This window comes from Nitrospirota bacterium (genome assembly GCA_030645475.1).
In the GTDB taxonomy this organism is placed as follows: Bacteria; Nitrospirota; Nitrospiria; order Nitrospirales; family Nitrospiraceae; genus Palsa-1315.
The window spans coordinates 1-40,490 of the sequence record JAUSMA010000057.1 but is presented as its reverse complement, the minus strand read 5'-3'; the positions used below and the strand labels follow the sequence as shown (position 1 = coordinate 40,490).

Here is a 40,490-nt window from a genome sequence, read left to right as displayed (position 1 = left end):
GGCGCGGGACGATTGAGATCGGACGGCAATTTCGTCTGTTCGTCTATACAGGCTGTATCGAGCTGGGCTTGCGTCAAGCCTGACACCAACGACAGGTTGGCTCCATGCAAGGTCGCCCGGTGGAGATCTGCCGCGTCGAGTCGCGCGCCGCTGAGATCGGCCCCGGAGAACGTGGCGCCTTGGAGGTTCGCTTCTTGGAGATTGGCCTCCATGAGCATGGCATGGCTGAAATTGGAATCTCTCAGGTCCGCTGCGACGAGATTGGCCGATTCCATAGCCGCTTCATTAAATTGTGCGTGATGAAACTGGGATTTCGGGGCGTAGATCTCGCTGAGGTCCGCTTTCGTAAAGATGGTGCCGGTTCCTCTGGCGCCGATCAGCACCGCGCGCGAGAGAATAGCCTCCCGGAAATCCGCCTGGTCCAGGATAGCCTTATAGAGAATCGCCATCCGCAGTGTGCCCGACTGTACATTCGCCTTGATCAATTGCGCACCTTCTAAATTGGCTCCTTCCAGATCGGCCTTCTGCAAGCCGGCCGAACGGAGGTTGGCGTATCGCAGATCCGCCCCGCGGAGGATGGCGTCACGCAGGTTGGCTCCCACGAGGCTGGTATCGTCGAGATAGGCGCTTTCTAAGTCTGCTTCCACCATCAGAGCTCCATCGAGCCTGGCTCCGTCGAGGAGTGCGCCTTGCAGATTGGCCTGATGAAGATTGGCGTGAGTCATGACGGTGTGACGAAGGTCGGCCCCCATCAGGTCGGTCCCTGCCAAGATGGCACGGGAAAGGTTGGCGCCGTAGAAGTAGGTGTCGATGAAGGAGGCGTTCGTCAGATCGGCTGAGGCAAGATTGGCCTCCTCAAAATGGGCCCGCTCGAAGGTGGATTCGTGCAGTTGTGCCCCGATCAGGACGGCGTTGTAGAGGGCCGCTTCGTCGCCGATCGCACGGAACAGATTGGCGTTCGACAATCGTGCATGCCGGAGATCGGCTCCCGCCAGGTTGCTGTCTTCCAAGACGGCTTTCGTCAGATCGGCTCCCGCAAGATTCGCTTGTGACAAATTACTCTGGTACAGATTCGCCTGGCGGAGGACGGCCCCTTCCAATCGAGCCCGCTCCAGATTGGCCCCGGCCAGTTTCGCGTGGTTCAAGTCTGCTTGGCACAGATCTGCGCGGCGATATTCCGGCTGTTCACGGTGGTCGAGCCACTGTCCATGCGATGCCACGATGGCCTGCAGTTGCTTGGGCGGAACGGGTTTCTTGTTGTACGCGCTCTCACAGCGAGTAGGGTGGCTGTCCGTCTTACTCGGCTGTGCCGCATCGGTGATGGCCGATTGGGCGAGGACGAGGGATGCCAGGGTCAGGGTCAGAACGGTGCGTGGTGTCATGCTGATGCTCTCCAAAATGATGTGTGTCTGCTGTGTGAGTTGATCGCTTCAACGTGCCGCTTGTGCCAACAGACGAATGTACGCTACCACGTCCTGCATTTCCCCGTCCGTCAGCTGGCCTCGCCATGCATGCATGGGGCTGAAGACGATCCCGTGCTCGATCGTCCGTAACAGTTCTTCGTCGGATTTCAGAAAGGACGGAAAGCGGTGGAAGTTCGCCGGCGCCACTTTGAGATTTTTCGCGTCCGGTCCATCCCCCCATCCTCCGACACCGTGGCAGGCCTGGCAATTGCGTTGATATACGGCTTTCCCTCGTGCGACATCGGCGGGATATTCTTGTGCCTGGAGGAGCGGCGCGAACAGAAGGCCGATGAGTCCCATGCCCAAGGTGACCCTGAGAGCCGACTTCGCGTTGAGAAAGGGAATGTGCATTACGGCCTCCTTGCTATTGACCATAAAATATATGTATTGCAGCATGCTCAAAAAGGCCGTCCAGCAAGGCCGCAGCGAGTGAAGGGCCGAGGCGTACCCGGAGGGTACGTTGAGGATCTGAACGATGCGAGAACGAAGCTGGTGGCCTTTTTCAGCATGCTACTAGCTTTTCTTGGTCGTGTGGGCGACAAACGACGTGAAAAGTTGCTTCATGTTGCTGCTGCCACATTTCGGGCAAGTCACTTTAGTAGATTCATGTTCCTTCAGGGTCAAGACGATCAACGATTCTTTTCCGCAGTCCAGACAGGTATAGTCGTACATGGGCATGACGTGTTTCCCCCTAGACTTCTGTGATGATGCGGCCGCCCGACGCCGGTTCGCTGTCGCTCCATTCGGCGAGGGCCTCGGCCAACTCCGCGAGCCGTTGCGCCGCGCGGCCGTAGACCGTGTCGGGAGGATACTCCCCATCAAGACCACGCTCGCCGGCCGGCACGCCGGTCAGCAATTCGACGGCCTCTTCGATCGTGTTCACGCCGTAGATCGTGAATTGTCCGCTTTCCACCGCCTCGACCACATCGCGCCGGAGGGCAAGATGTTTGGTGTTGCGGGCTGGAATAATCACCCCTTGTTTCCCGGTCAGTCCCCGTCGGACGCAGGACTCGAAGAATCCTTCGATCTTTTCATTCGCGCCGCCGATCGGCTGCACCTCACCCAGCTGGTTGACGGAGCCGGTCACGGCCAGCCATTGACGGACGGGGAGATCCGCGAGGCTGGACAGGATGGCGACCAATTCGCCCACAGCGGCGCTGTCACCTTCCACTTCAGAATAGGTCTGTTCGAAGGTCAGTGAGGCGCTCAAGGCAAAGGGCTGGATCCCGGCAAACTTGCCGGTGAGGAATCCCGCGAGCGTCATCACGCCCTTGCTATGGATGTTGCCGGCGAGTTCCGCTTCGCGTTGGATGTCGATCACTCCTTTGGTGCCGACGGAGGTGCGTGCGGTGATCCTGATCGGGCGGCCGAAGGCGTAGTCCCCGAGTTCGTGCACGGAGAGGCCGTTCACCTGGCCCACGACCTCTTTGTCCAGATCTACCATCAAGGTGCCTTCTTTGATCTCGTCCTGGACCCAGTGCTCCACCAGATTCGACCGATGGCGTTTGTGCGAGACCGCGGCTTCGACGTCCGTGCGAGTGGCGAACGCATGGCCTTCCTTTTTGGCCCAGTAGCTGGCTTCCCTGATGAGGTCGCTGACCAGGCTGAGGCGCAACGAGAGCCGGTCGTGCCGATCCGCAAATCGGAACCCCTGCTTGATGACCTCTGCCACGGCATCGACGCCGAAATGCGGGAGCCCTTCCTCCCGGCAGAGTTTGGCGACGAAGCGCGCATACTGGCGGTCCTGCCGCTCGCTCCGCACCACCTCGGTGTCGAAATCCGCCTTCACCTTGAAGAGCTTCGAAAAGTCTTCTTCGTACGATTGCAGGAGGTGATACAGCATCGGAGGCCCGACCATGATGACTTTCACGTTGACGGGAATCGGCTCCGGCCTGAGGCCCGCGGTGGAAAAACCATAGAACTCGGCGGGATCTTCGATTTTGACAGCCCCGGTCTTGATCACGCGCTTCAGCGCGTCCCAGGAAAAAGGCTGGCGGAGGACATCCATCGCATTGACGATCAAATAGCCGCCGCTGGCTTGTAGGACCGCGCCGGCCCTGATCTCCATAAAATCGGTGTACATGACGCCCATCTGGGCTTTCCGCTCGATCTTCCCGATCAGGTTGGTATAGGTCGGGTGAGATTCATCGATAACCGGTGCTCCCTCCGTCTGGTTATTTTCGACAATGAGATTGACGAGGTAGCGGGTCATGTCGGGCCGACGAGGCTCCAGTCCTGGAAGGTGAATGGCCGGGCCTTCGTGCGGGAGGAAGTCCTTATAGTGATGAATAATATCGTGGTGTACTCGTTCGAGATAGCCGGAGATCGCCGGCAAGTCCAGGTAGGCACGGCGTATCGTCTCATAGCGGCCCTCCAGGAGATTGGCCACTATTTGGTGGTCCAGCAGGCGCAGTTGGTGCTCGGCTTCTTTCTCAAGGCCGTGGATACGGACGTGAAATTCACGGATCTCGCCTTCGAGTATTTTCCGCCGCTCCGTCATCTCTTGCTGTTCCTGCTCCGTCAGGGCCTCCATCTGTTCGTCCGTCATCGGCTGGCCCTCTTTGAGGGGGGCGAGTCCGAACCCTGCCGGTGTTTCTTCGAATCCAAACCCGCGCGTCAGGCCGAGTTTCGTGAGGTCTTGAAACAGCGCTTTCTTTTTCGACTCCGTGTCCTCAATGATTTTGGCCTTGGCATCCAGATACTTCTTGCTTTCAAATGCGAGGGGAATGTCACGTCGCAAGTTTTCGATGAACGCCGCCATCTCGCGTTTGAAGGCGCAACCCTGTCCTGCTGGAAATGAAAGGCAGACTGGACGCGACGCATCCTGGAAATTATTCACATAACACCAGTCGGCCGGGGCCGGCGCCCCCTGGGCCTGCCGCTTCACCATGGTGCGAACGAGCGTCCCCTTGCCGGTTCCGACCGGACCAGACACATAAATATTGAAGCCCGGGCCCTTCATGTTGAGGCCGAACTCCAAGGCCTCAACGGCTCGCTCTTGTCCGATAATTTCGTTCAGGGGCTCCAGTTCGCTGGTGTCGTCGAACCCCAGCTGTGCCGGATCGACGGTCGGCGACAGCATGGAGACGGGGATCTTGAACTTATCAATCGTCATCGTGATTCCTCGTCGGCTGTTGAAAACGTCCGCCAGCTTCGTTCTCGCCTTGAACGCATCCTCAACGTAGCCAGGGGCTACGCCTCCGGTGCGTTCGTCGGCTGCGGCCTTGCTGGACGACCGTTTTGAACAGCCTACGTGTGTTGATAGAACGACTTGTTGCTTGCCTCAGTCTTCTGTTTCCCAGCTTCCAGAATGGTTTTATGGGACGAGTGGGGACGGACGGTGCACCGTTGTTGCCTGAGGGCCTTTTTCGCCTTCCTCCATGTTGAAGGCAACGTCAGTTCCATTGTCTAGTTCGTCGAACGTGAGTCCCTGCAGCGCGTGTTTGTGAAAATACACTTCCCCCCCGCCCTCCTTGAGGATGAACCCGTAGCCTTCTATTGGGAAGAGTTTGCAGATCACGCCGCGCAAGGGAGGAATTGGAGCCGTGCGCACCTCAGTGCGGCCCCGCTTCTCACGGTGCTTGCGGAGTTCGATGGCGATGGCGTCGAAGGCGGTTCTGATGGCCTCTTCGAACGTCTTGTCTTCCTTGCGGGCGGTCATGGTGTGACGGCCTGGGAGCGTGACGACGATGAGTGCCTCGGCAACGTTGGCCAACTTCTTGTGATGGAGGTTTTTCGTGAGGGTGACTCGCCCATGGATTAAATCGTCATGCCGCTCATGGAGATCTGCCATGCGCGTTTCGATTTCGCTTTTCCAGCGGGGAGTCATCTCGATGTTTCTGCTTTCAACTTCTAGATTCATACGGCCTCCTATTGGAGTTGATCGTGGTCCTCTTGCAGGATGCTGAAAAAATCCGCCAGCTTCGTTCTCGCCTTGAACGCATCCTCAACGTAGCCAGGGGCTACGCCTCCGGTGCGTCCATCGGCTGCGGCCTTGCTGGGCGGCCTTTTTGAGCATCCTGCGGGGACGTCCTCTTCTTCTCAAAAACCTTCAGGCCATCAAAACCCTGCTGTGCCGAATTGGTTTCTCCGCAACCTGCTGGTGGTTGATATCAGCAAGCGATGTGCCGTCCTCAAACGGAGGCTTGGGGTGAGAGGCAAGAGGCCAGGGGTCTGATATTTATTGCCTCTTGCCCCTTGCCGCTCGTCCCTTGCCTAACGGAAGTGGCGCATTTTTCCTCACTGGTCACCTTGGTACTGAAGCTCAATGCGCCAGTTAAACGATAGGCGAGAGGCAATAGGCCAGAGGCCAGGGGTGAGAGAGATAATATTTTAAGGATTTTGCTTTTCCGCTCGCCTCCAGCCTCTCGCCCCTTGCCTGGTATCGTGATGGAACACGACTTGCCTATATCGATGATGATGCTGACGCTAAAGAAGGAATCCCTGGAACGATACCTTCGCGACCGGTTCGGTCCCAAGGCGACCTTGTTGACCTATGGAGTCATTGGAAAAGACAGTTCGCAGGGCACCTACAAACAATATGGCTATGGCACGCCGGTCAAGCTGACATTCCAAGTCGGACGGAAGATTCAGTCTGCGGTACTGGAGACCATGAAGCCGGGTCCCTTCGGCCATGAGCATATGGCTGATCGCGCGCAGGCCATGCTGTGGGATTATGATTCCTATGGCCGGCTGCCGCGCCATGTGAAGGCGCTCGATATCGGCGCGTTTACCGCTGATCACGAACTCATGTCGGTAGCCCCGGCACGGGAGTTCTTTGTCCTCAACCAATGGACGGATGGGAGCAGCTATCATTTCGACCTGGAACGGTTGGTCAAAGGTGGAAGGCTACGGAAGCAGGATCGAGCGCGCACGATCGCCCTGGCGCGCTACCTGGCAGAGATTCATGCCAGAAAACTTCGCGATCCCGACCTCTATCGGCGTCGGCTTCGGGAGTTGATCGGCCACGGCGAATGTATTATGGGGCTGACCGACAGTTATCCCGACCGCTACGAGTTCATCACGACGGATCTCTTGCGCGGGGTTGAGGAAGCCTGTAATCGCTGGCGCTGGCGCCTGCGCGGGGAAACGCATCGTCTGTCGCAAGTCCACGGAGACTTTCATCCCTGGAATGTCTTGTTCCGGAAAGGAACGGATTTTTCAGTGCTCGATCGGTCACGAGGGGAATGGGGAGAGCCGGCTGACGATGTGACGTCGATGACGATCAACTATCTATTCTTCTCACTCTGTCGCTGGGGCACCTTGCAGGGGCCGTTGGAAGTGCTGTTCCGGCTCTTTTGGGACAGCTATATGGAAGCCAGCCACGACCATGCAGTTGCAGAGTCGGCCGCCCCGTTTTTTGCGTTTCGGGGGTTAGTCTTGGCAAGTCCCCTGTGGTACCCCAAGCTGCCGATTGAGGTGCGCCGGACCATCTTCCGGTTTGTCGAACATGTGTTGGATGAGCCCCGCTTCGATCCTGCTCGCGTGAACGAATATTGCGCCGTATAGCGGCAGGTGCGCGGCAAGGGGCGTAGGGCGAGCGGCAGTATTATTTTTCCTCTAGCCTCTAGCCTCTGGCCTCGTGCCTCTAGCCAGATGGGTCATGAAATGAGCCGACCTCAAAGTTTTGCCATCTGGATCACCGGTCTCCCGGCCTCGGGTAAGAGCACGATCGTCTCGGCTCTGAAGCCGCAGCTCGAAGAGCTTGGATTGACGGTCGAAGTGTTGGAGTCCGATGAGGTCCGGCGGATCATCACGCCGACGCCGACCTACTCAGAAGCGGAGCGGGATCTCTTCTATCGCGCGTTGGTATTCACCGGAAAGAAGCTCCTAGCCCATGGTGTGACCGTGGTCTTCGATGCCACGGCGAGCCGGAGGGTCTATCGGGACTTTGCGAGGTCTGTGATCCCTCGCTTCATCGAGGTTTCTGTGGAATGTCCCCTTGCAATCTGTATGGAGCGAGACAAGAAAGGGACCTATCTGAAGGGCCAGCGGGGCGACTCACTCACTGTTCCTGGACTCCAATCCCCCTACGAAGCGCCGACCAATCCGGAGCTCCGGATCGATAGTACCTCCACGACCTCCAGCGATGCAGCCCGTCAGATCCTCGGCTTAGTCAAAGAGAAATTCCTCTAGCAGGATGCGAGGAAGCTCGGTCTTCTCACCCGCATAACGTTCGACATGAGAGATTTGTTCCGGCTTGTAGGGACAAGCTCTCTTGATGGAGGGTTAGACCGCGCTTTAGAACGAGAGGGTGTATTCATTTGGACATGTCTCTAGGTGCTTGCGGCGGAAGAACAACGAAGTAGGTCGGTGTTCCCAACTTCGCAAGCAGGCGAAGCCGGACAAGTGTGGAGCCAGTGCGAGCGTCGTGGCCGAGCGATAGCTCGTGGAGGGAATCGGACGGTGGTTCATCCTTTTCAACGCTTCCGATGTAATGCAGACAGTTTTGCATGTCTTCTCCCACTGCCATGCTTGCGAGCCTTGATCGTTGGGCCGCGACACCCTGTTCTGCGACTATGTATGAAAGTGCGATCTTGGCCAGGAGACTGCAGAACGCCGAGACTTCAGCCTTGGATTCCGGCATGAGCGAGTGAACTCCGAGTTCTTCCGCTAATGACCGCAGTAATTCATGGAAGTCGTAATTGGGTGACGCACCCCGAATCCACAGACGCCGGGTTGCCGGGCCTGCCGCCGCGGATTCCTCAATAACGGTTAGTGCGCCGGGCGCTTCAAAGTAGGGGAAGGTGATCAAAAAGGGGTACCGTTCCTGGGCGACTGGAACGTACTCCCACACGGATGCTTCCGTCCGCTTGATCTTCAATTGAAGTGTTTCGGGTCGGCTGTTCTTTCGGCGAGTTGGGAGGCCGTAGAGCATCCGGAGTGGGCCATACATCGTGCGCAGGCAAGTACGCTCAAGCTTGCTGGTTTTGGTGCTACAAGTAGAACAGCTTGACTGCGGTAGCACTAAACGACCACCAAGCCCGAGAGGGATGATGTGCTCGTCTGACAGTTGGCCCGTTGATCCGCAATAGATGCAGTAACCGACAGGTTTGTAGGTGTACGCCGTCTGATTCGGCAAGTAACCGTGAAGTGGCGGAACTGCGTTTGTCGTGGGCATGGTTCAGGGCCTGTACGGCCTAACAATATTTAGACTGACCTGCAAAGATGCGGGGGTCTGATTTTCTGTCCGAATAGCACACCGTAGGATTTCTTGTCGAAGGTCTGGTGTCCCGGTCCATTCAATAGTGCGCTGTGAATTTAAGGGGTCAGGCCCCATATTTCTCCGACGCCCACTCAATGGCCTGCGGCTGAGCGGCCGCACTTCTCAGCGGTCTGCTCCAGCCGTTTGTTAGCCGCCGGGCCGGGCCACCACTTCTGCTTCTGTCTCCAATCAAAACAATCTGACGTCCAGGTGTTCACCGCAGAGTAGTACAAACCCTTCGCCGTATATTTCAAACTGAGCTAAATCTCCAACGATGCGGACTACTTTGTGACTGTTAATGTGAACGCTTACCTTGCGACCCGCCATCCGGTGGGTGAACTTCCACCACCATTTAGCGGGCTTAACGAAATGATTCAGCGTGAAAATCCTGCCCATTGGATGCGCAAAGCTTTCACCCTCGTAGCTCGCGACGATTTTTTCTACTGAGTCGCGAATGTCGGATAAAAACGCGTAGCCTCTAAAATGACAATAATCGTAGAGTACGTCCCAGACGTTGGCGACCGCTTCCTCTCCACATAAATCGAAATGGACCCATTCTGCCCTGAATCTATCAGGATCGTGCACTGACTTTTGCAGGAGAGCTTGGTATATCAAGGCAGATTTTTCTTCGCCCGCCTTATTGCCAGCAATGTGACTTCCGATTCTCCACGTTGCACTTTTGTCCTTCCCCACTTCCTCTTCAAGGGCTCGATGTCGCGCCGACGAAATGAACACCGGAGTCTTTTCAATAATGAAGTAGGGCATGATGTCGTCTTCGTGCAGCTAACTACAACTAGGCTGATCCGTATACGATTCGGGGCTCTATTTTTCTGTCCGTATAACAGGTCGTGGGATTTTTTGTCGAAGATCTGTCAGCCCCATTACATTCAATGGGGCGCTGCCTGTCCCTCGTGTTATTACGGCATCTTATGCGGATCAGCATAACCCCGCAACCTTCAGCGATGCAGCCTGCCAGACCTTGAATCTAGTCGAAGAAAAATTTCTCTAGAGGATGCTCAAAAAGGCTGTCCAGCAAGGCCGCAGCCGACGAACGGACCGGAGGCGTACCCTCAGGGGTACGTTGAGGATGCGTTCAAGGTGAGAACGAAGCTGGCGGCATTTTTCAGCATCCGACAGCTGGTGCTCAGTGGAACGCCAGCACCGGGCACGGCATCTTGTGCAACAGAGCATGGGATACACTGCCGAGCACGAAGCGAGTGATTCCCTGCCTGCCACTGGTGCCCATCAGAATCAGATCAGAGCGAAGTGTGGTGGCTTCCTGCAAGATCATGGCAGAGGGAGTTCCAAGTACGGCTGTTCCCTGCGCCTGATAACCTAAGGCGCGGAGACGTTCTGTGACGCTGTCGATGTAGCCGCGCGCGCTCTGCAAGGCTTGCTTCTCCAGTTTCTCGGCGGCGGCGGCTTCAACCGGCCAGGGCGGTTGTGTCGAAGGCAAGACGGTCAGTAGCGTGATCTCAACCGGATCGTGGAACGGTTTCAACTGTAGAAAACGAATCGCGGCCTCCGCGTCTGAGAGCCCCTGGAGCGGCAGTAGGATATTTTTCATGGCTTTGACCGGACCGTTCACGATCAGCGTGGCGCAGGGGGCTAGGGTGAGGATGCGGTGGGACACACTGCCAAGCAGCCGCTCCTTGATGGGACCAAGGCCCCGTGCTCCCATCACGATGAGATCGGCCTTTTGTTCCTCCGCCGTCGCCACAATCACTTCTGCGGGAGACCCGATTCGAAGCTGTTTTGTCGAAGGGCCTGCGTGCATGGGGAGGAGGGACTGAACCCGGTCCAGCAGCCGCTCGCCGTCTTCCCTCATGCTCTGTTCGAGAGACCGATAGAGTTCCTCCGCCACCTCAGGCACCATCATGGGATAGGCTGGTCTCGGGACGTCCAGGGCATGAAGCAGGGTCAGTTCCTCTGCCCGGGCCAGGTATTTCATGGCGTGAACGGCCTCATAGGCATTATCCGATCCATCGACCGCAAGCAACGTTTTCATCGGTGCGACTCCTTTGTTGTCGTCACGCCGCCCTCATGCGGGGCAGCATGAAAGTAGCGCTGAAACCAGGCGAGTGCCTGCTCTGCGACCTGTTCAAGTGTGCCGGGTTCTTCGAAGAGATGTGAGGCGCCTGGTACGATCACCAAACGTTTAGGGCAAGCGAGAAGGCGGTAGGCCGTTCGATTCATCTCGATGACCGGCTCGTCGTCTCCCCCGACAATCAATAACGTCGGCGCGGTGACTGACGGGAGATAGGGTTCTGCCAGATCCGGTCTGCCACCCCGTGACACGACCGCCACAATCGATGAGGGATCGCGGGCTGCCGCCTGCAGGGCTGCGCCAGCGCCGGTACTGGCGCCGAAGTAGCCGATGCCCAGGCGCTTCGTCCGATCGTCTTGTTCGAGCCAGCCCTTTGCAAACAGCACTCGATCTGCCAACAGATCGATGTCGAAGACCTTGCGGCGGTCATCGGCTTCATCCGGGGTCAGGAGGTCCAGCAGCAATGTGGCCACCTGTCCTCGCTGGAGATAACGGGCGACGACGTTGTTGCGCGGACTGAATCGTCCGCTGCCGCTTCCGTGGGCGAAGACCACTATTCCGATTGCTTTGGTTGGAAGACCGAGGACTCCTTCAAGAGAAAGGGGCCCTCGCGTAATCCTGATAGTTTCTTCATTCATTGCCGTCCATCACGTCTTCCAAACCGGTCATGGCCACACCGTCGGTTCGATGGCGATCAAGGTTATTCGACGCTCACTGGCATTCCGTGGGGCAGAAAAATAGAAAATAGACTGCGACCGCAAGCCCGAGGAGCACCGCTCCCACGAACCACCACTTTGTTCTTGTCATGCTCGTGATCTCCAACTGTTTCTGAGCAACCAATGTCAGCAAGTCCGATGCCTCCCCTGGAGAAGGGGTACAGGCCGTGAGGGGGTGAGCTGTATCATGAGGAGCGAGAGGCGGTTGGCGTCGTTTGTCTTCTTGCCTCTCAGGGCTAACGGTCCACGTTTCACGGCTTCTGTTGCCTTCCGCCACAGTGTGACTCTTCACTCTGTAGCAAGACACCCCCGCGTAATATGCCAAGAGCCGATGGCGTATGGCTGATGGCCTGACAAGATAAAGAAAGCTGTTGTTTCTACGCAGCTATCAGCCTTCAGCCTTCAGCCTATATCAGTGGCACCAGCCTTGCGATATTAGGGAATGAGTCAATTTTGTGGAGGTGATATGGCTGAGTCGCTGTTTACGAAGATATTGGTGCCGGTAGATTTTTCTACTTGTTCGGAAGAAGCCTTCCGCGTCGCGTTGACCATGGCCCGGACGTTTCAATCCAAGCTGTTGCTGCTGCATGTCATCGATACGAATGCCCTGGCGACGTTCAACCAGCTGGGGCTGTTGGCGGTGCCTTCAGATGCACAGGGCCAGAAGCGGCGGTTGCGTCATCATGCCCGGCTCAACGTGCGGCGGTTGCTTGAGTCAGAATCGGCTGAGGGTGTGGCGGTGACGCGAGTGGTCTTAGAGGGTGCGCCGTTTACGGAGATCGCGAAGATGGCCCGAACGGAAAAAGTGGATTTGGTCGTCATGGGGAGCTATGGGGGGCGCTCGGGTAGCGTGGACAAGATTTTTTTCGGCAGTACGGCGGAAAAGGTGGTGAGGACAGCGGGTTGCCCGGTGTTGACGGTTCCGCTGCCACCTAAATCTCGTCGTTCGTGAAACGTCCGAATCCGGAAACGACTGACGCTTCACGAGATACGCTTCACGGGTTTTGAGTACGCCAGTGGTGGGCTTTTTGAGCATTTTGCCAAAGGGAGGGATACATGAACAGTGAGAAGGTGCAGTGGGGATGGGCTCTGGTGCTGGCGGTCACATGTGGGTTTTGGTGGGAGGCGGCAGCGCCGGTCTTTTCGCAGTCCGAACAAGTCGTTGAGGTCACGATCAAAGACTTTAAATTTGTGACCAAGCAGGGGTCGCTTCGCCTCGGATTCCCTGCCGTGATCAAGGTGAAGAACGAGGATGCCGAACGGCATGACTTTGGCTCGACCATGTTTGAAGGCATTCCCACTCAGATCGAGAAAGACGGGGTGACCGTCTACGGACGGGGTCTGAGCGGAGTGTTTCTTGATCCTAAGCGGGATGTGTCCATTCGGTTCAATATGTCGAGGCCTGGCCGACATGAATTCCGCTGTTCGATCCATCCGAATATGAAGGGTGAGTTGTTGTTGCTCAGTGTGGAGGCGGTCTAGAAAACGTGAAGCGTTTCTCGTAGAGAGAAGAGCGTATGGCGTATAGCTGGCAGCAAAGATTCTCCCCCTCTTCATTCCGAACCATACGCTATTGGCTATAGGCCATATGCTCTTTTCAGGGACGAGAGACGAACGACGCTTCACGAACGACGAGATATGGGAGGGCATCCTTGATCAAGCGAATTTTGTTTGCGACGGATTTTTCACCGTGGGCCAGGCGGGCGGAAGACTATGCCTGTGCCCTTGCCTGTTCGTGGAAGGCGAGCTTGACGGTGCTCAGCATCGCGGAGTTTCAGCCGGGGCTCAATCCCGACTACCCCATCAATCAGCAATACTTGGCGGATCTGCTCAAAACGGCGTCGGCGAAGCTCGCCGATCTCAAAGGCCGGGCGGAGCGGCGAGGCATGACGGTCACGACCAGGGTGGAAACGGGCATTCCGAGTGAAGGGGTGGTCACTGCGGCGCAGGCGGAGGAGTCAGACCTGATTGTCGTCGGGACGAAGGGCAAGACCGGCCTTGCGCACGTCTTGTTGGGCAGTACTGCCGAGCGGGTCATTCGCGGAGCCCCCTGCCCTGTGCTGACGGTACGAACGGATCAGACAGACGCTGAACGGGAGGAGGGTGCCCTGTCGGAGCCTATCGTCCTGGAGCGCATTCTCGTGCCGGTCGACTTTTCAGATTGTTCCCTCGATGCCGTGGAATATGCAGCGGTGGTGGCGCAGCAGGCCAAGGCCTCCCTCATGTTGCTGCATGTGTTGGAGCCGGTGTCCTATGGCTTGGATTTTACCCTCGGCCATAGCAGGACACGCGAGCAAGTGCGCGAGACCTGGACGAAGCGACTGGAGGAGTTGGCCTCTTCGCTCAAGATGACGGGTATTCCGGTCGCATTTCAACTGCGGGGCGGCGTTCAGGCCGATTCAATCTTAGATTCAGCCCAGAATCTGCCCTGCGACCTGATCGTGATGGGTACGCATGGACGCCGCGGCATCTCGCATGCCTATTCCGGCAGCGTGGCGGAGGCTGTCCTGCGAAAAGCGCCCTGCCCTGTCCTGACGGTGCGGAGCCTCAAGCTCGGACCCGGCTATAGCCGGGTGATTCCGGCAGCAATGTTTCCCTTAACGCACAAGTAATCAAGGAGTAAGTGATGATGGGTACGATTAAACCAACTGGAAAAGTGAAACCTTCGAAGCGTTCGGCGTTGGCGGCATCGCCACAATCTATGGAGCTGCCGGATAGCCTGTGGGAGCGGATTTCAAGAAAAGCCTTTGAACTGTGGCAGGAGCGGGGCTATCGAGACGGACACGATCTCGAAGATTGGTTTGATGCCAAGACCATCGTGATGGAAGAAATTCATGAAGCTCGCGAGTGAAACGACCGCCGGCTTCTGGGTGCCTCTCGCCCCCTCGCTCGAGGCGCTACTCGCTCGATTGGAATCTCTTTCGTTGGAGGCGGGGTTCGCTGCTCAGTCGCAGATAGCATTGCGTCTCGCCCTCCAGCCCTATTTTGAGGGTGGGGTCGGGGCTCTGATGTCCCCGCTGCAGCAGGAAACGACGTTAGCCAACCTCGTCCTCTACGCCGATTTCTATCCGCAGGACGGACAACTGACGTTGATCGAACAGTTGCGCGACGTCATCACGGAGCATATTCCGCAAGAAGAACGAGAGTGGTTGGATCCGCTGAAACATTCGGCTCTCGATCTGGTCGAATTCCTGTCGTTCGATGAACCGGCCCAGCGCCTGGTCTTCCGCTCGCTAGGAAATGCGCGGGTCTATCGCGTGCCGGACGGAGCCTTCCGCGAGGGGTTACAGCCGGGACAAGTACTATTGACGCGGCTGATTCGTGAGCCGGGGGATGTGGAATGGGAGCGGGCGGTGATTGCGGGCGCCGCGATCCGGTTATCCAGCGAGGACGGACAGGGCCTGCTGAACGCCGCACGGGACTATCAGCGGCAGGTGGAAATTTCCGCCGGGTCCTTCGAGCTCGGCGATTGGCCGGAATTCGCCAAGCGTTATGGGCATGTGTTGCTGTGGACCTTCGCCCGTATGCGGGTTGCCGCGCTTGTCGACGCCGTGCAAAGTATTCACTACGTCACAGAAGGGGGGCAGCCCTATCTGTATGCCTTGGCGCTGTACGATCATCATGAGTACGGGTATATGGGTGAGCTGCTCGCAGGGCTTGAAGGGTTCGAGCGGGAAGCGGTGGCCTCTTCCGGCAGTGGAGCATCAGGGGCGAAGGCCCCCCAGCATTGTGTGCAACGAGGGGCCTATGGGCACCTCCAACCCGTGGTGGTCGCACGGTTGATCCTGACGGCGACCCAATTGTGGGTGGAGTGCGATTCGCGTGAGCGTCTGGATACCATCAAGCATGCGTTGGCGTCGACGTTCGGGTTTTCTTTGCATTTCCGTGGCGAAACCTATGTGTCACCGCCTCGACAGATCAAGGAGTCCGAGTTGGCCGTTGAGGAGCCTCTGACGCTGGTCATTTCGGCGGAAGAAGATCGAGCCCTCCTGAACGGGTTCTTGGAGACCCTATATTTAGCATGGGCGGAACGGGACTGTCCGGCGCTGGGCAATCACATGCCTCGTCACGCCGCCACGTCAGAAGCCGGGCGCAAACAGGTTGCGGCCTTGATCGCCGACATGGAGCGACAGGACCCTGGAATCAGGCGCGCGGGTCAGGCATCATTTGACTATAATAAGCTGAGGGCTCATGTGGGGCTCGATGAAATAGGATGCTGAAAAAGTCCGCCAGCGGCGTTCTCGCTTCGCGCAGAGACTCGACGTTGTCGGAGGTCGGAAGCACTGGAGGAGATTTTCCGTTCGCCGAGATCCATTGGAAGGGCGAACGGCCTACACGAAGTGCGGTTTGTACCTCCTCGCCTCTGCGCTCGCTGCGGCCTTGCCGGACGGCCTTTTTGAGCATCCTGAATATTTTTACAGTTATGAGGTGACTCGATGACGATAGGGCACAACTCAAAACTGGCTGACGTGCTCGAACGCTGTCGACCTGTGCCGCCGGCCAGTCCGAACATCCTCAAGACGCTTCTGGCGGTTCAGTCTGCCCTGGGCCATGTGCCGATGAGCGGCATTCTACAGATTGCACAGGTATTGGGCGTGACGGATACCCAGGTTGCCGGGGTTCTGTCCTACTATTCGGATCTCCGGACTCAGCCGACAGGCCGGCATCTCATTCGAGCCTGTATGGGCGAGTCCTGCATGGCCAACCACAGCGCGCGCGTCCTTCGTGCAATCCAAGATCACGTGCGCGAGGTTGCCGGAGATCCCTTAGCGGCAGAGCGATTCACGGTAGACACAATGTCTTGCGCGGGGAACTGCGCACTGTCGCCAACGGTGATGATCGATAACGACATACGTGGAAGAGTCACGCCCTCCGATGTTTCCTCGTTGCTGGAACCCTATCGATAGAGGCTCACTTCTCAGGTGTTCAGGCTGAAGGCTGAAGTGTGAAGACTATAAATGATCTCGCAAGGCACGAATCACCAGTGGGTCTGGTGTTTAGGCTGAAGACCAAACGCCTTCAGCCTATTGACCTGAGTAGTTACGATAGATGACGCCGATACGCCTTTACCTCTCCAACGATACCTCCTCTCGTGCGGCGGGCGCTGAAAAGCTTGCCGATGCCTGGAGGGATCGTTCTGAGATTCAACTGATTCATACGTCTTCGCGCGGAGCCTTCTTTCTCGAACCGATGGTGGAGCGTGATACACCAGGCGGGCGTGAGGCCTGGTTCAACGTGCTGCCGAATGATTTGCCGCGTATCGTGGCCGGCGTGGGTGGGACGAAGGTTGCCGAGATACCGTTTCTGCAACAACAGAACCGCTTCACGTTCGCCAACTTCGGCATCACCGAGCCGCTCGCGCTCGATGAATACCAATCGCGGGGTGGATTCAAGGGATTGGCAGCGGCTCAGAGCCTGTCGCCGGACGCGATCGTCGAAGAGTTGCGTCTCTCGGGATTGCGAGGCCGCGGCGGCGCGGCGTTTCCTGTCTGGAAAAAGTGGCAGGTCGCGCAGCAGACCGAGTCGAAGCAGAAATATGTGGTGGCGAATGCCGACGAAGGGGATGCCGGCACCTATTCCGATCGGATGATGATGGAGGGCGATCCCTTCCGGTTGATCGAAGGCATGATGATTTGCGCCAGGGCGATCGGGGCGACGCGCGGCTATCTCTATTGCCGGTACGAATATCCGGCCGCGGCGCGGGCCATGCAGTTCGCGATTCAGAAGGCGCGTGAGGCGGACCTGTTCGACTGCGACGACTATCCGTTCGATCTTGAAGTGGTGATCGGCGCCGGCTCCTACGTCTGCGGCGAGGAAACAGCCTTGTTGGAATCGCTGGAAGGCCGGCGGGGTGTTGTGCTGGCGAAGCCGCCCTATCCGGCAGTGTCCGGACTCTATGGCAAGCCGACGATCGTGAGCAATGTTCTGACGTTCGCCACGCTGCCCAATATTCTGGCGAATGGCGGCGCCTGGCATGCCTCGCTTGGCACGGAAGGGTCGCGCGGGACGATGGCGCTGCAGATCGGTGGGCGCGTGAAGCAGCCGGGACTTGTGGAAGTGCCTTTTGGCTTGACGCTCCGGGATGTCTTGGATCGATTCGGCGGAGGCATGGCGCCTGGCGCGCGGTTGAAAGCGGTACAGGTGGGGGGGCCGTTGGGGAGCCTGTTTCCCGAATCTCAACTCGATATCCCTATTTGTTATGACGCCTTCGCCGGGGCCGGAGCCATTCTTGGGCATGGGGGCATCGTCGTCTACGACGACGAAACGAGCATGGTCGATTTGGCGCGGCACTTCATGTCCTTCACGGCGGACGAATCCTGCGGGAAATGTACTCCCTGCCGGGTTGGATCGGTTCGCGGGCGTGAAATTCTCGAACGGATTCAGAGCGGCCAGGGAACTGCGGAGGATCTCATTCTTCTATCCGACCTCGGCGAGACCATGAAGAGCGCTAGCCTCTGTGCCTTGGGAGGGCGAGCGCCCTATCCGGTATTGACGGCGATTGAACATTTCCCAGAAGAGTTCAGGCTAAAGCCTAGAGGCTAGAGGCGAGGGGCAAGAGGTTAGGTATGAGCAAGAATTCTCAGCGGAATGTATCCTCGCGCCTCGCTCCTCAGGCCTCTGGCCCGCCGTCAGCAATGACGGTGACCATCAACAGTCACCGCATCACTGCCGATCCCGGCGATACGATTTACCAGGCTGCCAAGAAAGCGGGGATCGTGATCCCGAGCCTCTGCGCGTCCGATCACCTCAATCCTTTCGGGTCTTGCCGCCTATGCCTTTGCGAAGTCGAAGGGCAGAGCGGGACCCCTGCGACCTGTACGATGCCGGTGCGAGAAGGGCTCGTCGTGCAGACCGACACCACAAGGCTCCAACGGCTGCGGCGCAACATCATCGAGTTGTATCTCTCTGAACAGCCTGCAGCGGGACCCGTGCCGGAGGCGCTGCAGCGCCTGGCTGTTTCTTCGGGAGTCCATGCTGTGCGTTATCAGAATCCGGCACGCCGCCAGGCCTATTACGACGACTCAAATCCGTTCTTTGTCTTCGATAATGCCGCCTGCGTGTCCTGTGCCCGCTGCGTGCGGGCCTGCGACGAAATTCAAGGCACGTTCGCACTGACGATGTTCGGTCGAGGTTTTGAGTCCAGGCCAGCGGCAGGGCCGTATCAGCCATCAGCGATCAGCCATCAGCCATTCGCTCTTGGTTTCGCCGATTCCAACTGTGTCTCCTGCGGCGCCTGCGTGAAGGAATGTCCGACCGGCGCGCTCACGGAGAAAACGGTGCTGGAGCAGGGAGCGCTGACCGGAACCGTCCGCACGACTTGTGCCTATTGCGGCGTGGGTTGTGCCTTCGACGCCGGCGTGAGGGATGGTCGAGTGGTACAGATGCTGCCCGCAGACGATGGGCCTTCGAATCAGGGCCATGCCTGCATGAAGGGTCGGTTCGGCTGGACCTATCACGATGCGCCCGATCGGCTGCGAGTCCCGCTGCTGCGCCGCGGCAAGGACTGGGAGGAGATTTCTTGGGAATCGGCCTTGGATCGCGTCGCGCAGGAGTTTACCCGCATCAAGGCCGATCACGGTTCTGATGCCCTCGCGACCATTTCATCCAGCCGGGGCACGAACGAAGAGAATTATGTGTTCGCCAAGTTCATGCGTTGCGTGATCGGCACGAACCACATCGACAACTGTGCCCGCGTCTGTCACAGCGCAACTGTGACCGGGATGATGGAGACGCTGGGCGCCTCGGCTGCGACCAATTCAATTCAGGATTTCGATCTGGCGCACTTGATCATGGTGGTGGGAGCGAATCCGACAGAGTCCCATCCGGTAGTCGGGGCGAGGATCAAGCAGGCGCATCGGCGAGGGGTGCCCTTGATCGTTATCGATCCCAGGCGCACGGAACTGGCGCGGCTGGCCGATCTGCATCTGCAACTGCGGCCCGGCACCAACGTCGCCTTGCTCAATGCGATGGGCCATGTCCTGGTCAAGGAAGGCCTCCTCGATCGGAGCTTCATTGCGGCCAGGGCCGAAGGCCTTGACGACTGGCTCAAGACGGTTTCGGACTGTACGCCGGAATCGGCGGAAGCCATCACCGGCGTGCCGGCCCATCTCATCGCTCTGGCGGCTCGGCGTTATGGGACCAGCGGCGCCTCGCTCTGTTGCCATGGACTCGGTGTGACGGAGCACCGCTGGGGCAGTCATGGGGTCATCGCGCTCTGTAATCTGGCTCTGGCCACCGGCAACATCGGAAGGCCCGGTACCGGCATCAATCCCTTGCGTGGACAGAACAATGTGCAGGGGGCTTCGGATATGGGCTGCCTTCCGACCTACTTTGCCGGCTACCAGAGCCTGGACGACCCGAAGCTGGCCGTGCTGCATCAGACCATCACAGGCCGTCCCATGCCCACGAAGCGCGGTATGAAAACGCCCGACATGTGGGATGCGGCGATTGCCGGCCGTCTCAAGGGGCTCTGGATCATCGGTTATGACGTCGCGCAGACCGACCCGAATTTGAAGAAAGTGCATGAGGCGTTGAAGCAGGTGGAGTTTCTGGTCGTCCAGGATTTGTTCCTCAGCGAGACCGCGAAGTTTGCCCATCTCGTATTACCCGGCGCCTCGTTCCTCGAAAAGGATGGTACCTTTACCAATCTTGAGCGGCGAATTCAGCGAATCAGAAAAGTGGTGGAGCCGCCGAACGGGATCCTTCCTGATTGGCGCGTGGTCTGCGAAGTGTCACAACGGATGGGTTATCCTATGCCCTATCGGCATCCCTCCGAGATCATGGACGAGATTGCGACGCTCACACCGATGTTCGCTGGTCTGTCCTACGAACGGCTCGACCAGCCTGCCGGCTTACAGTGGCCCGTGCCGGCTGCGACACATGAAGGCACTGCGCTGATGCACCGGGAGACATTCCCGAAAGGGAAGGCGCACTTTGTCGGCGTCGAGTACCTGCCGCCTGGGGAAGTTGCGAGTCAGGACTATCCCTTTGTGCTGACCACGGGCCGTATTCTTCAACATTACAATTGCGGGTCTCAAACGCGTCGGACGGATATCCTGGAATTGGTCGATACCGATGTGCTGGAAATGCATCGGACCGATATGGCGGCGTTGCATCTGTACGACGGTGAGATCGTTCGTCTGGTAAGTGCCCGTGGCGAGGCGCTGCTCCCTGTTGTCGGGAGTGAACGTGTCCTTCCGGGGCATCTCTTCACCAGTTTTCACTTCCCGGCTTCGACGGTGAACGAATTACTGTCATCGAGCGCGGATGAAAGTTCAAAGTGTCCTGAATACAAGGTGTCTGCCGTGCGTGTGGAGCCAATCGAACGGGATGAACTCGATCCGGAAGATGAAGCGGAACTGCAGCGCATGCGAGTCAGATTGATTACGTAGCATCGGGCAAGGGGCGAGAGGCTAGGGGCGGTAGTACGCGTTAGCACATACAAGAAAGAAGATATGCTCGACTCTTCCACGCCGGCACACCACCCATTGCCTCATGCCCCTAACCCAGGGCCCGAGGCGCCGCTGGCGGCTGATGCTTACGCTCCGGCTCAGATCGCAGCGCGTGTCTGCGAGATCGGGCTGGCGAAAGTCACCATGCCGGTTCCGACGATGATGGCGCTGGCCCTGCTGGCAGGAGCGTTTATCTCGCTGGGTGGGCTGTTTTACGCCGTCACCGTGACGACCGGGAACGATGCTGCTGTCCCATTCGGGCTTCTTCGTCTCGCAGGGGGCCTGACGTTTAGCCTGGGCCTTGTGTTGGTGGTCGTGGGAGGGGCGGAACTTTTTACCGGGAATAATCTTATCGCGATGGCCTGGGCCGTCGGCTGTGTCCGGACCAGCCAGGTGGTGAAGAATTGGTTATGGGTCTATCTCGGCAACCTTATCGGCGCAGTCGGCACCGCCGCTCTTGTCTTGCTGGCCGGCGTCCAGACCCTCAGCGGCGGAGCCGTCGGGGAGACGCTGATCCAGATCGCCCGCAGCAAGATCGCGCTCGATCCGGTTTCGGCGGTGGCCCGTGGGGTCCTCTGCAACGTGCTGGTCTGTCTGGCGGTCTGGTTGTGTATGGGCGCGCGGAGCGTCACGGACAAGATCCTCGCGATTCTCCTTCCCATCAGCGCTTTCGTCGCCTGCGGATTCGAGCATTCCGTCGCCAATATGTTTTTTCTTCCGGTCGGCATCGTGCTGGCAGCCGGCGGTCCCGCCCCGCTGTCAGTACTCGGAGCATTGAGCAATCTCCTGCTGGTGACGATCGGGAACATCTTTGGCGGGACGATCCTGGTGGCCCTGATCTATTGGTTTGTGTATCTTCGCGGGGAAGGCGAGGGGCATTCGGTACACGTTCAGTGAGGGTTGTTTCCTTCGCGCCGCACTGGTTGCCTCTCGACGAAATGGAGTATACAACCATGGCGCAGATTATGAAGAAGTTGAACCGCCTGCGGTGTTAGTTTTTGTCCGTGATTGCATAACATGATGTCTTTGCAGAGTGTGCACGACCTTTCGTAACAGCTTGCTAGGAGGGCAGATGGCGTTGCAGAGAGCGACCGTTGGAATACTGGTCGGGGGCGGACCGGCCCCCGGCATCAATAGCGTCATCAGTGCGGTTACGATCCGCAGTATCCTCGGCGGCTGCGATGTCGTCGGAATCATCGATGGATTCAAGTGGCTGATGGAGGGGAACACGAGCCAGGTGCGCTCCCTCTCGATAGAAGAAGTCAGTCGCATTCATTTTCGAGGCGGGTCACATCTGGGCACCTCACGGGCGAATCCGACGAAGAAGGCGGAATCTCTTGCCACCGTCTTGTCTGGCTTGATGAAACTGGGCATCACGCGCCTGGTGACGATTGGGGGAGACGATACCGCCTTCTCATCGCTCAAGTTGGAAGAACAGGCGGCAGGGCGGATACAAATTGTGCATGTCCCCAAAACCATCGACAACGACCTTGATCTTCCCGCCGGCATTCCGACGTTCGGCTTTCAAACGGCCCGGCACGTCGCCGTCGAGATCGTCAAGAATCTCATGGTGGACGCGCATACGACGGCGCGCTGGTATTTTGCCGTGACCATGGGGCGGAAAGCCGGTCATTTGGCGCTTGGAATCGGCAAGGCGGCCGGCGCCACCCTCACGGTCATTCCTGAGGAATTTACGGAACGGCCTGTGAAGCTTCAGCGCCTGGTGGATCTCGTGATCGGGACGATGATCAAGCGTCTCAGCGGAGGGCGCTTAGACGGGGTGGTCGTGCTGGCGGAAGGGCTGATCGAGATGCTCGACCCGCAAGACCTGGGTGGGTTGGATCATGTCGAGCGGGATGAACATGGCCACCTGCGATTGGCCGAAGTGGATATCGGCGATGTGCTTCGGCGTGAAGTCGCCAAGGGCATGAAGGCCTTGGGACTGGCCACGACGATCGTCGCCAAGAATGTCGGGTATGAGTTGCGCTGCGCGGACCCGATTCCGTTCGATATGGAATACACCCGCGATCTCGGCTATTGTGCGGCGCAGTTCCTGCTCGACGGAGGCACGGCGGCCATGGTCTCGATTCAAGATGGGCGGTTTACGCCGATCCCGTTCAAGCAGATGCTCGACCCCGTTAGTGGCCGGGCGAAAGTGCGGATGGTGGATGTCACGGCGCAGTCGTATCAGATTGCGCGCCAGTACATGATCCGGCTGTCCAACGAGGATCTCAAGGATCCGGTGACACTGGGCTGCTACGCGGGCCTCGCGGGGCTGTCGCCGGAAGTCTTTCAACGCCGGTTTCAGCCTGTTGTCTGACATGTAACCAACTGTCAATTGAAAGGATATGCAACATGAATGTGCTCGTGGCGACGGATGGATCCAAGTTTGGGAAATGGGGATTGAACTGGGTGGCCAAGCTGCCGTTTGTAGAGCCGCCGAAGGTCACGGCGCTACATGTGGTGGATATCGCCGCGCTCCGCGCACCGTTTCTTTCGCAGCCGGTGATGGCGGGAATGGAGCGGTACATCCAGGAAGAAGTTCAGCGCATGGAAGCGCGCTCGGCAAAAGCGCTTAAGGAGGCCAAACAGCAGTTGGCGTCACTGAAGCTCAAGGGCACAGTCCGCAAGGAGCAAGGGGCGATCGCCCCGACGATTTTGAAGCGCGCCCCCAAACGGGACGGGCTCCTGGTCGTGGGCAGTCAGGGCCTCGATGCCCTCGACCGTTTCATGCTCGGCAGCGTGTCGACGAATCTCATCCATCATGCGGCCTGTCCTGTGCTTGTCGTCAAGGACGAAGCGGTACCGCTGCGGCGGATTACCTTGGCGACCGATGGATCGGCCGCATCGGCCAAAGCCCTGGCGTTTGTGGTGAAGCATTTTCAGCCCGATACGTCGACCGGCCAGGGCGGGCATGCGCCCATTCACGTGAGCGTCATTCATGTGATGCCCTTCATCAAGTATCCGGAGCTGAAGGCGGCAGGCCGCCATCTGGTCGAGCAGAACGTGCGGAAGCTGGTCAAGGTGGGGTTTACGGCTGAGGCTGTCTATCAGCTCGGGAAGCCGGCAGAAGAGATTATGAAAGTGGCGTCCAAGCATCAGGCCGATCTGATCGTGATGGGGGCCAAAGGGTTGGGCGCCATTGCGCGCTTTCTGCTGGGCAGTGTCTCGACCAGGGTGGTCCAACATAGTTCCTGTTCGGTTCTTGTCGTCAGATAGTCTCGCAGCTCTACTCGTGTATCTCGTCTGGTGGGGGAGTGGTCGGCATGAGTTCGCAAGAGGCCATTCCTCCGTCTCCACTCACACCTATGCTCTGGCACCTGCTCTCGCCCGGTGAAGTCGCCACCCATCTTACGGTCGATCCGGACGCCGGTCTCACCGCTGAGGAGGCCTCGCGGCGGATTGCTCAATATGGCCTGAACGACATCCATGAGCGCCCCGCGCGCCCGCTCTGGCGCATGTTTCTCGATCAGTTCACCGACTTCATGATCCTCGTCTTGATCGGGGCGGCGATCATTTCCGGCATCATCGGCGAACCGCCCGATGCGATCGCCATCGTCGTGATCGTCCTGCTTAACGGGGTGATCGGTTTCGTTCAGGAATATCGGGCGGAGCGAGCGGTCGCGGCGCTGAAGTTGCTTGCCGCGTCCACGGCGCGGGTGAGGCGTGGTGGCCAGGTGACAGAGATTTCGGCCCTGCAACTGGTTCCCGGCGACATCGTCTTGCTGGAGGCAGGCAATACGATGCCGGCGGATCTGCGTCTGATCGAAACAGTCCAGCTGAAAGTGGATGAGTCACCGCTGACCGGTGAGTCGGTCCCGATTGAAAAACGTACGGCTTCGTTGAAAGAGGCAGAGGCATCGATCGGCGACCGGGTGAACCTCGCCTACAAAGGGACCAGCGTGACCTATGGCCGTGGGAGCGGCCTGGTGGTCGCAACCGGCATGCAGACTGAATTAGGCCGGATCGCGTCGATGCTGGGGAGTGAAGAGGTCGTGAAGACTCCGCTCCAGAAACGGCTTGCGCAATTCGGGCAACGTCTGGCTCTCGTAGCTCTGGCGATCTGTGCCATCGTGTTTGCCGTCGGCGTGTTGCGTGGGGAGTCGATGGCCTTGATGTTTTTGACGGCGGTGAGTTTGGCCGTCGCGGCAATCCCGGAAGCGCTCCCGGCCGTGGTGACGGTGTCGCTGGCCTTAGGAGCCCGTCGGCTGGTGAAAAAACACGCGCTGATTCGTCGATTGGCGGCGGTGGAAACGCTGGGGTCTGTCACCTATATCTGTTCGGACAAGACAGGCACGCTCACCCAGAACAAGATGCGGGTGGAACAACTGGTTGTAAGCGGTCAGCCGGAGACGGGCTCCACGGGCAAAGAGGAGTCCTGGCGTTGGTTGCTGAAGGCCATGGCCCTCAGCAACGACGCGGCCAGGCATGACGATGGCCACATGATCGGCGATCCGACGGAGGTCGCGCTGTTTCAAGGCGCAGAAGAGAGGGGCTACGGGAAGGCCGAACTATTGGTGCAGGCGCCGCGGGTGGCGGAACTGCCGTTCGATTCAGATCGCAAATGCATGACGACCCTGCATCGGGAGGGCTCGGAGGTCGTGGCCTTCACCAAAGGGGCGCCTGAGCAGGTCGTGGCCCTCTGCGATGGGCAGTTAACTGGCGATGCCAGAACTGCACTCGATACGGCGGCAATCTTAGATCGCGCTGAGCGGATGGCGGCGGCTGGTTTGCGCGTCTTGGCTGTGGCTTATCGGACTTGGCCGGATCTCCCGGCAGCGCTCACACCTGACAGCGTCGAACGAGGGCTGACCTTTCTCGGTCTGGTTGGCTTGATGGACCCGCCACGGGAAGAAGCGAAGGCCGCGGTGGCCCTGTGTAAGTCGGCCGGCATCACGCCCGTGATGATTACCGGCGACCATCCCGCGACGGCCCGCGCCATTGCCTTGCGCCTCGGTATCATCGAGAACCACGATGGAGTCCTGACGGGTCAGGAGCTGGCGAAGTTGCCGCTGGAGGAGTACGAGGCGCGAGTGGAGGGGATCCGGGTCTATGCGCGGGTGTCGCCCGAGCAGAAGATCACGATCGTGAAGGGACTCCAAGATCAGGGTGAGTTCGTCGCGATGACGGGCGATGGCGTGAACGATGCTCCCGCGCTTCAGCGCGCCGACATTGGGATTGCCATGGGGCTGACCGGCACCGATGTGGCGCGCGAGTCGTCGCATATGATCTTGCTCGACGACAACTTTGCCACGATCGTGACGGCGGTAGAGGAAGGGCGGCGGATTTTCGACAATATCCGCAAGTTCATCAAATATGCGCTCTCGTGTAACACCGCTGAGGTCTGGACGATCTTTCTCGCGCCGTTTCTGGGCATGCCGATTCCCCTGTTGCCGATCCATATTCTCTGGATCAACCTCGTGACCGACGGGTTGCCGGGGCTGGCTCTGGCGGTGGAGCCGGAAGAACGAGGTCTCATGGAGCGGCCGCCCAGACCCCCGCGCGAAAGTATCTTCGCGGACGGGATGTGGCAGGATATTCTCTGGATCGGTCTGCTCATGGGCGGCGTCACCCTCGTCACCCAGGCCTGGGCCTACCGCACGGGACATGCCCATTGGCAGACGATGGTCTTCACGGTTCTGACGCTATCGCAAATGGGCAACGTGCTCGCCCTTCGTTCCGAGCGTGCCTCGTTCTTCCAGCTCGGCCCCTGGTCCAATCTTCCGCTTCTGGGCGCGGTGGTGCTGACTTTTGTTTTGCAGATGGGCACGATCTATATCCCGGCCTTGAATCCGATCTTCAAGACCGAGCCGCTCGATCTCGATGAACTGCTGCTATGCCTGGCGCTCTCGTCGATCGTATTCATCGCAGTGGAGATCGAAAAGTGGTGCATCCGGCAAGGTTGGTTGCGCTGGAACTCCAAGCATGGAGCGGGCAACGGAATGCTGAGCTCTGTGCGATGAACGCCGGAGCGACCTCATTGCCTTGCTCATCGTTGGGCGCTTCCCAGCCGGCGGACGCATTCAGTATCTTGTGAAGTGGCGGTTGATTTTATACAGGGAGAACGTTGCGCATGTCGGAACAGCAGGTTGAACCCCATGTTTTTGTCATCATCGGTGGCACTGGCGATCTGACGCGCCGGAAGCTCCTGCCGGCGCTGTATCATCTGCGGGATCAGGGAATTCTGGAAACTCGCAACACGCTGATTGTCGGTGCCGCTTTGCCCGAGATGGGGGAAGAGGGGTTTCGGCTCTGGGCCTTCGAAGGTCTGCAGCAAGCCGGCTGGCGTAATGAAACAGAGTTGCGCGCCTGGTGCGAGGAATGTCTGCACTACCAGACTGTGCATGAAGGAAGCACTCAAGATTATGAGGCGTTGGCCGTATACATTCGAGGGTTGGAGCGTCAGCACAAGATGCCGGAGAACCGGGTATTTTACCTCGCGTTGCCACCGGACATCGTGCCTATCGCTATGGAACGGCTGGACCAGGCGGGACTGCTCAAGAGCCACGGGTGGGTCCGCGTCGTGTTCGAAAAACCATTTGGCCACGACTTTCTCTCAGCCCGGAAACTGAATACGACCCTGCATCAATATATCGAGGAATCCCAGATCTACCGCATCGATCATTATCTCGGCAAAGAGACGGTGCAGAATCTCCTGGCCTTCCGCTTTGCGAACCCGATTTTTGAATCGCTCTGGAAACGCGACACCATCGAGAACGTGCAGATTACCGTGGCCGAAGATCTCGGCGTCGAGCATCGCGGGGCCTACTACCAGCAAGCCGGGGCATTCCGCGATATGGTCCAGAACCACCTGACCCAACTGATGACGGTCGTGGCGATGGAAGTGCCGGTCTCTTTCGATGCCGCGGCGATCCAGAACGAAAAACTGAAAGTGCTCCATTCCATTGCGCCGATTACGCAGCAGGATGTCGTCTTTGGCCAATACACGTCCTGGCAGATCGCCGACCAGACGATTCCTGGCTATCGCGAGGAACGAGGGGTTCCGAAGGATTCGACCACAGAGACTTATGTTGCGCTGAAAGCGGAGATTCACAACTGGCGATGGAAGGGCGTACCGTTCTATCTGAGGACGGGCAAACGCTTCCCGCGCAAAATGACCCAGATCGCGGTGACCTTTCGTGAGGCCCCCACCCAAGTGTTTCGGTCCCTCGATCCAGGGAGCATTGCCCCCAATAAGCTGCTGATTACGCTGCAGCCCAGTGAAGGGTTCTCACTCTGCTTTTCCGTGAAGAGTCCTGGGAGGCCGTTCCAACTGAGCGACCATGCGCTGCAGTTCGACTATGAACAAGCGTTCGGCCAGCTGCCTGAAGCCTATGAGACGTTACTTCGCGACGTGATGATCGGCGATCAGACCCTCTTTGTCAGCGCGGACTTCACCGAAACGGCCTGGCGCCTCTATGACCCGCTGTTGACCGGCGAAAAATCTGTCCACTTCTATAGCGCCGGTAGCTGGGGGCCGAGGGAAGCGGATGCGTTGCTGGAGAAAAATGGGCATCAGTGGGCCTTAGGCTGGTAAGAGGGGAGGGTGGCCTGTTGGTCTCCTGTGCTCGCGCAACGCGCGGTCTCAGAAGACCCTCGTTGGACGCGCGCAGTGGGAGACCAAACAGGCCACCCTCCTTGGGGAGAAACAAGCAAGCTTGGAAGGACCATTGTCCTTGTGCAACACGGGCCCTCAGCAGGATGGGATGAGCGGGCCTGGTCGTTCTCTTGCTTGCAGAACGCGCACGATCAGAATGTGCTCGTTCGATGCGCGCAGTAGAGGGCAACCTTGGCCACTCCCTTTAAGAAATGGTTGGGGATATAGAGAAGGGCCTCGCTCGACGGTAGCAGTTCCTCGCTAACTCTCGTTTCAGGCCTCACGCCCACGTTTTACGGTTCCTGGACCGCGTTCTCTGAGGTGCTGCGGAGATGAGCGATAATGAGTCTCGCGTCGGCGAGGGGGTCTGTGGTGAAGGGGGCTTGGTGTTGACGGGTGACAGGGGTGCTTAGTCGTTCGGCTGCCTGGCGAATGGGAAACGGGAAGGATTCGTCCTGCTGAATGTGGCGGAGATGTGCCATGGCATCCCCGCGCCATTGTGGACGAGGAAGTCTGGCTAACCAGGCGTCGGTGGCGAGTGCCACGGCGCGTCTGGCGCAGACGCGTGCCTTTCCGTCGTTGCGGCCCTGTTGCGCAGCCTCGGCTGCCGCAAGTTCCTGTTCGATCAGTCTCGTGGTCGTCATCCTCGCAGGCTGCTGAAAAACTCGGTGTATATGAAAAACATGGCTAAAATACTCCGAGTGACACTCGTGGTCTGAATAACCACAGGATGTTCAAAAAGTCCGTCCAGCAAGGCCGCAGCGAGCGAGGAGGCGAGGCGTACGGGTTGGTACGTTGAGCCTCTTCGTGAAGCGAGAACGCCGCTGGCGGACTTTTTCAGCATCCTGCTAGGCCTTTTCGATGTGCAGGGGGAAGCCGCTGGTCATTGTGATCAATTGCAGATATGATCCGCAAGCCGTCGCCGTATACTCAGGAGGGTTCGTGGGCGGTTTGTCCGGCTCATCTGGTTTTATCCGGTCCAATCAAATACACGAGACAAACTAAACAAACTAGAGCAACCACTCGGTTTAACGCATTAAGAGGAGCATGAAAAAGAATGGCAGCCAAGATCATTAGAGAGAAGAAAGTGAAGACCGCAGTGAAGAAGGCCGTGGGAAAGAAGAAGACCACGCCGGTTCGACGGGCGAAAAAGTCCAAGGCGGCATCCTCCGCGGTTCTGATTTTGTCCGGCTCCACGCCGCTCCGCCGGAGGAAGGCAGCCGAGACCTTGGCCGAAACCCTCAAGGTCGATTTGTTCCGGGTGGATCTGTCGGCGGTGGTGAGCAAGTATATCGGCGAAACTGAGAAGAATTTGAACAATGTATTCGATAAAGCCGCCGCGAGTGGCTCGATCCTCTTTTTCGATGAGGCGGACGCGCTGTTTGGGTCACGCACCAAGGTCAAAGATTCCCATGACCGATATGCGAACGCAGAGACGGCCCATCTCCTCCTGCGCATCGAGAACCACGCCGGAATCGTGATCCTTACGAGCAATGGAAAGAAGCGCATCGAGGAGGCCTTCTCACCTCAGACTCCGGTGGTCGTCATGGTGGCCACGACGAAGGCCGAGGGGACAAAGAAAAAGTAAGAGGGGCGCGGCCAGACCATCCTTCTTGCTCGCGGAACGCGCACGATCAGAATGTGCTCGTTCGACGCGCGCAGTGAAGAATAGTCTGGCCGTTCCCTTATGGAGAGGTATAGAGAAAAGGAAATTACGGAGCGCTCGCCCGACGGACGCAGTATTGAAGGGAAGCATGAAAAGCCATCGTACTGATCTCAGGAGTATCGCTCGTCGTGCCATGGTCGAACGCGACCTCTTGCCTGATTTTTCTGCCGCGGCGATGACCGAGCTGTCCCGCATACAGACTGCCGCCACCGACTCGCATGCGAACCTGCGTGACTTAACGGGACTGCTCTGGGCCTCGATCGACAACGACGATTCCAGGGATCTCGACCAACTGACTGTAGCCGAGCTGCGTCCGGATCGGTCTGTGAAGATCCTGGTTGCGATTGCCGACGTGGATGCGCTGGTCAAGAAGGACTCCGCCCTGGACGGTCATGCCAAACACAATACGACCTCAGTCTATACGTCCGGCGACATGTTCCCCATGCTGCCGGAAAAGCTGTCGACCGACCTAACCTCTCTCGGTGAAGGGGAAGACCGCCTTGCGGTCGTCGTGGACATGACGATCACGGAAGATGGAGTGGTTCGCAGTTCGAACATTTTTCGGGCTCTAGTCCACAATCACGCGAAGCTGGCCTATAACGGCGTCGCGGCTTGGCTTGCAGGTGAGGCCCCAGCGCCTGAGCGGGTCACGGCTGTCTCCGGTCTCGACGCGCAACTTCGGCTCCAAGACCAGGTCGCGCAGCGGCTGAAAGTGCGACGGCATCAGCAGGGAGCCTTGAGTCTTGAAACGATTGAGGCCCGAGCGGTGTTTGATGGTGAGCTGTTGACCGATCTCAGGGTTGAGCAGAAGAATCGCGCCAAGGAACTGATCGAAGACTTTATGATCGCCGCGAATCAGGCGACGGCATCCTATCTCAAGGGAAAGGGCGTGCCTTCCTTTCGCCGAATCCTGCGCTCTCCCGAACGGTGGCTGAGGATTGTCGAGGTGGCGGCCCGCTGGGGTGAGCCGTTACCTCCGGAGCCGGATGCGAGTGCGCTGGAAGGGTTTCTCGTGAAGCGGCGGAAGGCCGATCCCCTCACCTTTCCCGATCTTTCCCTGGCCATCGTGAAGCTCATTGGTAGAGGCGAATATGTGCTGGACCAGTCGAAAGATGGTGCGCCAGAACATTTCGGGCTGGCCGTGAAGGGCTATACCCATTCCACGGCTCCTAACCGGCGCTTCCCCGATCTCATCACCCAACGGCTGGTCAAAGCGGCGCTGGCCGGAACGGCAACGCCCTATAAGCCAGAAGAATTGAAGTATCTGGCCGGCCATTGTACTGAGAAAGAAGACGATGCGGAAAAAGTCGAACGGCGGCTTCGCAAATCCGCCGCCGCCCTCTTGCTCGAATCACGGATCGGGCAGCGCTTCGATGCCATCGTGACGGGCGCCTCAGAAAGCGGCACGTGGGTTCGGCTCCTTGAGCCGCCGGTCGAGGGAAGAGTGGTGACCGGCACGAGCGGCCTCGACGTCGGAGACAAGGTACGAGTCGAGCTCATCAGTACGGACGTTGAGCGAGGGTATATCGACTTCGTCAGAGTCTGATCGTGAGGCAGTCACAGTATTCTGCTTTGTCCCGTTCAGAGAACAAATACATCAGCCAAATCCGCAGGCCAGATAGATTGCCCCTGCGCGCGGTTCTGGCTTTTTCACACATCCAGTGATCACTCGTTGCGCGTCAGGGCGCCGAGGTTTTCCTTCCTGGCCTGTCAGACTCACGGTTATTGGGAGAGGGGAGGCAGGTAGACTTTGAGGAGGTCTCTCCAACTCACGATGCCGTGTACCGTTCCGTCTTGAGTGACGACGGGGAGACACGACACCCTGTTTTCAAGAAGCCGTTGCGAGGCTGTCTCAACGGTCTCGTCCGCCTCGACCGTGATGGGGTTCCGGCTCATGATTTGATGGGCTCGTTTGTTGAGGGTGGCCCGGTCCCGCTCCAACTCGGAAAGGGACCCGATATATGGACTGATGGCTTTGAGAAGGTCCCGATCGGAGATCACACCCACCAGACGTCCTGACTCCAGGACCAGGAGATGATGGAAATGAAACTCCAAGAAGAGCTCACGGGCTTTGGCGAGGGAGTCGTCCATGGTGATGCTGACCACCTTCTTGGACATGATGCTCTTCACGGTCCGAGCCGGAAGCTTTTCCGTTGGTTTGTCGGGTGGTGTGGCATGAAGGGGGCGTTCAACCATGACGAAAGTATAGCGCCATCGGCGCCTCATGCACAGTGTTTGTGAGAATTGAAGACTCGTGCACACTCCGTTTCACGAAACCTTGAGCAGGAGAGCACCTATCGGGAATCTGGCTCATGTGGTTTTTGCGTTTAACTCGGTTGTCTTGTTCGGGGAACGAAATAAACAAGACAAACCAACCAGAGCAATCAAGAGGTCCAAGAGGGTCACTGTGTGAGGACGCATTTCTCGTAGAGATCTTTCAGTCTGCCTGTCGGATCGTAGCGAGCTTTGAGCTTGCGGTAGGTTGGTTCGTGGTGCAACTGCCAAAATTCTTCACGCGAATAGAATGAATTCGAGTACAGAGACTTTATGCCATTCAGTTCCCGAACCTTGGCTTCTATTTTTTTATTGAAATAGCCCTCCTCGTGATCGCTTCTGACGGCATCCCAGAATCCGAAGTTGACATAGAGCGTCCGGGGATTCATGGGATACAACGGATAGGAGACCGATGGATCATAGGCTGCGACCGGACAGATCCACAGAGGCTTGATCCCGATCTCTTGATTGAAGAATCGTGCAAAGGCCGGTGCATGCTCAATCGGGATCTCCACGTCTTGAATCACCGCCTCTTGCCGTCCGCCAAGCACTCTGGCCCCCAGCTGCGCGATGCGTGAGTGATTGAACAGCTTGCGCAGTTTCCAATAGGTCGTGGAGTTCAGACGCTTCTTTCCCCATAACCAGCGCACGAGCGGATGCTGTGCGAGGAAATGTTTTGAGCACCAGAACCAATCGGTGTCCCATCGCCAGAGATAGTCGTGCGTCGTGAGGTAGTCGATTTTGTTGCGCGGGATCGATTGATAGTAGATGTGCCGATCGGTGTAATCGCTGAGCCATTCGGCTTGGTCGACGAACGTACCGGTCGTGAAATAGAGCCTCTGTTCATCGAACAATGTGCCGTCGACAAAATCCACCTGCCGGTCCTGGCAGACCTGTCCCAGCGCCTGGAAATAGGTTTCGAGGTTCGAGTAGCGCTCGTGCCGTAGTTTGACGAAGTTTTTGACAGGCACGAGCTGCACCTTCACTGTGAGTGCATAGCCCAGCGTGCCATAGGAATTGGCGAAGCCGAAGAACAAATCCCTGTGCTCGTTGTCTTTGGTGGCCACCGCGATGGCTCCATCGGGCAGGAGGACGTCAATCTCCAGTATGGTTTCGTGGACAAACCCGTACTTGAACGAGGAGGATTCGATGCCGATTCCGGCCATCGCTCCGCCAATGGTAATCGATTTCAGTTGGGGGACGACGGCGGGCATGAGCTGGAACGGCAGCGTTTCACGGACGAGGTCCTCGTAGGTCGTCATGCCTTCGACTTCTGCGTAGCGCTCTTTCTCGTCAACGTGGATGACGCGATTGAAGTGGCGCACATCCAGTCTGTGCCGCGGCTCAGCGGTACGCTGCCGGAACAGATTAGATGTGGACTTTTCGAGGGCGAGGGATCCGGTCGTGTTCGATGTATGAAGAGTCTTGATCAAAGACTCCCGTTTGCGGGCGTGGTCTTCATGCGAGATCATGGCCATTACCGCACGGTTTCGTAGCCGCCTATCAGCCCGCGCTTCGACATGACAATTTGCCAGAGGTGGATGGTCCTGGCGCGGAATGCCCCCGCGAGGGAGAGCAGATAGTAGCGCCACATGCGGGAGAAGCGCTCATCGAAAGAGGATTGCCATTGTCCCCGATGCTCGTCGACATTGCTCTGCCATGCCAGGAGGGTGCGGTCATAGTCAGGCCCGAAATTATGCCAGTCCTCCATGACGAAGAGTCCGTCCATCGCGGCGCTCAGTTGCGCGACGGAGGGGAGCATGCCACCCGGGAAGATGTATTTATCGAACCAGGGATCGCCGGTGGTGACGGAGGCATTGTTCCCGATGCTGTGGAGCAAAAACAAACCGTGTGGTTTGACGGTCCTGTGGGCCACTTCCATGAGGTCGCGGTAATTTTTATATCCCACATGTTCGCAGATTCCGATGGCGGCGACCTTGTCGAACTCCCCCGTCGCTTCACGGTAGTCCATGAGTCTGATATCAACGGGAAGTCCGGCACACCAGCGCCGCGCGTAGGCGACTTGCTGCTCGGAAATGTTATAGGCGACGACCGAGCAACCATAGTTGGAGGCAGCGAAATGGGCAAAGCCTCCCCAGCCGCACCCCAGCTCTAACACACGTTCGCCCTTCTTGAGCTGTAGCTTCCGGCATATGAGATCTAACTTGTGCTCCTGTGCCTCCGCCAGGTTCTTCGTCCCCTTCCAGTAAGCACAGGTATATTGCATGCGGGGGCCAAGCATCTGTTCGTAGAACTCGTTGCTGAGGTCGTAGTGCTGTTGGGCCACTCTGGTTGAGCGCCGCCGATTCTGCATGTTGAACAGACGAGCTTTGAGAACGTTCAGGATGAGGCGCTTATCGCGCACGGCTGTATCGAGCTGGGCCAGGTGGAATCTGAAGAAGAACTCGTCGAGCTGGTTGGCATCCCACCAGCCCTCCATATAGGATTCGCCGAGTCCCAGCGAACCCTCGGTCAGGATGCGATCGTAGAATCGATCATGGTGTACCTGGATATCCCCCGGTTGAGATCCATTGATGTGCACCTGGGCCTTCTCGAGCAACTCTTGAACAACGTGCTGTCGATTCATGGAGCGGACCCTCTTTCCCCCACCAGGCGAGTGAGTTGATTCGGGCAGATTGCGGCTCGTGCGCAGTATGAGCCCCGATGGAGGGCGACACAACAGGCGTTGCCGCCGCGAGCAATCTCGCTACAAGATGGAGGTATGTTCCGTCGCGAGGATGGCGGCTTTGATGTGGGCCGGCGGCGTTCGCAGGTCCCAGACGATCCCGAACCAGGAGAGGACCGTCAAGACGTAATAGGAGAAGTCCACTTCCCACCATAACCAGCCCTGATTGACCGACGATTGGTAGTAATGGTGGTTATTGTGCCAGCCCTCTCCACAGCAGAGCACCGCCAGGATGAAACTGTTCTTGCTCCCATCGCGGGAGTTGTATCGAACCCGACCGACGATGTGCGTCAGGGAATTGATAAAGAAGGTGCAATGATAGAGGACAGTGGTGGACACGAAGAAACCCCAGACCAGTCCCGGGAACCCCCACAGCGCATACATCGTCAGCGCGTACAGCGTTGGCGGAATGACGTGAAAGCGGTTGAGGAAGCGCAGCTCAGGATATTTTACCAGGTCCCTCACGACCGTGAAATCGGTCTCGATATATTCGTCAGACAACAGCCATCCGACATGGGAATACCAGAATCCTCGTTGCAGCGGGGAATGGCGATCTTCCGCCCGGTCTGAGTGCTTGTGGTGGTGCCGATGGTGTGAGGCCCACCAGAGCACGCCTTTCTGTGCAGAGGTCATGGCGAAAAATGCCAGAAGAAACTGGAAGACCCGGCTGGTCTTGTAGGAGCGGTGCGAGAAATAGCGGTGATAGCCTGCCGTGATGGCGACCATTCTCAGGTAGTAGCTCCCCAGGGCCAGCGCCACCCACTCCATGCTGATTCCGGTCTGAATGACCCATAGGCACATCAGGTGGATGGTCAGGAAGGGGATGGCACCCTTCCATTGGAGCTGTTTCGCGGTCACATCCTGATCGAGGGAACCGACGGAGTCGCACGACAGTCTATTCATACAGGGTGCTCATCGTTGATCTTCATCCTCGAACTCAATCGGGGTTTGCAAGAAGCGGGGCCATTGTACGCGATTGGCATCGGCCTAGGAAGCAAAAAAATGTCTTACAATGAGAAAATGGTTGTCGCGTCATTTTGCGGTACGTAGCAGGGGATCTGGCCGAAAGAGGCTATCTGGCTCACCGGTTCAACGAAATAGATGAGAACGAGACAGACCAGGGGCCATGAGCCGGTTTTCATGCAGCACAGTCGTTATTGGGGTAGCGTGTTTGGCGACGACTCAGGCGTCTCCAGGCTGGTCCGGCCCAATGTGCCGTTGCGGTAGTCCAACAGGAGAATCCTCGCCGCCTTGTCCCGGTCCAGTCCGCCGCCGCTCCTGGTCAGCAGGCAGCCGCGCTTTTGGGCGATGGCGTCGAGCACGTCCGAACTCGTCAGCCCCTCTACCGCGAAGCCGTAGCGAGCCGTGAGCCTGGCAGGATAACGCGCCAGCAGGATGGTCGCGAGAAATTCGGCGACGGTTTCGTCGTCGACGACCTTGTGGCCCACGGCGTTGACCGTCGCGAGCAGCAGGCCGACGTTCGGATCTTTGATCGTTCCCCACAACAGGCCCGGTGAATCGGTGATGGCCATATGGTCGTTTAGTTTGTGACGCTGTTGAACTTTGGTCACCGCCGGTTCGTCGCCCACACGAGCGATACGGCGATTGAGGAGCCGGTTCATCAGGGTCGATTTCCCGACATTGGGGATTCCCATGATCAGCATACGGAGCGGCTTGACGCTGCTGTTGCGATGGGGGGCGAGCGTCTGACAGAGCTGGGGGATCTTGGCCGCGTCGCCCGCCTGACTGCACGAGAGGGCCACGGCGCTGACGTCCGGTTGCCGGTTATACAGGTTGAGCCAGGCCTGTGTGACGGCGGGATCGGCAAGGTCGGCCTTGTTGAGTACTTTCAGGCAAGGACGCTGGCGGACCAGGCGCAGTTCTTCGATCAGCGGGTTGACGCTGGCGTCCGGTATGCGCGCATCCAGCACCTCGACGATGACATCGATCACCTCCATCGTCTTGGCCGCTTCTTTGCGCGCCGCGTTCATGTGACCGGGAAACCACTGTATAGACATGAGGGGACAGGCTTTCTGCGAAAAATGATTAACTGCCGGGCAGTAGGGCCGTTATCGGTGTGGCTATCGTATCATCCATGTCATCTTAGTAGTAACTCGCTCCCCATTGAAAGGTAACAATAGGGCAGGTCATCTGTTGAAGGTGATTTTCCTTCTATCTCCGATTCAGCCGATCGAGCCGCCGGCCAGGCACTGGTATGTTCCGTTATCGAGGCGGTGGTCTCGTTGACAGGTCTCCGGCAAGTCAGTAGCCTACATCCGGTTCTGACAGGCCCATGCATGCCAATGACGCGCAGGGGATGTTGCTCCAGCGCCGTGTTGTGTCCGTGCTCACCATACCGATGCAGACTCTGATTGGAATCATCTAGATGAAGACATCGCACCCGCAGCCGGCTGCTGCTCTTCCTCCGCACAACGGATCGCGCCTGAGCATTCTGAGTGTGGCTCAGCGGGAATGGCCGCTTCTGAGCAGCATCGCGACGGCGGCGGCGTTTCTCGCCTTCGGTCAAGAGTGGCTGGCCGACCTGTCCAACCCCGTCTGGTTTGCATTCGTTCTGCTGTGGCTGTTCGGCGTCGTCCTGCTCTCGGCGTTCGCGGTCGTTCGCCATGCGGAGGTGCTGGCCGTCAAGCTTGGCGAGCCCCTAGGGACGCTCGTTCTCACGCTGTCCGTGACCGGCATCGAAGTCATGATGATCGCGGCGGTGATGTATACCGCTGAAGGCGGTTCGTCGTTGGCCCGCGATGCCATGTTTGCAGTGGTGATGATCGTATTGAACGGCATGGTCGGTTTGTCGCTCCTGCTGGGCGGCTTGCGGTACCACGAACAGACATACAATCTTCAAGGCGCCAACGCGTTTCTGGCGGTCATTGTGCCGTTGGCCGTGCTGGGTCTCATCCTGCCGAACTTTACGACGTCGTCTCCCGGTCCCACCCTCTCGTCGTTTCAAGCCGTGTTTCTCATCGTCATGTCGATCGGGTTGTACGCTGTGTTTCTGGCGATCCAGAACTTACGCCACCGTAACTATTTCGTGTCTCCTGAGTCGGAAGATGCCGTCGCGGGACCGCCTCACGGGCAGGGTGAAAATTGTGAGCATTGCTCTGTCGGGTATCACACTCTCTTCTTGCTGCTGTATCTCGCCCCGCTTGTCGTGTTGAGCAAACAGATGGCGGTGCCGATCAATTTCGCCATCCATAAGTGGGGCGCGCCGTCGGCATTGGGCGGATTTTTGGTCGCCGTGTTGATTCTGGCTCCGGAGTCGCTCGGGGCGGCGCGCGCAGCGCTGGCGAACCAGCTTCAGCGGTCCGTCAATGTGTTGTTGGGATCCGTGCTGGCGACGATCAGTCTCACCATTCCGGCCGTTCTGACCATTGGGTTCCTCACGGGCAAGACGATCACTCTTGGCCTTGGTCCCGTCGATATGATCCTGTTGCTGCTGACCTTGGGGCTCAGCACCTTGACCTTCGGCAGCTCACGAACGAATGTCTTGCTCGGGGCCGTGCACTTGCTGCTGTTTTTGGCCTATCTTATGCTCATCTTCGAGGGGTAACGGCGAGGATCTGCTTCTTCACTCGGTGGGAGTGGCACTTTTTTCTGGGAGATCATGTCATGAACAGGCACAGGGTTCGGCGTCGGAGTCTTACCGCTTTTGCGGTCGTCTTCCTCGCACTTTTGCCGGAGAGCCATGCGGTGGTGCAGATCCTTCCGGAAATTTCACTCACGGTCGATGGCCGGGCTGTTCACGATCATGCATCAGTCGTCTCTGACCCGACCGTGCAGGAGATTCTGGCGGCTTTCGGCCGTGCCGAATCCGCCGTGCAGAAAGAGGATCTGGCGCCGCTGCTCCAGTTCTACGCCAAGGGCTACAACTACCATGGCTTGAAACCGGCGGATGTGCGCCGGATCTGGGGAGAAGTCTTCGATCATTACCGCAACCTGTCGTCGACCCATCTCTTTTCGGAAGTGAAGGTGTTCCGGTCAGGGCCTCAGTTGCGTGCAGAAATCACCTGCACCGGCGGCCTATACGGTACGGAGGACAAGGGTGGCACGCGGATCACGTTGGATAGTTGGTTTCGCGAGGTCCACTATCTGGTTCATGAGGATGGAGCTTGGCGCTTTCTGGGGAACGCGGGCGCTGCGCCGAGCACAGCGCCTGTCACGTCTAGCCCTCACCATCCGCTCTTCTAGTCACGGCAAAGACCGTGAAACGTTGTTCGTTTCCGGATTCGACGTCTCACGTTTTACGTTTCACCTTTCATGAACGACGAGGACGGCCTGTTTGAGCATCCTACGGTGATTCTGGTCCCATCACCATGCAGAAGATTCTGGCCAGGTTGTCTTTATCAGGCGAGCCTATCGGTAGTCTGCTAGTCACTCAGGCTCGGGAGAAGTCCGATCGCAGCTCTATCGGTTTGCAGTCGGGCCGATCGGCTCAATTCCATGTGGGTCGTCTTGGTGGTGAGCTCGAAGGATCCCATCGGGGCTCCGACCTCTTCTGGCGCCGGTTCCAGCTCAAACCGCTCTCTCCGGATTTCGCTGCCGGTCTTATTCCGATAGATCAGCTCGTCCGTTTCCAGATCATATTCTGGAATCTCGACGTTCGCCCAACGCTGCAGGAAGTAATGGGCATAGAGGGTATAGAGACCGTGGTCCTTGCTGTTATGCCGCATGACGTATTCCGGCATCGTCTTTACATCCAAATCGGCATGGTAATGCTGGAGCCAGAGGTAATCTCCCAGGATCACCAATTTCATCAGCGGAGAATCCGAGTAGAGTTTCAGTTTGACGGCCTTCCCCATGGCCTTCAGCCGTTTGAGGAGCAGGATACTCTGCCTGACTTCCGCCCGGAATTGCTCCAGTGTGAACTCGGGATGGTTGATCGCCTGGATACGTGCGCTCGCTTCCTGGCTGTAGGGATTCACCAGCATGATTCTGGCCCCCAGGCACTTGTCGAGGACGGAGGACAGGCCTCCCACTTGGTCCACAAACGTGCTATGGCCGGTCGACCCGATGACCGAGATGGTTCGGCCTGTGCCCTGCTCTTCCCGGAGCTTTGCGATATGCCGTTGCGCTCCCCGCGTGCGGCGTGGGAAGAACGAGACGAGGCCCGCTCCGGTTGCCACAAGAGCGAGGGCTCGATCCCGCATGCTGCGACGGATGTAGTTGAGGCCGATGATCAATAGCACCGTCAGCGTCATTTCCACGGCGATGAGCGAGAGTTTGTCCTGTTCGACGCGCGCCCAGAAGGCGAGGAAATGCCTGGCGCCTGCCGGGAGCAAGAGCGCAATGCCCGCACTCAAGGCGACGATGACGATGTGATACAGACTCCCCGCGGCGTCGTGGAGGAGTGCTCGAACGGTTGACGTAAAT

Annotated in this window: 35 protein-coding genes; 19 read left to right on the top strand and 16 right to left on the bottom strand. The window is 58.2% G+C overall.

Going from position 1 to position 40,490, the window contains the following annotated elements; genetic code table 11:
• From Q7U76_09775 to Q7U76_09755, 5 genes are all read right to left on the bottom strand, one after another.
• A partial coding sequence (locus tag Q7U76_09775) for a pentapeptide repeat-containing protein (protein MDO8356664.1) occupies nt 1–1,382 on the bottom strand: 1,382 nt, incomplete at its 3' end.
• A 48-nt stretch (nt 1,383–1,430) separates the two neighbouring features.
• The gene (locus Q7U76_09770) at nt 1,431–1,814 is read right to left on the bottom strand and encodes a cytochrome c (GenBank protein ID MDO8356663.1); all 384 of its coding nucleotides are present in this window, start codon (nt 1,812–1,814) and stop codon (nt 1,431–1,433) included.
• A 162-nt stretch (nt 1,815–1,976) separates the two neighbouring features.
• Nucleotides 1,977–2,141 (bottom strand): zinc ribbon domain-containing protein, encoded by a 165-nt coding sequence (locus Q7U76_09765; GenBank protein ID MDO8356662.1) that lies wholly within the window; start codon nt 2,139–2,141, stop codon nt 1,977–1,979.
• Between the two features lie 13 nt (nt 2,142–2,154).
• Nucleotides 2,155–4,578 carry an ATP-binding protein gene (locus Q7U76_09760; protein MDO8356661.1) on the bottom strand — a complete coding sequence of 808 codons (2,424 nt, stop codon included), beginning with the start codon at nt 4,576–4,578 and terminating at the stop codon, nt 2,155–2,157.
• Nucleotides 4,579–4,779: 201 nt separating this feature from the next.
• Entirely contained in the window at nt 4,780–5,325 is a 546-nt protein-coding gene (locus Q7U76_09755; protein ID MDO8356660.1) for an HPF/RaiA family ribosome-associated protein, read from the bottom strand.
• Nucleotides 5,326–5,879: 554 nt separating this feature from the next.
• On the opposite strand from Q7U76_09755, the gene Q7U76_09750 reads away from it, so the two are divergent.
• A complete protein-coding gene (locus Q7U76_09750) occupies nt 5,880–6,971 on the top strand; it encodes a phosphotransferase (GenBank protein ID MDO8356659.1) in 1,092 nt (363 codons plus the stop codon).
• 99 nt (nt 6,972–7,070) lie between these two features.
• Nucleotides 7,071–7,598 (top strand): adenylyl-sulfate kinase, encoded by a 528-nt coding sequence (locus tag Q7U76_09745; protein MDO8356658.1) that lies wholly within the window; start codon nt 7,071–7,073, stop codon nt 7,596–7,598.
• A gap of 124 nt (nt 7,599–7,722) precedes the next feature.
• Here the strand turns inward: Q7U76_09745 and Q7U76_09740 are convergent, their stop codons facing one another.
• From Q7U76_09740 to Q7U76_09725, 4 genes are all read right to left on the bottom strand, one after another.
• A complete protein-coding gene (locus tag Q7U76_09740) occupies nt 7,723–8,358 on the bottom strand; it encodes a hypothetical protein (protein MDO8356657.1) in 636 nt (211 codons plus the stop codon).
• A 498-nt stretch (nt 8,359–8,856) separates the two neighbouring features.
• The gene (locus Q7U76_09735) at nt 8,857–9,432 is read right to left on the bottom strand and encodes a hypothetical protein (GenBank protein MDO8356656.1); all 576 of its coding nucleotides are present in this window, start codon (nt 9,430–9,432) and stop codon (nt 8,857–8,859) included.
• A 379-nt stretch (nt 9,433–9,811) separates the two neighbouring features.
• The gene (locus tag Q7U76_09730) at nt 9,812–10,675 is read right to left on the bottom strand and encodes a universal stress protein (GenBank protein MDO8356655.1); all 864 of its coding nucleotides are present in this window, start codon (nt 10,673–10,675) and stop codon (nt 9,812–9,814) included.
• Nucleotides 10,672–11,352, bottom strand: coding sequence for an alpha/beta hydrolase (locus tag Q7U76_09725; protein MDO8356654.1), 681 nt, complete (start codon nt 11,350–11,352; stop codon nt 10,672–10,674). The genes Q7U76_09730 and Q7U76_09725 overlap by 4 nt, the downstream gene beginning before the upstream one ends.
• Before the next feature lie 544 nt (nt 11,353–11,896).
• On the opposite strand from Q7U76_09725, the gene Q7U76_09720 reads away from it, so the two are divergent.
• From Q7U76_09720 to zwf, 13 genes are all read left to right on the top strand, one after another.
• On the top strand, nt 11,897–12,382 hold the full coding sequence (locus Q7U76_09720; protein ID MDO8356653.1) for a universal stress protein: 486 nt from the start codon (nt 11,897–11,899) through the stop codon (nt 12,380–12,382).
• Between the two features lie 104 nt (nt 12,383–12,486).
• On the top strand, nt 12,487–12,912 hold the full coding sequence (locus Q7U76_09715) for a cupredoxin domain-containing protein (protein MDO8356652.1): 426 nt from the start codon (nt 12,487–12,489) through the stop codon (nt 12,910–12,912).
• 170 nt (nt 12,913–13,082) lie between these two features.
• Nucleotides 13,083–14,042, top strand: a complete 960-nt coding sequence (locus tag Q7U76_09710) for a universal stress protein (protein MDO8356651.1) — start codon at nt 13,083–13,085, stop codon at nt 14,040–14,042.
• A 14-nt stretch (nt 14,043–14,056) separates the two neighbouring features.
• Nucleotides 14,057–14,281, top strand: coding sequence for a DUF2934 domain-containing protein (locus Q7U76_09705; GenBank protein MDO8356650.1), 225 nt, complete (start codon nt 14,057–14,059; stop codon nt 14,279–14,281).
• A complete protein-coding gene (locus Q7U76_09700) occupies nt 14,265–15,650 on the top strand; it encodes a hypothetical protein (GenBank protein MDO8356649.1) in 1,386 nt (461 codons plus the stop codon). Before Q7U76_09705 ends, Q7U76_09700 begins: the two co-directional genes overlap by 17 nt.
• 216 nt (nt 15,651–15,866) lie before the next feature.
• Nucleotides 15,867–16,337 (top strand): NAD(P)H-dependent oxidoreductase subunit E, encoded by a 471-nt coding sequence (locus Q7U76_09695; GenBank protein MDO8356648.1) that lies wholly within the window; start codon nt 15,867–15,869, stop codon nt 16,335–16,337.
• Between the two features lie 142 nt (nt 16,338–16,479).
• Nucleotides 16,480–17,973: an NADH-ubiquinone oxidoreductase-F iron-sulfur binding region domain-containing protein gene (locus tag Q7U76_09690; protein ID MDO8356647.1), complete on the top strand. Its 1,494-nt coding sequence runs from the start codon at nt 16,480–16,482 to the stop codon at nt 17,971–17,973.
• A gap of 23 nt (nt 17,974–17,996) precedes the next feature.
• The gene (fdhF, locus tag Q7U76_09685) at nt 17,997–20,822 is read left to right on the top strand and encodes a formate dehydrogenase subunit alpha (GenBank protein MDO8356646.1); all 2,826 of its coding nucleotides are present in this window, start codon (nt 17,997–17,999) and stop codon (nt 20,820–20,822) included.
• Between the two features lie 63 nt (nt 20,823–20,885).
• Nucleotides 20,886–21,779, top strand: a complete 894-nt coding sequence (locus tag Q7U76_09680; protein MDO8356645.1) for a formate/nitrite transporter family protein — start codon at nt 20,886–20,888, stop codon at nt 21,777–21,779.
• A gap of 175 nt (nt 21,780–21,954) precedes the next feature.
• On the top strand, nt 21,955–23,202 hold the full coding sequence (gene pfp, locus Q7U76_09675) for a diphosphate--fructose-6-phosphate 1-phosphotransferase (GenBank protein MDO8356644.1): 1,248 nt from the start codon (nt 21,955–21,957) through the stop codon (nt 23,200–23,202).
• A 35-nt stretch (nt 23,203–23,237) separates the two neighbouring features.
• On the top strand, nt 23,238–24,101 hold the full coding sequence (locus tag Q7U76_09670; GenBank protein ID MDO8356643.1) for a universal stress protein: 864 nt from the start codon (nt 23,238–23,240) through the stop codon (nt 24,099–24,101).
• An 89-nt stretch (nt 24,102–24,190) separates the two neighbouring features.
• On the top strand, nt 24,191–26,845 hold the full coding sequence (locus Q7U76_09665) for a calcium-translocating P-type ATPase, PMCA-type (GenBank protein ID MDO8356642.1): 2,655 nt from the start codon (nt 24,191–24,193) through the stop codon (nt 26,843–26,845).
• A 110-nt stretch (nt 26,846–26,955) separates the two neighbouring features.
• Complete coding sequence (zwf, locus tag Q7U76_09660) at nt 26,956–28,419, top strand: glucose-6-phosphate dehydrogenase (GenBank protein MDO8356641.1); 1,464 nt, start codon at nt 26,956–26,958, stop codon at nt 28,417–28,419.
• A 353-nt stretch (nt 28,420–28,772) separates the two neighbouring features.
• On the opposite strand, the gene Q7U76_09655 is transcribed toward zwf, so the two are convergent.
• Entirely contained in the window at nt 28,773–29,123 is a 351-nt protein-coding gene (locus Q7U76_09655; protein MDO8356640.1) for a hypothetical protein, read from the bottom strand.
• 413 nt (nt 29,124–29,536) lie between these two features.
• On the opposite strand from Q7U76_09655, the gene Q7U76_09650 reads away from it, so the two are divergent.
• Both Q7U76_09650 and Q7U76_09645 read left to right on the top strand, forming a co-directional pair.
• Nucleotides 29,537–30,067 carry an ATP-binding protein gene (locus tag Q7U76_09650; GenBank protein MDO8356639.1) on the top strand — a complete coding sequence of 177 codons (531 nt, stop codon included), beginning with the start codon at nt 29,537–29,539 and terminating at the stop codon, nt 30,065–30,067.
• 166 nt (nt 30,068–30,233) lie between these two features.
• The gene (locus Q7U76_09645) at nt 30,234–31,691 is read left to right on the top strand and encodes an RNB domain-containing ribonuclease (protein ID MDO8356638.1); all 1,458 of its coding nucleotides are present in this window, start codon (nt 30,234–30,236) and stop codon (nt 31,689–31,691) included.
• 176 nt (nt 31,692–31,867) lie between these two features.
• Here the strand turns inward: Q7U76_09645 and Q7U76_09640 are convergent, their stop codons facing one another.
• The 5 genes from Q7U76_09640 to ylqF all read right to left on the bottom strand — a co-directional run bounded on the left by Q7U76_09640 (nt 31,868) and on the right by ylqF (nt 37,123).
• Nucleotides 31,868–32,263, bottom strand: a complete 396-nt coding sequence (locus Q7U76_09640; GenBank protein ID MDO8356637.1) for a CBS domain-containing protein — start codon at nt 32,261–32,263, stop codon at nt 31,868–31,870.
• 284 nt (nt 32,264–32,547) lie between these two features.
• A complete protein-coding gene (locus Q7U76_09635) occupies nt 32,548–33,897 on the bottom strand; it encodes an FAD-binding oxidoreductase (protein ID MDO8356636.1) in 1,350 nt (449 codons plus the stop codon).
• A complete protein-coding gene (gene cfa / locus Q7U76_09630) occupies nt 33,897–35,006 on the bottom strand; it encodes a cyclopropane fatty acyl phospholipid synthase (GenBank protein MDO8356635.1) in 1,110 nt (369 codons plus the stop codon). The genes Q7U76_09635 and cfa overlap by 1 nt, the downstream gene beginning before the upstream one ends.
• A gap of 120 nt (nt 35,007–35,126) precedes the next feature.
• Entirely contained in the window at nt 35,127–36,008 is an 882-nt protein-coding gene (locus Q7U76_09625) for an acyl-CoA desaturase (GenBank protein ID MDO8356634.1), read from the bottom strand.
• A gap of 251 nt (nt 36,009–36,259) precedes the next feature.
• Nucleotides 36,260–37,123, bottom strand: a complete 864-nt coding sequence (gene ylqF, locus Q7U76_09620) for a ribosome biogenesis GTPase YlqF (GenBank protein ID MDO8356633.1) — start codon at nt 37,121–37,123, stop codon at nt 36,260–36,262.
• Between the two features lie 368 nt (nt 37,124–37,491).
• Here ylqF and Q7U76_09615 point away from each other — a divergent pair, with 368 nt between their 5' ends.
• On the top strand, nt 37,492–38,670 hold the full coding sequence (locus Q7U76_09615) for a calcium:proton antiporter (GenBank protein MDO8356632.1): 1,179 nt from the start codon (nt 37,492–37,494) through the stop codon (nt 38,668–38,670).
• Nucleotides 38,671–38,729: 59 nt separating this feature from the next.
• A complete protein-coding gene (locus Q7U76_09610) occupies nt 38,730–39,308 on the top strand; it encodes a hypothetical protein (GenBank protein ID MDO8356631.1) in 579 nt (192 codons plus the stop codon).
• A gap of 179 nt (nt 39,309–39,487) precedes the next feature.
• Here Q7U76_09610 and Q7U76_09605 read toward each other — a convergent pair.
• The coding region (locus tag Q7U76_09605; GenBank protein ID MDO8356630.1) for a hypothetical protein at nt 39,488–40,490 on the bottom strand (1,003 nt) is incomplete at its 5' end.

Coding starts and splice junctions, on each gene's coding strand:
- Q7U76_09770 (MDO8356663.1), bottom strand. CDS start 1,814: ATGCACATTCCCTTTCTCAACGCGAAGTCGGCTCTCAGGGTCACCTTG.
- Q7U76_09765 (MDO8356662.1), bottom strand. CDS start 2,141: ATGCCCATGTACGACTATACCTGTCTGGACTGCGGAAAAGAATCGTTG.
- Q7U76_09760 (MDO8356661.1), bottom strand. CDS start 4,578: ATGACGATTGATAAGTTCAAGATCCCCGTCTCCATGCTGTCGCCGACC.
- Q7U76_09755 (MDO8356660.1), bottom strand. CDS start 5,325: ATGAATCTAGAAGTTGAAAGCAGAAACATCGAGATGACTCCCCGCTGG.
- Q7U76_09750 (MDO8356659.1), top strand. CDS start 5,880: ATGATGCTGACGCTAAAGAAGGAATCCCTGGAACGATACCTTCGCGAC.
- Q7U76_09745 (MDO8356658.1), top strand. CDS start 7,071: ATGAGCCGACCTCAAAGTTTTGCCATCTGGATCACCGGTCTCCCGGCC.
- Q7U76_09740 (MDO8356657.1), bottom strand. CDS start 8,358: ATGTATGGCCCACTCCGGATGCTCTACGGCCTCCCAACTCGCCGAAAG.
- Q7U76_09735 (MDO8356656.1), bottom strand. CDS start 9,432: ATGCCCTACTTCATTATTGAAAAGACTCCGGTGTTCATTTCGTCGGCG.
- Q7U76_09730 (MDO8356655.1), bottom strand. CDS start 10,675: ATGAAAACGTTGCTTGCGGTCGATGGATCGGATAATGCCTATGAGGCC.
- Q7U76_09725 (MDO8356654.1), bottom strand. CDS start 11,352: ATGAATGAAGAAACTATCAGGATTACGCGAGGGCCCCTTTCTCTTGAA.
- Q7U76_09720 (MDO8356653.1), top strand. CDS start 11,897: ATGGCTGAGTCGCTGTTTACGAAGATATTGGTGCCGGTAGATTTTTCT.
- Q7U76_09715 (MDO8356652.1), top strand. CDS start 12,487: ATGAACAGTGAGAAGGTGCAGTGGGGATGGGCTCTGGTGCTGGCGGTC.
- Q7U76_09705 (MDO8356650.1), top strand. CDS start 14,057: ATGATGGGTACGATTAAACCAACTGGAAAAGTGAAACCTTCGAAGCGT.
- Q7U76_09700 (MDO8356649.1), top strand. CDS start 14,265: ATGAAGCTCGCGAGTGAAACGACCGCCGGCTTCTGGGTGCCTCTCGCC.
- Q7U76_09695 (MDO8356648.1), top strand. CDS start 15,867: ATGACGATAGGGCACAACTCAAAACTGGCTGACGTGCTCGAACGCTGT.
- Q7U76_09690 (MDO8356647.1), top strand. CDS start 16,480: ATGACGCCGATACGCCTTTACCTCTCCAACGATACCTCCTCTCGTGCG.
- fdhF (MDO8356646.1), top strand. CDS start 17,997: ATGAGCAAGAATTCTCAGCGGAATGTATCCTCGCGCCTCGCTCCTCAG.
- Q7U76_09680 (MDO8356645.1), top strand. CDS start 20,886: ATGCTCGACTCTTCCACGCCGGCACACCACCCATTGCCTCATGCCCCT.
- pfp (MDO8356644.1), top strand. CDS start 21,955: ATGGCGTTGCAGAGAGCGACCGTTGGAATACTGGTCGGGGGCGGACCG.
- Q7U76_09670 (MDO8356643.1), top strand. CDS start 23,238: ATGAATGTGCTCGTGGCGACGGATGGATCCAAGTTTGGGAAATGGGGA.
- Q7U76_09665 (MDO8356642.1), top strand. CDS start 24,191: ATGCTCTGGCACCTGCTCTCGCCCGGTGAAGTCGCCACCCATCTTACG.
- zwf (MDO8356641.1), top strand. CDS start 26,956: ATGTCGGAACAGCAGGTTGAACCCCATGTTTTTGTCATCATCGGTGGC.
- Q7U76_09655 (MDO8356640.1), bottom strand. CDS start 29,123: ATGACGACCACGAGACTGATCGAACAGGAACTTGCGGCAGCCGAGGCT.
- Q7U76_09650 (MDO8356639.1), top strand. CDS start 29,537: ATGGCAGCCAAGATCATTAGAGAGAAGAAAGTGAAGACCGCAGTGAAG.
- Q7U76_09645 (MDO8356638.1), top strand. CDS start 30,234: ATGAAAAGCCATCGTACTGATCTCAGGAGTATCGCTCGTCGTGCCATG.
- Q7U76_09640 (MDO8356637.1), bottom strand. CDS start 32,263: ATGTCCAAGAAGGTGGTCAGCATCACCATGGACGACTCCCTCGCCAAA.
- Q7U76_09635 (MDO8356636.1), bottom strand. CDS start 33,897: ATGGCCATGATCTCGCATGAAGACCACGCCCGCAAACGGGAGTCTTTG.
- cfa (MDO8356635.1), bottom strand. CDS start 35,006: ATGAATCGACAGCACGTTGTTCAAGAGTTGCTCGAGAAGGCCCAGGTG.
- Q7U76_09625 (MDO8356634.1), bottom strand. CDS start 36,008: ATGAATAGACTGTCGTGCGACTCCGTCGGTTCCCTCGATCAGGATGTG.
- ylqF (MDO8356633.1), bottom strand. CDS start 37,123: ATGTCTATACAGTGGTTTCCCGGTCACATGAACGCGGCGCGCAAAGAA.
- Q7U76_09615 (MDO8356632.1), top strand. CDS start 37,492: ATGAAGACATCGCACCCGCAGCCGGCTGCTGCTCTTCCTCCGCACAAC.
- Q7U76_09610 (MDO8356631.1), top strand. CDS start 38,730: ATGAACAGGCACAGGGTTCGGCGTCGGAGTCTTACCGCTTTTGCGGTC.